The following is a 47375-nucleotide window of genomic DNA, read 5'->3' on the forward strand; positions in this document are numbered from 1 at the left end:
TCAGGGCGCCGACCCCGACCTCGGCATCTCGACCGAGCGCGGGGAGGAGGAGCCGTGAGCACGACGGGGAACGAGTTCGAGCAGCCCGGGGTCAACTACCCCGACCGCCAGGATGCCGCAGGCGCCGAGGCGACCCCCGGCGCGGGAGAACCGCAGCGCGATGACGCGACGGACGCCTCTCCCACGAGCGGCGGGCACCTCGAGGCCGCCGACGAGGGCGTCGGTGCGGCGCCGACGACGTCCGACGGGCCCGCGCAGGATGCCGAGCCGGCCGCTGCCGCCGCGGCTCCACCCTCGCACCAGGCCATCGGCATCGGCGTGGTCGACGGCTCCGATCACCACGGCCAGGACGAGGGCCGCGACACGCTGACCGTCGGCGAGGCCCAGCGCACGGATGGCGGGCTCGGCTCCGAGCAGGAGCAGCGGCTGCCTGCCATGTCGCAGAACGACGCCTCCGCGCTCGACAAGGTGTCGGGGATCGTGGCGCAGACGCGCGCTGACGTCGGCACCGAGCCGGTGGAACGCATCGCCGAGGTGCTGCATCAGCGCCTCGAGCAGGCGGGCGTCGACCTGCCCGACGGCGACGTCGACGAACTGGCACGCCAGATCTCGACGGGCGACGCCGCCGCTCCGGACCGGCCCTAGACCTCGAAGCCCGCCCCTTCGTGGGGCGGGCTTCGTCAGGTCAGGCGACCGCGCACGCGGTGGCGCAGGCCTCGGCGGCCCGCGCGCGGGCCCCGATGGGCCGTGCCCACGCGGCGCGCTGCAGGCGCGGAGCGAAGGCGACGGACGGGCGGGACACGGCGCCTGCCTGCGGCACAGCGGCGGCCTGCACGGCGACGGTCTGTGCCGCGGCGCGGCTGCGGATCGCCACGAGCAGCGCCTGTTCGCGGTCGCGCGACCAGGTCTCGTGGCGGTACTGCTGTTCGGCGGCGGTGACGAGCGAGAGCATGGTTTCCTCCGTTGATTCCGATGAGGTCAACGTACGCCGGGGGTCGGACATTGCCGGCGTCGCGGGAGGTGGCAGGAATCCGCTCGAACGCGGCAGTCCTCAGCCGTCGCCGACGAACGCCCGGATCTGCTCGGCGGCGGGCGCGGCATCCCGGATCAGCGTCTCGTGCCCGTGCCGCGCCACCTCGCACAGCCGCGCATCGGGCATGGCGGCCACGAGGCGCACGCACCACTCCCGCGTGGCGACGAGGTCGTTCTCGCCGCGGAGCACGAGCGTCCGCGCCGCGACTTCCGCGAGGATGTCCTCGGGGCGGTGGGCGAGCATCGCACGGAACTTGGCGCGCAGGTTCGGGCCCGCTCGCACATACTCGCGCGCGCCGAGCGCGATGACGCGCGGGCTCTCGACCGCGATGTCGCGCAGCAGGCGGCCGAGCTGCTTCGGTGCGGTGCGCGCGGCGGGGTCGACGGTCGGGCCGACGAGCACGAGGGAGGCGACCGCCTGCGGGTGACGCGCGGCAAGCTCGAGGGCGATCTGGGCGCCCATCGAGTGGCCGATCACGACCGCCGGACGATCGACGTGCGACCGCAGGTACGCCGCGACCAGGTCGGCGGTGCGCTCGATCGTGAGCACGCGGCGGGGCTCCGGCGCCTCCCCGTAGCCCGGGAGATCGATCGCGACGACCTCGGCGGCGTCGTCGAGGTGCCCGACGAGATCGGCGAACACGCTGCGGCCCATCCCGATCCCGTGGACGAGGACGTAGACCGGCTCGCCGTGGCCGCGGCGCTCCACGACGAGCGTCGCGCCGCCGAAGGCGAACTCGCGCGCCCGGCTCACGAGGCGAGCGTGGCGGACGGCGTCACGCGGCGCCGGGCTGATCGCGCAGCCCCACCCGGTCGGGGATGTCGAACTGCACCCGGCGCAGCCATTCCGGATCAGGCCAGGGACGCGAGGCCGGCAGCGCGCGCAGTCGCGCTCGGAGCGCGGCGGCGGATGCCTCCACCGGAAGCACCCGCGACGGCGCCCGGTTGGCGAGCGCGCCGAGCCACCAGTGCCGCCACGTCCCCTCGATCGACTCGGGGCCGGCCACGACGTAGTAGTCCGGCATCACGGCGTCGCCGGCGGCGAAGAGCCCCAGCAGCGTCTCGACCTCGACCTCGAGCGTGCCGAGCGTGGCGCGCTCCTCGTACAGCTCCACCCACGCCGCCGCGACATGCTCCAGCGGGTCGGCGTCGTGGACGACGTACGGACAGGATGCCGCGGCCACCACTCGCGTGGCGACGGCGGGGTCCGCCTCGCGCAGCGAAAGGGCCAGCAGGGCCGGCACGTCGGCGAGGCCGCTGAGCAGCGGCTCGCTGTCGGCGCCCACGATGGCCACGACGGTGGATCGCGGGGCGGGTTCCGAGGAGTGCGCCATATTCCACGATACGTCCGGCCGGCGCGGTCCGGGCGGCACGCGGCCGGGGTGGCGGCATCCGCTCAGCGAGCCTCGAGCACGATCGTCGAGAGGTCGGCCCCGAACGTGAAGCGCGTGTCGACGCTGCCGCCCCGCAGCACGCCCGGGAGCCAGCGCGCGGCGTCCGCCCGCATCCGGCCGTAGGGCACCTCGGCGAGGGGGAACCAGCGCGGGGAGAACCCGTCCGACCCCGTGGGCGTGCCGGTGAGGCGACGACAGACGAAGACCGTCGCACGCTGCGACCACGCCCGGCGGGTGGGGAAGTGGTGGTCGACGACGCCCGCTTCGCGGAGAGCGGATGCCTCGGCCTCCGCCCCGACGACGTCGCGGACCGCCCGCAGCGCGGCGTCGCTCGGCTGCTCCTCCGTCTCGAGCGCGCCCGTGATGCCGGCGACGCGGCCCCGCTCGCGCCCCGCGAGCACGTCGCCGAGCAGCACCTCCAGACCGCTGCGGCCGGAGCGCACGACGAAGACGGTGGACACCTCGGGTAGGGCCATGTCAGCACGATACGCCCGGTGATCGCGCCATCCGATCACCCTCGCCCGGCCTGCCTCGACGACGATGTCGGCGGACGAACGTACCGTGTGAGCATGCGGATCCTGCACACCTCGGACTGGCACATCGGGCGGTCGTTCCACGGCCACGCCACGCTCGACGCGCTCCGCGGCGTGCTCGACGCCCTCGTGGCGCAGGTGCGCGTCCACGAGGTCGACGTGGTGCTCCTCGCGGGCGACGTGTTCGACTCCGCCGCGCCCGCCGCCGCCTGCTACGGCGTGCTCACCGACGCGCTCGCCGCGCTGTCGGGAACCGGGGCGACGGTGATCGTCACGAGCGGCAACCACGACTCCGCCGCGAGGCTGGGCTTCCAATCGGCGCTGCTGCGCGACGGCGTCCACGTCGTCACCGACCCGCTCACCGTCGGCACGCCGATCACCGTGGCCGACGACCACGGGCCGGTGCACTTCTACGGCATCCCGTTCCTCGAACCCGCCCTCGTGCGGCATCTGTGGCCCGACGCCGAGCTCCGTTCGCAGCGGCTCACCATGGAGCACGCGATGGGCCTCGTGCGCGCCGACGCGCAGACCCGGGGCGGGCGTTCCGTCGCCATCGCGCACTGCTTCGCCGCGGGAGTCGATGCCACGCCGGGCGTCGAGCGCGAGATCCGCCAGGGCAGCCTCGACGTCGTGCCGCTCGCCGCCTTCGACGGTCCCGACTACGTGGCCCTCGGGCACATCCACGGCCGGCAGCAGCTGTCCCCCCGCGTGCGGTATGCGGGCGCCCCGCTGCACTACAGCTTCGGCGAGGCCGACAAGCCGCGCGGCTCGTGGCTCGTCGATCTCGACGCCGACGGGCTCGCCGGGGCGGAGTGGCTGGAGCTTCCCGTTCCCCGTCGGCTCGTGACGATCCGCGGCACCCTCGACGAGCTCCTCGGCGACGAGGCGTTCGCCTCCGCCGCCGACGCCTGGGTGTGCGCCCAGTACACCGACGGCACGCCGCAGCCCGACCCGATGCGCCGGCTGCAGACGCGCTTCCCGTTCTGCGCGACCGTCGTGCACACGCCGGAATCGGTCCGGGGGGACGGCGGGCTGACCTACTCGCGCCGCGTGCGCGAGGCTCGCAGCGACGCCGAACTGGTGGACGCGTTCCTGGTCCACGTCCGCGACGGTGAGGGGGCTTCCGCGCGCGAAGCCGAGGTCGTGCGCGACGTGATCGACGAGCGCTCGCTCGCGGAGGCGACCGCGTGAGGCTGCACCGACTCGAGCTCACGGGCTTCGGGCCGTTCCGCGAGCGGCAGGTCGTCGACTTCGACGCCTTCGCCGACGACGGCATCTTCCTCATCGCCGGCCGAACGGGCGCCGGCAAGTCGAGTGTGCTCGACGGCGTGACGTTCGGGCTCTACGGCGGGGTCGCGCGGTACGACGGCTCAGACCGACGGCTGCGCAGCGACCACTGCGCGCCCGAGGACCCGACGAGCGTGTGCGTCGAGTTCAGCGCCGGGGGCCGTCGCTGGCGGGTGACCCGATCGCCCGAGTACGAGCGGCCGAAGCAGCGGGGCTCCGGCATGACGACCGAGCCCCACCGGGCACTGCTCGAAGAGCTCGTCGACGCCGAGTGGATCGGCCGCGCCGCCCGTCCCGTCGACGTGGCGCGCGAGCTCGACGAGATCCTCGGACTCAGCCAGCAGCAGTTCCTCCAGGTCATCCTGCTGGCCCAGAACCGGTTCGCCGAGTTCCTGCTGGCCAAGAACGACGATCGCCAGAAGCTGCTGCGCCGCCTGTTCGGCACCAAGACCTACGAGGGCTACCAGGCGGCGTTCGAGCAGCGCCGCAAAGACGCCGAGCGCGAGCTCGCCGCAGCCGGCGACGGTGTGACGCTGCTGGTCGGCGAGGCGGAGCGGCTCCTCGCCGTCGACGGGCTCGCCGGCGACGCACCGGGCGACGCATCCGACGACGCCGCGGGGAGACTGGCCACGGCCGGCGTGGGCGTGCAGCGCGCCCGTTATCGTGCCGAGACCCTGGCACGCCAGCGCGACGCAGCCGATGCCGCTCACCGGTCGGCCGAAGAGGCGCACGCCGCGGCGAAGACCATGCGCCAGAAGCAGGAGCAGCGCGCCCGGTCGCGTGACGCGCTCGCCGCGCTCGAGGCGGCCGAACCGCAGATGGCCGCGGATCGAGAGGTCCTCGCCCGTGCGCTCGCGGCGGAGTCGCTGCGCGCGACGATCGACGCGGCGGCGAGGGCCTCGGTCGAGGCCCGCGCCGCGCAGAAAGGCGTCGAGCACGCGCTCGACGCCTGGTCGCGGGGGGTGGCCGACGCCGGCGACGTCCTCCCGGACACGCGAACGCTGGAGTCGCTGATCGAGCGACTCACCGGCGACCTGGCGGTGTGGACCGCAGCCGCCGAAAGCGAGCGCGACCTCGACCGTCTGACGAGCGAGCTCGCCGACGGCGCCGCCCAGGCGGCCGACTTCGACGAGCTCCTCGCGGGGCTCGACCGGCTGCGTTCGGCCTTCCCCGGGCGGCTTGCCGAGCTCGACGAGCGGTTCGCCGCCGCGCAGAGCGCTGCGGGCGTGGCCGAGACCGCTCGCTCGCTGCGGGCGACAGCTGCAGAGCAGCTCGCCGCCGCACGCGAGGCCGAGCGGCTCGGCGCCGTCGCGCGCGACGCCGAGGCCGTCTACCTGCGCGCGAGCGGCGACCACGATCGCGCCCGCGCCGCCGTCACCGCGCTCCTGCGGCGCAGGCTCGCCGGGCACGCCGCCGAACTCGCCGCCGGGCTCGTGGACGGCGAGCCGTGCGTGGTGTGCGGCGCGACCGAGCACCCGAGCCCCGCACCGGTCTCCGACGATCCCGTGTCCGACGAGCAGGTCTCGACGGCCGAGCGCGCGCGCGACGCGGCGGCCCGCGCCGAGGCGACGGCCGCCGATGCCGCTCGTCAGTCGAGGGAGGCGCACGCGGCAGCCGCTGCGCGCGCAGGCGGCGAGGGTGTGGAGGCGCGGGCACTCGCCCTGGCCGAGGCAGAGGCATCCGTCGCCGCCGCCTCCGAGGCGGTCGCCCTGCGCGACCGGCTCACGACCGAGCGCGCCGAACTGGTCGCCGCCGAGGCGCAGGCAGCGAAGGAGCGCGACGCGCTCGCGGCCGAACTGGCCTCGTCGCGCGAGCGGCTGGCCGCACTGGCCGCCGACATCGCGTCGACGCAGCGCACCGTCGACGACGCGCGCGGCGAGTTCGCCACGGTCGCCGCACGCATCGCCGAGGCGACGACGCGCCGCCGACTCTCCGCTGCGCTCCTCGAAGCGCTGACGGCGGCCGACGCGGCACACACGGGCGCCGACCGGGCGGAGGCCGATTGCGCGGCGAGGGTCGAGGCGTCGGCGTTCGCCGGCGTCGACGACGCGTCGTCGGCGCTGCGGTCCACCGAAGCCCGCGCCCGGCTCGACGCACGCATCCGCGAGCACGAGGTGTCGCTGCGCACCGAACGCGACCGGCTGCGCGACCTCGAGCTCGACCTGGCCGGTGCTCCGGAAGAGCCGGTCGACCTCGCCGCCGCCGCGGCCGAACTGGTGGCCGCCCGCGAGCGATGGAGCGCCGCGGTCGACAGCGCCGCGCATGCGTCGCAGACGGCGGAGCGGCTCGACGACCTCGTCTCGCGCGCGCTCACCGCCCACGACGCCATCGGCGCACTCGCCGGCGACCACGCGGTCATCGCGCGACTCGCGAACACCGTCGCCGGTCGCGCCCCGAACACGCACCGCATGACCCTCGAGTCGTTCGTGCTCGCAGCCGAGCTCGAAGAGATCGTCGAGGCGGCGAATCTGCGCCTGTCCGACATGTCGTCCGGGCGGTACCGGCTCCAGCACAGCGATGCGCTGGCCGCCCGCGGCGCCGCGTCCGGTCTCGGGCTCCAGATCATGGACGCGCACACCGGCATGCCCCGCCCCGCGCAGTCGCTGTCCGGAGGCGAGACGTTCCTGGCGTCGCTCGCGCTCGCACTCGGTCTGGCCGAGGTCGTCACCGCCCGTGCGGGCGGGGTGCGCCTCGACACGCTGTTCATCGACGAGGGCTTCGGCTCGCTCGACGACGACACCCTCGAACTGGCGATGCGCACGCTCGACGAGCTCCGGCAGGGTGGACGGACGGTGGGTCTGATCAGCCACGTCGCCGCGATGAAGGACCAGCTCCCGGCGCAGCTCTCCGTCGAGGCGACGCCGCACGGGCCGAGCGTCATCATGCAAGACGTCGCCGCCGGCGTCTGACAGAGGATCGCCGCCCGGCCGGTCGCCATTGCCTCGCTCGATACGCCGGAGTATCGTTCGCGCCAGGATCGTTCCTGGGGGATCCGATTCAGGCCCGACCACCGGCACCGTCCGGTCGCGGCAGCGCGCCGCCCTCCACTCCCGCCACACCGTCGTACGGAGTCCATTCACATGCGCACGTCACACCGGGCGCGTCGCGCCCTTGCCACCCTGGCCGCCTCCGCGGTCCTCGTCACGACCGGCCTGTTCGGCGCTTCGGCCGCCCACGCCGCACCGCTCCCGCCCGACAACGTCACGGTGATGGCCGCCCTCGGCGACTCCATCACGCAGGCCTCCATGACCTGCAGCAGTCTGGCGAACTGCCCGAGCAACAGCTGGGCCACCGGGTCGACGGCATCCGTCAACTCACATCTGCTGCGACTGCGGGCGACCGCCGCACCCGACAACGCCGCGGGCTTCAACAACGCGGTCGCCGGCGCGGCATCGGGCGCGCTCAACGCGCAGGCGCAGAAGGCGGTGACGCAGGGCGCCCGGTACGTGACGATCGAGATCGGCGCCAACGACGCCTGCACCAAGACCGCCGCAGCGATGACCCCGACGGCGACCTTCAAAGCCAACGTGCAGGCCGCGCTGGCGACGCTGTCGGCGAGCTCTGCCGCTCCGCAGGTGTTCGTGGCCAGCATCCCGAATCTGCAGAGGATGTACGACCTGAACAAGTCGAGCTTCAGTGCGCGCCTCACGTGGGGGCTGCTCGGGATCTGCCAGTCGATGCTCGCCAACCCGACGAGCACGAAGGCCGCCGACGTGCAGCGGCGGGCAGCCGTGCAGCAGCGGGTGAACGAGTACAACCAGGCGCTGGCAGAGGCGTGCGCGGCATACGTGACGTGCCGGTGGGACGGCGGCGCCGTCGCCGCCTACGCCTTCACCAGGGCGGACATCTCGACGCGGGACTACTTCCACCCGTCGCTGGCCGGACAGGCGACGCTGGCCGCGATCACCTGGCCGAAGACCCAGTGGGCGTCGTAGAAGGGTGACCGCGGAGACGCCGAGGGCGGGCCGGTCCACCGACCGACCCGCCCTCGCCACCTCCTGCTATTCGGAGAGGTGCTGCTCCGCAGCGCCGTACACGGCGTCGTAGAAGCGCGCGGCCTGCTCCTCGGAGAAGGGTCCGGACTCGCCGGCGATCGAGGCGATGAAGACGTCCCTGCCCGCCTCGCCGCCCAGCAGGAGCGCCTGGCCGATGGAGACCAGCGTCTCGTCGGGGTAGATCTGGTCGATCAGCTCAGGCGTGATGCTCGGGTCGACCTCCTGCATGAGCGCGGTGATCTCGGGGCGCACGGCCTCCAGATAGGCCGCTTCGTCGTACGCGCCGGCGGGAGCGTCGGTGCCGCCCTCGCCCTCGCCCTCGGCGGACTCGTCGTCGGTGCCGGCGTCGGCGGACTCGGACTCGGACACGGACGGCGACGGCTCTGCGGCGCCGGTGCTCGAGAAGCTCCCGATGGTGAGGAAGACGGCGAAGGTCAGCGCGCCGATCCAGGCCAGGCCGCCCAGCACCGAGATGGCGATCGCGCCGATGCCGAGACCCTTGCCGCCCTGCTTGCGGCTCGCGAGCGTCACGATGCCGAGAACCAGGCTCACGAGCAGCAGCACGCCGCCGAGCACGGCGAGGATCAGCGACACCCACGCGAGGGGGATGAACGCGGCGCCCACGAGAGCGAGACCGCCGATCGCGACGGCCAGGGCCGTCCAGCCGAGGGTGCGCGGGCGGTCGGCCGCGGAGACCGGAGCCTCGGGCGCCGTGCCGTAGGGCGCGTCGGCGACGCCGGCCTGCGCGTAGGGCGGCTGGCCGTACGCCTGGTCGCCATAGGCGGCCTGCGGCTCGGCGGGCCGGCCGTACGCGGGCGACCCGGCAGGCGGGTAGGCCTCGGTCGCCTGGAAGTCGGCCGGCGGGTAGGCCTGCGTCGCCTGCACGTCGACGGCGTCGGCTGCCGGCGGGTACACGTCGGTGGACTGCGCGTCGGCTGCCGGCGCATACGCCTCGGTGGGCTGCGCGTCGGTCGCCGCGCCGACGTCCTGCGCGTCGGCAGCCGGCGGAGCCGGCGGAGCCGGCGGCGCGGGCGGTGCGGAGTCCACGCCGGTGGTGTCGGCCGCCTCCTCGGGCTGTGGGGGAGTGGGGTCGGAGGGAGTCGACATGGAGATCCTTGCTGCGGAGTCGGTGGGGGAGAGCGCGACGGCAGGAGACGCCGGTCGCGGCCTCCCAGACTATCTAGGCTGATGACGTGAACAAGAGCACGCTGTGGACCATCGTCGGAGTCGCCGTCGCGATCGTGATCGCCTGGGTGCTGGTGAACGTGCTCTTCTCGGTGCTGTGGTTCCTGGCCAAGCTCGTCGTCGTCGCGATCGTCGCGGCGATCGTCTTCTTCGTGCTGCGCGGGATGTTCTCGCGCAAGGAGTAGCCGGGGCCGGCGCAGGTCCGGCTAGACGCCGTACTCGGCGCGGACGACCTCGCGCAGCTGGTGGCTGCAGGCCGTCACGGTGGCTCGCCAGTCGGTGATCGCGTTGTCCTGCGCACGATCCGACACCGCTTTGAGCACTCGGATCGGCACGCCGAACTGCTCCGCGACCCACGCGTATGCGTAGGTCTCCATGTCGACCAGCCCCGCCCCGAGCGGGCGGATGACCGACACGGCCTCGGAGTCGTCCACGAAGTGGTCGCCCGTTGCGATGGTGACGCCCTCGCGGCCCAGCTCGACCCGCGGGGGGAGCGACACGTGCTGGCCGACGATGCCGTCGATGTCGGTCACGTCGTGCTGGATCGCCGCGTCGATGTCGTAGACGGCGGCCTCGAGCCGGGCGTCGATGGCGCCCGCGGTGCCGACGACGACGATCTCGTCGTACGCGCGGGCGTCGAGGGCTCGCGTGAGGGCGTATGCGGCCTGGAGCTTGCCCGGACCGGTCACGAGCCGGTCGAAGCCGGGGAGGTCGGCGGGGAACGCGACGAGTTCGGCCTCGAGGGCCGCGACGAGGAGCTTCACCCGTCCATTCTCCCCGCCCGCGCCTGGGCACCTGCCCCGAACCCGCCGCAGCGCCTTCTCGCACCGCCGCCGTCACCGCCGGCGCAGGGCCATCGGCCCCGTCACCTCGCCCCGGAGCTCACGCACCCAGCGCGTCCGCGTCGTGCGGAACTCGGCGCGCGTGGCGAAGCGGTACCCGTACGCGACGGCCCGCACCCAGACCGGTCGCCGTCCGTCGAACGGGTCGCGGTCGAGGAGGCGCAGTGTCGGGGCATCCGCTTCGAGCAGTCGCAGCAGGAACATCGAGAACCAGTCCTCGAGCGACCGCCCGAGCGGCAGGAACCACATCAGCCAGTCCAGCCGCAGATGGTACGGAGCGAACTGGCGCGGCACCCGCCGCACGTCGCCCGGCTTGCCCTTGAACGAGTACTCGTGCCAGGTCGCGGCATCCGGATCCTCGTCGAGCGTGCCCTCGACGACGTACTCGATGCGCTCCTTCGTGACGGTGCCGAACGCTCCGTACGCATTGGCGAGCTGCCAGCGGTTGAACGAGGCGTTCATGAGCTGTCGGTGCGCGAACAGGTTCCGCAGCGGCCACCAGCTGATCGCGGCGTAGAGCAACGCGACCGCACACGTGACCAGCAGCCAGGGAAGCGGCATCCCGTCGATCACCCACGGCGGATCCTGGGGTGGCGGGGCGACCGGCGAGCCGATGCCGGGCAGGCCGACGGCCGAGAATGCGAGCACGACGGTCGCCCAGTTCAGCCACGCGAAATTGCCCGTCACGATGAGCCACAGCTGGGTCGCGATGACGATCGTCGCGGCGACAGCGCCGACGACGGCGGGCCACTGCCCAGGCACCCACAGCCCCAGCAGCGGCGCGAACAGGAACCACGGCACGATCAGCTGCGCGAAGTGGTTGCCCAGGACCTCGCCCCGGTGGAACCACCGCGGCAGCAGGTGCGCCTGGCGGCTGAGCGGACCGGGCATGGGCTGCGTCTCGTGGTGGAAGGTCAGCGCGGTCAGGTCGCGCCATTCGCGTCCGCCCCGGATCTTGACCATCCCGGCGCCGAACTCCAGCCGGAACACGAGCCACCAGAACAGGACGATCACGACGGTGGGCGGGGGCTCGGCGCCCGACCCGAGGAACGCCGCCAGGAACCCGGCCTCGAGCAGCAGCATCTCCCAGCCGAACCCGTAGAACGTCTGCCCGATGCTGACGACCGACATGTAGCCGAGCCACAGGGCGAGGAAGCACGCCATCGGCGCCCACGGCGTGAAGAGCTGAGGGATGCCGCACACCAGCGCCGCCCCGACGACGATCCCCGCCCAGCACAGCGCCGCGAGCCGCCGGTCGGTGTACGTCGCCCAGCGGAACACGGTCGGGCGGAGCATTCTCCGCCCGCGCTCGGACGAGCGCGCCCACGCGAGCAGCTCGGGGGCCGGGAGCAGGCCGTGCTCGCCGAGCAGGGGCCGGAACTGATTCAGCGTCGAGACGAACGCGAGGACGTACAGCGCCGCGATGCCCCGCTCGAGAACCTCCCGGGCGAAGCCGAAGTCGACCGCTGCGAAGCCGTCCACGGCGTCACGTCCGGAAGAGCTCTCCGGGCTCGACGCGGAGCCCCTGCATGTCGTGCAGCGCCTGGCGGGCGGCGTACCACCCGGGCATCCCGGTGACGCCGGGCCCGGGAGGAGACGCCGCCGACGCCAGGTAGACGCCGCGCATGGGCGTGCGCCACGGCGTCGGCGACACGGTCGGCCGGCGGATCGCCTGCGCGAACGTGAACGCGCCGCCCAGGATGTCGCCGCCGATGTCGGCGGGGTTGTACGCGAAGCGCTGGGCGGCGGTCATCGAGGCCGTGGCCAGGATGCGGTCGCGGAAGCCCGGGGCGAATCGCTCGACCTGCCGCGTGATGAGCTCGGTCGCGTCGAGCGTCGAGTCGGCGGGCACGTGGATGTACGTCCACAGCACGTGCTTGCCCGCGGGCGCCCGGCTCGGGTCGAACACGGTCGGCTGCACCGTGAGCACGTACGGACGGTCGGTGACTGTGCCGCGTGCCACCGCGTTCTCGCTCGCCTCGACCTCTGCCCGCGTGCCCCCGAGGTGCACGGTCGGTGCGAGCGCGACATCGGGGTTCGCCCACGGCACGGGGCCGTCGAGGGCGAAGTCCACCTTCGCTGCGGCCGCACCGTAGCGGTACCGCCGGATGGCCCGGGCGTACCGTGCGGGGATCTCGGGGTGGGTGAGTGCGAGACGCGGCGACGTGTCGAGCAGCAGCACGTCGCCGCCCGCCGGGTCTCCCCAGTCCAGGCCGTCGAGCGTCGACACGAGCGTGCCCGTCTCGACCTCGCCGCCGTGCGCGCGAAGGTCGTCGGCGAGCGCGTCGGCGATCCGCTGCGCGCCGCCGCGCGGGAACGCCCAGCCGTCGCCGGCGTGGCCGTGGGCCGCCAGGAACAGCCCCGACGCCGACGCGCCGACGCTGGGCAGGCGCGAGTTCGAGTGGGCGAAGACGCCCGCGAGCAGCGCGTTCGCCTCTTCGGTCGCGAAGGTGCCGCGTCCGAGCGACGAGCCGAGCTGCAGGGCGCGCAGTCCGTAGCGGACGGTGGTGACCGGATGCCGCGGCCAGCGCAGCAGCTGCGACCCGGTGAAATCGACGACGGCATCGAGGTGGGAGCTGAGTGGCCGGAGCGCCGCCAGCCACATGCGGCCGTCGCGGCCGAGACCCGCCGCGGTGCGCTCGATGTCGCGCCACGCGATCGCGGCCCGTCCGCCGTCGAGCGGCTGCGCGTAGGACGCTTCGGGGCGGATCCAGTCGATGCGCTCTCCGAGGCCGAAAGCCCGGAAGAACGGCGACGACAGGGCGGCCGGGTGCACCGCCGAGCACACGTCGTGCACGAAGCCCGGTCGCGTGAGCTCAGCGCTTCGCACGCCTCCGCCGACGGTGTCCGACGACTCCAGCACCCGCACCGCGTAACCCGCGCGGGCGAGCGCGACGGCGGCCGACAGCCCGTTCGGCCCGCTTCCGACGACGGTCGCGCGTGGTGCCATGGCCCCATCCTCGCACCCGCTCGCGTGCGTCGGTGGCCCGGTTGCCGGCAGCCGGCTGGAGCGGTAGACAGCGGCGCGGCGCGCCCGCGCGGCGCACTTCCTCGCCGACCGCGCCCGCGGCAGGATGAAGGTGCGGATCCGCCGCGGGAAGAGGTGCGACATGCAATCGGTGCTGCTCGATACTCCGGCGGGGATCACCGCCCGGCTCGGCTGGGATCCGAAGATCCCCGAGCACGACCGCAAGCGGGCGCTCGCGCGCGAGATCGTCTCGGCGCAGCTCGGCGTCGATCCGAAGGCGGTGCGCGTCGAGCGCGAGGCTCCCGGCACGTTCGGCTTCCACACCCAGCTGGTCGCCGAGGTGGAGGGCCGGGAGGTGCCCCTGCGCATCCGCAACGCCAACTTCCGCGCGGCGACGGTGGTCGCGGTCGCCGACCCCGCGATTCCGCTCGGACTCGACCTGCGCGACGCCCACCCCGACGAGCCGACCCTCCACCAGATGAAGCGCCACTCCCACCTGCTGGAGGAGGACGACCTCGGCAAGCTGCTCGCGCACTGGACCCGCGTGCAGGCCGTGCGCGACGCCGATGGCCGCGGCGCCCGCGTCGCCGCCGACCACGTGCGCCTGGACAGCCCCCAGACGAAGGGCTGGATCCCCGATCGCCGCGTCTACTACCAGCTCGCCGATCTGTCGCGCGACAGCTGGATCATCACGCTCGCGTACGGCGCGGCACCGGCCTGAGGGCCCGGACAGCGGAGCGGATGCCTCGGCCGAGGCATCCGCTCATTCTTCGACGAGTTCGGGCAGAGCCGCCTTGAGCTCGGCGATCCACGCGTTCGCGTTGCCGTCGGACGGCGCGCGCCAGTCGCCCCGCGGTGACAGCGAGCCCGCCGGCGACACCTTGGGCCCGTTCGGGATCGCGGAGCGCTTGAACTGCGCGAACGCGAAGTAGCGGCGCAGGAACACCTGCAGCCACTTCGCGACCGTGGGCAGGTCGTAGGCGTAGCGGTCCTCGTCGGGGAAGCCCGGGGGCCACGCGCCTGCCTGCGGGTCGCCCCACGCGGCCGCGGCGAGGTACGCGATCTTCGAGGGACGGAATCCGAACCGCAGCACGTGGTAGAGCGCGAAGTCGTGCAGCGCGTACGGGCCGATGCGGTCCTCGGTGGACTGCATCCGGCCGTCCTGCGTCATCGGCACGAGCTCGGGCGAGATCTCGGTGTCGAGCACCGACTGGAGCACGGCCGCCTCGGCGTCGTCGACGCCCTCGCGGTGCGAGATCACCCAGCGGATCACGTGCTGGATGAGCGTCTTGGGCACCCCGGCGTTGACGGCGTAATGGCTCATGTGGTCGCCGACGCCGTACGTCGCCCAGCCGAGCGCCAGCTCCGACAGGTCGGAGGTTCCGATGACCATGCCGCCGTGCTGGTTGGCCAGCCGGAACAGGAAGTCGGTGCGGATGCCGGCCTGCACGTTCTCGAACGTCACGTCGTAGACGGGCTCGCCGCCGGCGAAGGCATGGCCGATGCCGTGCAGGATCTCGGTGGCGGCGGGACGGATGTCGATGGTCTCGATCGTCGCGCCGACGGACTCGGCCAGCGCGATCGCGTTCGACTTGGTGTGCTCGCTCGTCGCGAACCCGGGCATCGTGTACGCGAGGATGTCGCCGCGCGGGCGGCCCATGCGGTCCATGGCCCGCGCGACCACGAGCAGCGCGTGCGTCGAGTCGAGGCCGCCGCTCACGCCGATCACGGGCTTCGGGCCCCCGATGGCCTGCATGCGCTGCACGAGACCGGAGACCTGGATGTTGAAGGCCTCGTAGCAGTCCTGCGCGAGGCGGGCCGGATCGTCAGGAACGAACGGGAAGCGGTCGAGGGTGCGCCGCAGCCCCACGTCGGCGGCGGGCGGATCGAGCTCGAAGTGCACCGTGCGGAACTGCGGGTCGTACGTGCGGCGGTTGTCGTCGAACGTGCCCTGGCGCAGCCTGTCCTGGCGCAGCCGGTCCAGGTCGACGTCGGCGACCGACCGGCGCGGGCCGTCGGGGAACCGCTCGGTCTCGGCGAGGAGGTTGCCGCCCTCGTAGATCATGGTCTGCCCGTCCCACGACAGATCGTTCGTGGACTCGCCCATGCCCGCCGCGGCATATGCGTAGGCGGCCAGGCAGCGCAGCGACTGCGACTGGCACAGATCCTTGCGGTCCTCGGCGCGCGCGATCGTGATGGGGCTGCCGCTCAGGTTGAGCAGCACCGTGGCCCCGGCGAGGGCGGCGGCCGCCGACGGCGGGATGGGGACCCAGACGTCCTCGCACACCTCGGCGTGCACGACGAGGCCCGGGATGTCGAGCGCCTCGAACAGCAGGTCCGGACCGAACGGCGCCTCGAGCGCGCCGACGCGGATGTCCTCGCCGATCTGATCGTCGCCCGGCGCGTACCAGCGGCGCTCGTAGAACTCGCGGTACGTGGGCAGGTAGCTCTTGGGCGCGACGCCGAGCAGCTCGCCGCGGTGGATGACCACGGCGCAGTTGTAGAGCCGGTTGCGGTGGCGCAGCGGCGCGCCGACCACGAGCAGCGGGAGCAGATCGGCGGATGCCTCGACCAGTCGCTCGATCGCCGCCTCGACGGCATCGAGCACGGCGTCCTGCATCACCAGGTCCTCGATGGAGTAGCCGGTGAGGCAGAGCTCGGGGAACACCGCCACCGCGACGGCGTCGGCGTCGCACTCGCGCGCGGTGTCGAGGACGGCGTCGGCGTTGGCCGCCGGATCGGCGATCGTGAGCGGGATCGTGCAGGCCGCGATCCGCGCGAACCCGTGCCGGTAGGCGCTCTCGAAGGGGAGGCTCATAGGCCCAGTCTGTCAGGGCGGGCCCGCCGCCGGGGGGATCGGCCGTGGCCGGAGGTGTCGGATGCCGCGGCTAGTGTCGGGGGGACGAAAGGCGGGCATGCGATACATCGAAGACGAGGGCCGGATCGTCTGGAGTGCGAGCGACCTCAAGGCCGCGGCAGAGTGCGAGTTCGCGTGGCTGCGCGCCATCGACGCGCGACTGGGCCGGGTCGCGGCGGTCGAGGAGCCCGAGGATCTCACGCTTCAGCGCGCGGGCCGGCTCGGCACCGCGCACGAGCGTCGCGTCCTCGACGACTACGTGCGCCGGTACGGCGACCGCGTCGTCGAGATCCCCGAGACGCGCTCGTCCGATGCCGCCGCGCTCGCCGCTGCCGTGGCGCTGACCGATGCCGCGCTCGCGTCCGATGCTGCCGTGGTCTACCAGGCCGCCTTCGCCACGAGCGACTTCGTGGGCTTCGCCGACTTCCTGGTGCGCGACGCCGACGGCCGGTGGATCGTGCAGGACACGAAGCTCGCCCGGCACGCCCGTGTGACCGCGCTCATGCAGCTCGCCGCGTACGTCGACCAGCTCGACCGTCTCGCGGTGGCACGCGCCGGCACCGTCGAGCTCCTGCTCGGCGACGGCAGCGTCAGCGAGCACGAGGTCGACGACCTCCTGCCGGTCTTCCGGCTGCGGCGCGACCGCCTCGCAGCCCTCATCGCCGACCGCCGGCTCGAGCTCGGTCCGGCGGGCGAGGCGATCGCGTGGGGCGACCCGCGCGGCGACCTCGACGTCGTCGCGTGCGGGCGCTGCGCGACGTGCGACGCCGAGGTCGTGGCATCCCGCGATCTGCTGCTCGTCGCGGGCATGCGGCCGGTGCAGCGTCAGCGGCTGCGCGCCGCGGGGGTGCGCACGATCGAGGCGCTCGCCCACGCGCCGGCCGCCCCGGCGGGGATGAACCCCGACACGTTCGCCATGCTGCGCACCCAGGCGCGCCTGCAGCTGGAGAGTCCCGCCGGCACGCCGCCGCTGGTCGGCGCCGCGCAGGGCCATGCGGGACCGCCGCCGCTCCCCACGTTCGAAGTGGTCGCGCCGACGGCGCTCGGCGCGCTGCCGCGTCCCGACCACGGCGACCTGTTCTTCGACTTCGAGGGCGACCCGCTGCACACCGAGCCCGGCACGCCGGGTCGCGAAGGCGAGCCGACGCAGTGGGGCATCGACTACCTCTTCGGCTGGGTCGACGACCGCGAGCAGTACACCGCGCTGTGGGCCCACTCGTTCGCCGAAGAGAAGCGCGCCCTCGAGACCTTCCTCGACATCGTCGCCCTGCGCCGGCAGCAGCATCCCGGCATGCACATCTACCACTACGCGCCTTACGAGCCGTCGCACCTGCTCGCGATGGCCGCCCGCCACGGCGTGCGCGAGACCGACGTCGACCGCCTGCTGCGCGACGGCGTGTTCGTCGACCTTTACCCGATCGTGCGCCGGGCGCTCCGCGTCGGCTCGCGGTCGTACTCGATCAAGAAGCTCGAACCGCTGTACATGGGTGACGAGGTGCGCACGAGCGATGTGCAGAAGGGCGACGACTCGATCGTGCGGTACGTCGAGTCGCGCGCCTTCGCCGCCGACGGCGATGCGACGGCCGCGCAGCTCATCCTCGACGACCTCGCCGACTACAACCGCTACGACTGCGTCTCCACCCGGCGCCTGCGCGACTGGCTCGTCGACCGGGCGCGCGACGCGCAGCTGCGCCCCTCGCCCAATCCCGAGCCCGACGAGCGCGCCTATGAGCCGTCGCCGCGTGCGACCGCGCTCGAGGCGCTGGCCGCTCAGCATCCCGCCGACTCGGCCGACGCCCAGTCGCTGCGGCTCGGCGCCGCCGCCATCGACTACTACCCGCGCGAGTCCAAGACGTTCTGGGCCACGCACTTCCTGCGGCTGCGCGAACCCGTCTCGCTGTGGGAGGAGACCCGCGACGTCGCCGTGATCGACCCTGCGCGCTCGCGCGTCGTCGAGGACTGGCACTTCGCCGAGAGCGGTCGCGGCGGCGAGCGGCGCACCGTCGAGGTGCGCGGCGAACTGGCTCCGGGCACACGGCTGAGCGAAGGCACGAGCCCGTTCGCGCTCTACGAGCTCCCGGCTCCCTACCCCTTCGAGGGGTCGCCGCGCTGGATCCACTCCTATCGCTCGGTCACGGTGCTCGAGGTGCTCGACGACGGCGCGCTCATCGAAGAGACCGCGGTCGACGGCGTCACATGGTCGCGCCTGCCCATCGCCCTGACGCCGATGGCGCCGCCCTCGGCGGGCAACCAGCAGTCGGCGATCGATGCGTGGGCCGACGCGGTCCTCGACGCGGCGCCCGCGTTGCCCGCCGGCCCCGCGACCGACATCCTGTGCCGCCGCCCGCCCCGAACGCTGACCGGCGGGCTGCCGGCGTCGGCCGGCGACGACGTCGACGCCATCGTCCGTGCGGTCGTCGATCTCGACCGCAGCTACCTCGCCGTGCAGGGCCCTCCCGGAACCGGCAAGACGTACGTCGGCTCGCACGTGATCGCACGCCTCGTCAAGGAGCGCGGCTACAAAGTCGGCGTCGTGGCGCAGGCGCACGCCGTCGTCGAGAACATGCTCGAGCGCATCGTCGCCGCGGGCGTCGCGAAAGAGCTCGTCGGTAAGGCGCCCAAGACCGAACGCGAGGAGTACTGCTTCACGCCGCTGCGCAAGAACGGCGTCGCCGAGTTCACCGCCGAGCGCGCCGAGTCCGGCTTCGTCGTGGGCGGCACGGCGTGGGACTTCAGCCACGAGGGGCGCATCGCCCGCGGAAGCCTCGACCTGCTGGTCATCGACGAGGCGGGCCAGTTCTCGCTCGCCTCGACGATCGCCGTCTCGCTGGCCTCGCCCCGTCTGCTGCTGCTCGGCGACCCCCAGCAGCTGCCGCAGGTCAGCCAGGGCACCCATCCCGAGCCGGTCGACACGTCGGCCCTGGGCTGGGTGATGGACGGCGCCGACGTGATCCCGCCGGAGTACGGCTACTTCCTCGCGCGCACGTGGCGCATGCACCCCGCCGTCGCCGCGCCGGTCTCGCGGCTGTCGTACCGCGGGGAGCTCGCTGCGCATCCGTCGACCGCGCTGCGCGCCATCGAGGGCGTCGAACCGGGGCTTCACCCTGTCGCCCTCCGCCACCGCGGCAACGCGACGCAGTCGCGTGAGGAGGCGGCCGCCGTGGCCGAGATCGCCCAGCGGCTGATCGGGCGCGCGTGGTCCGACATCCGGGTCGACGACGAAGGCGTGAGCACCCCGGTCGCCGCGCGTCCGCTCGAGCAGCGCGACATCATCGTCGTGACGCCGTACAACGCGCAGCAGATCGCCGTCGAAGAAGCGCTCGCCGCCGTGGGCTTCGGCGACATCCCGGTGGGAACGGTCGACCGCTTCCAGGGGCAGGAGGCCGCCGTCGCGATCGTGTCGCTGGCCGCGTCGTCCGGGCGCGACGCGCCGCGTGGCCTGGAGTTCCTCCTCCTGCGCAACCGGCTCAACGTCGCCATCTCGCGGGCGAAGCACACGGCCTACCTCGTCCACTCACCGGCGCTGCTCGACGATCTGCCCTACACGCCCGAAGGCGTCGCCCGCCTGAGCGGGTTCGCCCGGCTGGTCGGCCGCGACTGAACCCCGCGTAGACTCGCGCTCACCGCGACCCAGGAGGCATGCATGGCCGATGAGGCACCCCGGCAGTTCGAGATCGATCTGCCGCCCGAGCACATCGGCGGCGCATACGCCGACTTCGCCAATGTCTGGCACACCCCGACGGTCTTCGTCATGGACTTCCTCACGCTGGCCCAGCCGCCGCGCGATCAGGTCGACCCCGAGACGGGCGAGCACCACACGATCGTCCCCGCCCGCGTGGTCAGCCGCATCCGCATCCCTCCCGAGCAGGTGTTCGAACTCGCCAAGGCGCTCACCCAGCAGCTGGAGTTCTGGGAGCAGGAGACCGGTCGCCGCAACCCGCAGGACCCGCTCCTCGACACGTGACCATTAGACGGCTCTCGGGGGCATGTCAACCCCCGTACGACCGTCAGTTCGGCCGCGTAACCTGTCGGTGCGTCGCATAGGCGCGGGTGCGGCATTCGTTCGGCGAGGGGCGGATGCCGCACCTTTTCTCTGCCGTATCACGCCCGCGCTCCCACCCTCTTCCACGGGGAAGGGGGTGCGACATGACCACGATCGCCCAGGATTCCCGGTCCGTCGGTGGGGTGACCGCGACTGAGGCCGCAGCCGCTCCGCGCCGGCGCGGGGTCGTGTTCTGGATCACCCGCTACCTGCCGGCCGAGATCGTCGGCACCGCCGCCATGGTCATCGCCGGTCTCGGCGTCACGGTCTGGACGGACAACCCCGCGATCATCGCCCTCGCTGCCCTTCTCGGCGAGATCGTCGGCTTCTACGCCGTGCTCGCGGCGACGATCTTCATCGAGCAGTCCGGCATCGCCCGCACGCGCCGGGCGGCGGCCGCGCGCACGATGATGCTGCTCGTCGCCGAGTTCGGCGTCGCGGAGCTGCTCGACACCCTCCTCATCCGTCCCGCCCTCCTCGCGGCGGGAGTGTGGCTGTTCCCGGACCCGCTGTGGGGGCTCCTGGCCGGCAAGATCCTCGCCGACGTCATCTTCTACGCGATCGCCGCCGGCGCCTTCACGATCACCGCCCGGACGGGGCTGCGGGACGGAAGCCGCGACCAGGAGCGTGCGACATGACCGAGGCGCTCACCCGCACGGACCACCGGCGTACGCGCGAGCTGATCGAGCGGCGCCGGGCCGAGGCATCCGCTCTCCTGTCGACCGACGCGGCCCGCGCCGCGCTCGCGCTGCACGGCACGCCGCTGCTCCTGCTCGATCCCGAGAAGGTCAGGCGGCAGTACCGCCGCCTCACCGACGCGCTGCCGTTCGTGCGGTTCCACTACGCGGTCAAGGCGCTCGCGCACGACGCGGTGATCGCGGCGCTCGATGACGCGGGATGCGGCTTCGACGTCGCGACGGGCGACGAGCTGGGCGTGCTGGTGCGGCGCGGCGTCGACCCCGCGCGCGTGATCCACACCCATCCGGTGAAGAAGCCGGCCGAGATCGCCGCCGCGCTCGACGCGGGCGTGCGCACGTTCGTGATCGACAACGAGGTGGAGCTGGAGAAGTTCGCCGGGGCGCCGTCCGACGTCCGCCTGCTCGTGCGCCTGGCCTACCGCAGTCCGCACGCGAAGAGCGACCTCTCCAGCAAGTTCGGCGTCGGAGCCTTCGAGGCCGCCGCGCTGGTGGCCACGGCCCTCGGCCGGGGCATAAGGGTCGCGGGGTTCAGCTTCCACGTCGGCAGCCAGCTCGACGACCCCGCGCGGTTCGCCACTGCGGTCGCCGAGACGCTGTCGCTCATGGACGAGCTCGAGTACCGGTTCGCGACGCGCTTCGAGGTGCTCGACATCGGCGGCGGCTTCCCCGCCGCGTACGAGACGCCGACCGCCTCGATCGACGACATCGCGGCCCTGCTGCGCCCCCTGCTCGCGCCCCGCGTCGGGAGCCTCGACATCATCGCCGAGCCCGGTCGCGTCCTGGTGGCCGACGCGATGACCCTGGTGACGAGCGTCGTCGGCATCGCCGAACGCGGCGACGGGCGCTGGTACTACCTCGACGACGGCGTGTACGGCTCGTACTCGAACGTGGTCGCCGAGGACGTCCATCCCCTCGTCCTCGCCGAGAAGGAGCTCCGCTCCGGCCCGTCGGATGCGGCGACCCACCGGTGGGCGACGCTCGGAGGTCCGACGTGCGACTCGTCCGACGTGGTCGCGCGCGAGGTGCTGCTTCCCGACCTGGCGGTCGGCGACCTCGTCGTGAGCCCGACCATGGGCGCCTACACCGCGGTGACCGCCACCCGGTTCAACGGGCGGGCGCTCACGCCCATCGCGGTCATGGCGCGCGGACTCACGACCGGCGAGGTGACGGCGGTCGGGGCATCCGATCCTCGCGCCGTCAGCATCGTCTGACGGTCAGACCGTGCCGTAGAGGCGGTCGCCGGCGTCGCCGAGACCGGGCACGATGTAGCCCTTCTCGTTGAGCCGCTCGTCCATGGCGCCGAGCACCAGCGTGACGTCGCGTCCCGCGACCTGCCTGTCGATCGCCTCGACGCCCTCGGGGGCGCCGAGGAGGCAGATCGCGGTGACGTCCTGGGCGCCGCGGGCGAAGAGGAACTCGATCGCCGCCCCGAGCGACCCGCCGGTGGCGAGCATCGGGTCGAGCACGAAGCACTGGCGGTCGCTCAGGTCGTCGGGCAGGCGTTCGGCATAGGTCGACGGCTCGAGCGTCTCTTCGTTGCGCACCATGCCGAGGAAGCCCACCTCTGCGGTCGGGATGAGCTTGACCATGCCCTCGAGCATGCCGAGGCCTGCCCGCAGGATCGGCACGACGAGGGGGCGCGGCTCGCTGATCTTGACGCCCGTCGTGGTGGTGACGGGGGTCTGGATCTCGATCGGCGAGACCCGGACGCTGCGGGTCGCCTCGTAGGCGAGGAGGGTCACGAGCTCTTCGGTGAGCTGACGGAAGACCGGCGAGGGTGTGCGCTGGTCGCGCAGCACCGTGAGCTTGTGGGTGATGAGGGGGTGGTCGGCGACGTGCAGGCGCATACGCCCAGGGTAGTGCGTGCGCGGCGCGCGGCCCGAGTGGAGTTCCCGTGCGACGCGGCGCTCTACGCTCGTGCTGTGACGTTCGACCCCGCCGACCTCGCCGCGATGGAGCGGGCGCTCGCGCTCGCCGCCGAAGCGGGGCAGCACGGCGACGTCCCCGTGGGGGCGGTCGTGACGGATGCCGCGGGCCGGCCGATCGGCGAGGGCCGCAACCTGCGCGAGGCGACCCACGACCCCACGGCTCACGCAGAGGTCGTCGCGCTGCGCGGGGCCGCGGCGTTGCTCGGGTCGTGGAACCTGGAAGGGTGCACCCTCGTGGTCACGCTCGAGCCGTGCGTGATGTGCGCCGGCGCGGTGCTGCAGTCGAGGGTGTCGCGGCTCGTGTTCGGCGCGTGGGACGAGAAGGCCGGCGCGGCGGGGTCGGTCTACGACGTCGTGCGCGACCGACGGCTTCCCTACCGCGCGGAGGTCGTGGCCGGGGTGCGCGAGGACGAGGCATCCGCTCTCCTTCGTGGCTTCTTCGACGCGAGGCGCTGACCTGTCAGGGGAGCTTCTCGGCGAGGAATCCGGCGATGGCGTCCCACAGCACCTCGTGCTGCGGATCGAAGTCGTGATTGACTCCCGCCACGGGGACGAACCGGACGTCCTTCCCCGTCTCGGTCCACGCGTCGACGAGCTGCTCCGACCACTCGAACGGCACGATCTCGTCCTCGGTGCCGTGGAGCACCAGCAGGGGAGCGGTCGCCCGGTCGATGAACGACGCCGATGAGACGTCGTTCCAGAACTCCGGCGACTCCTCCTCCGAACCGTACGTGGCCACGACGGTATCGAAGTACGGCGTGCCGGCGGCGTAGCGCTCGATGTTCTCCCAGGCCCACGCGCTCGCGGGGGCTGCGGCGACGAACGCGGCGGCGATCTCGGGGGCGACGACGGCCGCGTTGAGCGCCATCGTGCCGCCCAGGGAGTGACCCACGACGGCGATCCGCTCGGGATCGATCATCGGATCGGCCGCCGCGGCCCGGGCCGCGTTGATCGCGTCCAGCGTGCCGCCGACGTCGATGTCGAGCTCGTGATCGGGATCGTCGTCCGAGTCGCCGTAGTTGCGCAGGTCGGGCATCACCACGACGTAGCCGCGGTCGACCATCTCGTCCGCCCACGGGTCGTAGTAGCTCAGCCCGCTGTAGTCCTCCGTGTCGGCGCCGCCGTGGATGAAGACGATCGCCGGGCTTCCCACCGCGCCGGAGACGGGACGACGGATCACTCCGGTGACCACGAAGCCGCCGCTCTCGTAGGACACGATCTCAGCATGATCGCCGTCGAAGTCGGTCGTCTCCTGCACCACCTCGAACGTCGGATGCTCCGCCTCGGCGTCGATGAGCGTCCTGAGCGTCGCGACGCGCGAACCGGGCAGCTCCACGTCGATCGGCGACGGGTTCGGCGTAGCGCCGGTGCAGCCGCCGAGAGTCAGCGTGAAGAGCGTGATCGCCCCGGCTCCCCAGCGCCGGGCGTGGATTCCGTCGGGCATGGTGCCACCCCCGCAATCGATGAGCGCAGGATACTCCCGCGCCCGGTCTCGCGACAGATGCCTCGGGTGCGGAGGATCCGGGGGTTCGCACGACGGGCGTCGGGGGGCTCGCCCCCTGGGTCCGAACCCGGGGCCGGGCCTACCGTGACAGGCGTGACCCGCCTCATCGAACCCGTCCGCACCGCCCCGGTGCCCGCGCGCCCCGGCCGCGCGGGGCGCGCCGCGGGTCGCATCGGCTGGACCTTCGTCCTGCTCACGGCGCTCGCCGTCGTCGCCTACTCGGCGGTCCCGTACTTCACCGCGTCCCTGCACGACCTCGCGGGCGACGAGGTCGGCCTCGCACCCGCCTACGCCGAGGCGTCGCCGTTCGTGCAGGGCGCGCTGTACGTCCACATCGTCGGGGGTGCGATCGCGCTCGTTCTCGGGGCGCTGCAATTCTGGCGCGGGCTGCGCGAGCGCGCACCGCGTGTGCATCGCTGGATCGGGCGTGTGTACCTCGGCGGTGTCGCCGTCGGCGGCGTGGGCGGCCTCATCATCGCCCCCTCGAGCCCCGCCGGGTACGTCGGGCTCTTCGGGTTCGGCGCGCTGGCCGTGCTGTGGCTGGTCACCGCGTTCCGGGCCTATCGGGCGATCCGGCGCCGTGACGTCCCGAGCCATCAGGCATGGATGATCCGCAACTACGCGTTGACCTATGCGGGCGTCACGCTGCGCCTGTGGCTCCCGCTGCTGCTCCTCACGCCGCTGCTGCTCGGGCAGCCGTGGGAGTTCGACGCCGCGTTCGCGAACGCGTACGCCGCGGTGCCGTTCCTGTGCTGGCTGCCGAACCTGATCGCCGCGGAATGGCTGATCCGGCGGCGCGGACTGCCCTCGTACCGGCTCCCGCTGGCGCGGGCCTGAGTCACCGGGGCAAGTGCGGCAGCACCTCCTGGCCGATGTACTCGACCTGGCCGATATCCTGCAGGTCGAGCAGCTGCAGGTACACCCGCTGCGCCCCCAGCGCCACCAGCCGCTCGATCTTGGCGGCGATCTCGTCACGGGAGCCCACGATGTTCGTGTCGCCGCGCAGCTGGTCGACGGTGCGCCCGATACGCGCCGCGCGATGCTCGAGCTCGGAAGCGGATGCCGCGGCCAGCGTCGTCAGCGCGACCGAGAGCTTGAGCGTCGCAGGGTCGCGGCCGACGCGCTCGCAGGCGGCACGGACTCCCGCGAACCGCTCGGCGATCTCGGCCTCGGGCCGGAAGCCGATGTTGAACTCGGTGGCGAATCGCGCGGCCAGGTCGGGGGTCCGGCGAGGACCGGCGCCGCCGACGATGACAGGGACGCGCGACTGCACCGGCCGGGGCAGGGGAGGGGCATCCGTCAGCTCGTGGTGCTCGCCCGCGAACGAGTATGTCTGGCCCAGGGGCGTCTGCCACAGCCCCGTGATGAGTTCGAGCTGCTCCTCGAGCAGGTCGAAGCGCTTGGCGGGAAACGGGATGCCGTACGCCCGGTGCTCGCGCTCGAACCACCCGGTGCCGAGGCCGAGCTCGGCGCGCCCTCCGGACATCGCGTCCACCTGTGCGACCTGGATGGCGAGGATGCCGGGCTGCCGGTACGTCACCGACGAGACGAGCGTGCCCAGCCGGATGCGCGAGGTCTCTCGCGCCAGGCCCGCGAGCGTCGTCCAGGCGTCGGTCGGACCGGGCAGGGGATCGCCGTCGCCTATGCGCAGGTAGTGGTCGGACCGGAAGAAGCCGTCGAAACCGAGCCGCTCTCCCGCGCGGGCGAAGGCGAGCTGGTCGTCGTAGCTCGCACCCTGCTGCGGTTCGGTGAAGAGGCAGTACTCCATCGGTTCAGTCGGCGGAGCGGATGACGAAGTCCGACGTCGGGGGCGCGGGGTCGTCCCCGGGCCGGTAGATGTCGGGCTCGAGGTAGATCACCCGGGCGGTGGGCACGGCCTCGCGCACGCGCGTCTCGATGCGATCGATGTCGGTCGCCACCGCGGCGAGCGGCCGGTCCGACGCGAAGCCGAGCTTGGCCGCCACCAGCAGCTCATCGGGACCGAGGTAGAGGGTCTTGATGTGGATCAGCTTCTCGACCTCGGGGCCGTCCGAGATGGCACTGACGATGCGGTCGTGGTCGGCGGTCGTCGCGCCCTCGCCGACGAGCAGGCTCTTGGTCTCGATGCCGAGGGTGATGGCGATGATGATCAGCAGGGTGCCGATCATCAGGGTGCCCAGCGCGTCGAACAGGGGGTTGTGCGTGATCGCGGTCATGCCGACGCCGAACAGCGCGAAGACGAGGCCGATGAGCGCGCCGATGTCCTCGAGCAGCACGACCGGCAGCTCCGGCGCCTTCGAGTGCCGCACGAACGAGACCCAGGACTGGCCGCGGGCGCGGACGTGGTTGCTCTCCTTGATCGCCGTCCGCAGTGAGAACGACTCGAGCACGATGGCGATCACCAGCACCGCGATCGGGATCCAGTAGTTGGTCACCTCGTGCGGATGGATCAGCTTCTCGACGCCCTCGTAGATCGAGAACAGGCCGCCGACCGAGAACAGGATGATCGAGACGACGAACGCGTAGACGTAGCGCTCACGGCCGTAGCCGAAGGGGTGCTCGCGATCGGCGGAGCGCTTCGCCTTGCGCCCGCCGAGCAGCAGCAGGAGCTGGTTGCCGGAGTCGGCGACCGAGTGGATGGCCTCGGCGAGCATCGACGCCGAGCCCGAAATGAGCCAGGCGACGAACTTGGCCAGGGCGATGCCCATGTTGGCCAGGAACGCCGCGATGATCGCCTTGCCGCCGCCGGAAGCACTCATGCGAGCAGTCTACGGACGCGGCGGCCCGCCACCGGCGGGGGTTGCGCACGCCCCCGTCGCGGGTGTCGGGTGTCGGGTGGCGCTCAGTCGGCGGAGCGGATGATGATCGCCTCGGTCGGCGGCGCCGGGTGGATCGAGGGGCCGACGTAGCCGATGACGGTCAGGAGCGCATGACGGAACTCGGCCGGCCGCTCGAGGTGCGGGGTGTGGCCGACGCCTTCCAGCTTCAGTTCGGTCACCTCGCCGCCCGCGTCCGAGTACCGGGCGAGCACGTCGCGCATCTGGGTCACCATCGGCTGCGGGGGCGCGACCTCGTCTCCCGGCCAGCCGGGGACGATGCCGAGCTTCCCGAGGTTGTTGAACTCGTACAGCGAGGAGTCCGACACGATCGGGTCGAGCTCGCCGTGGATCCACAGCACGGGAGGCTTGTCGGCGAGGTCCACGACGCCCGACACGTCGAAGTGCTTCGGGGCCATCGTGTTGAGCACGCCGATCGTGCCCGGGGCGAAGCCCGGCCAGCTGTCGCTGTGGGTGCTGTCGCCCGGATAGTTCCCTGTCGCGGTAGACGTGGTGAGCATCGACTCGACCCACACGTCCTCGTTCTCGGTCGTGAACCCGGGCGCCACGTAACTCGAGCGGAACACGTTACGCGGGGACGTGGGGGCTTCGTCGGAGGTGTCGTGGTCGATCAGCCGCTGAATGAAGTCGGGGTTGCCGGCACCGCCGCCGCAGCCGGCATCGTCCTCGGTCAGCCGGGACCCGTCACGCCGGGTGGGACCGACGCCGTAGGGCGAGATCGGCGACTCGAGCGTGAGGCTCAGCGCGCCGTGGTCGAGCGCGTACTGCATGACGACGCCGCCGCCCATCGACCACCCGACCAGGTGCGCGCTCCGGATGCCGAGCGCCTCGAGCGCCCCGTGGACATCGTCGCTGAAGTCGCGCACACCGCGGGTGGCGTCGATCGGCGCGTGCTCGGTGCCGCCGTACCCCCGCAGGTCGATCGCGACGACGCGCAGATCGGTCGGCAGGTCCTGCATCAGCTCCTGCCAGAAGAGGGCCGACGAGACGTTGCCGTGGATGAGCACGACCGTGCGATCGGCGGGAGTGGCGTCACTGTCGCCCTCCCGCTCGAGGATGCTGACGTCCAGCCGCGGCGTCTCGATGACGCGTTGCGTGATGCCGTCGAAGAGGGTCATGGTCGGGTCCTCCGCTGTCGCGCACCGGGGACGCCTTCGCCCCCGCTGCCTCGACTATAGACCGCCTCCCGAGCGTCAGCCCCGGCCCCGCCCGACCCGCCGCGAGACCCTCAGCGCGACGAGCCCGCCGAGCAGCAGAGCGGCGGCCAGCATCAGGGCCGACGAGGGGTCGGCGCCGGTTGCCGAGAGCCCGTCGGGACCCGCGACGCTGGGCTGCCCCGGGGTGCCGGGAGCTCCTGGATCGTCGGGTGCGTCCACCGCGATCACGGTGATCGTGAAGCTCGCGCTCACCACCGCGAAGAGCACGACATCCTCCTCGGGAGCGGAGTCCTCCGCCGTGCACGTCACCGTGGTGGCGCCGACGGGGAAGTAGTCGCCCGTCGCGTGGTCGCACACGATCGTGTACGGCGGGACGCCACCGCTCGCCGTCGCGTCTTCGAACGCGACCGCGATCCCGGGCTCGCCGGGGAGCGCGTGGACGACGATGTCGTCGGGCACGTCGATCGCGAGCGGATCCACCGGGTCGGCCTCGATGAGGATGTCGACGAAGTCGGTGTGGGACAGCTCGCCGCCGGAGCCCGAGTTGCCCTGGTCGTCGATCTCGATCACGAGCCGCGCTGTGCCGACGAGACCCGCGCCGGGCGTGAACTCCAGCCCGGCCAGCGCCGCGTTGACCTCGGCCAGGGTGCCGACGAACACGTCGGTGGTGACGTCGGTGCCGTGCGGCCATGTGAAGGCGCCGTCGGCGGTGACGGGTCCGGCGATCGCGGCGACTTCGACCTCGAGCTCCATCAGCCCGGCGCCGACATCGGGATCCGTCGCCGACCCGGGAACCGCGACGGGCGTGTCGACAGTGGTGGCGAGGGTCGCGGGAAGCGTGAGGACCGGTGGGTCGTTCACGTCCGGGTCGTCGTCGCCCTCGGCGGCGATGGTGATGAGAGTGAAGCCGGTGTCGGAGAGCACGCCGCCCGTTCCCGTGTTGCCCTGGTCGTCGATCTCGACGACGACCCGGGCGATGCCGGTCTGCCCGGCCCCCGGCGTGAAGGACAGATCGGCCAGGGCGGCGTTCACCTGGGCGAGGGTGCCGACGAAGACGTCCGTGGTGATGTCCGCGCCGTGCGGCCAGGTGAACGTCCCGTCGGCCGTGACCGATCCGCCGATCGGGGAGACGTCGATCTCGAGTTCCATCAGCCCGGCCGCGACGTCGGGATCGGCGACGGAGGCGGTGATGCCGACCGACGTGCCGGGCTCCGTCTCGACCGCGGGGTCGATCGTCAGGACCGGCGGGTCGTTCACGGGCTGCGGCAGACCGATCGTCACCGTGTTGTCGGTGCTCGTCGACGCCGCGCTCGGGTTGCCGGCGAGATCCTGCGCTGCCCCGGCGAGGACGGTGGCGGTGAGGACCCCCTCGCTCGTGAACCCGCTCACGGCCACGGTGTAGGTGGCGGAGTCGACGGCCGTGATCGTCGCGGCGAGGGTGCCGCTGCCGCTGAACGCGAGCCCGAGGTCGGCGAGCGCGTCGAAGCCCGTGACGCCCTCGTCGAACGCGACCGCGAAGGCGATCGGGCCGAGGGTCGTGGCCGGGTCGGCCTGACCGGGTGCCTGATCGATGGTGACGGTCGGTTCGACGTCGTCCGGCGGCGCCACGACCGTCACGCTGTTGTCGGTGCTGGTCGAGGCGGCGTTCGGGTTGCCGGACAGATCGACGGCCGCCCCCGCCGGCACCGTCGCGGTCAGCACGCCCGGCCCGGTGAAGCCCGCGACCGCGACGGTGTAGGTCTGCGCGTCGAGCGGCGTGATCATCGCCGAGACGGTCCCGGCCCCGGTGAAGGCGAGGTCGACGTCGGCCGGGCCGGTGAAGCCCGTGACGGATTCGTCGAACGCGACCGTGAACACGATCGGGTCGAGCGTCATGACGGGGTCTGCCTGGCCGAGTGCCTGGTCGACGGTGACGGTCGGGTCGACGTCGTCGACCGGGATCAGGGTGATCGTGACCTCGTTGTCGGTGCTCGTCGACGAGGCGCTCGCATTGCCCGCGGCGTCCTCTGCCGCCCCCGCCACGACGTCCGCTGTCAGCACGCCCCCGCTCGTCATGCCGCTCACCGAGACGGTGTACGTATCGCCGTCGACGGGGACGATCGTCGCGACCGGTGTGCCGGTGCCCGAGAAGGCGAGCGCGACGTCGGCGTTCCCATCGAATCCGGTGACCGGCTCGTCGAACTGCACGGTGAACAGCACCGGTGCCAGCGTCGTCGCCGGGTCGATCTGGCCGGCGGCCTGCTCGAGCGTCGCCGTCGGCGCGGTGGTGTCGGGCTCGGGATCGTCGTCGTCGATGGTGACCGCGGCCGAGGCATCCGTCATCGTGATCTGGTAGCCGGGCGGATCGGCCGCCGGCCCCGTCGCTGTCAGCTGGTAGGTCTCGTCGGGCTGCTCGTACTCCGTGTCCTGGAGCGCATCGACGGGGATGTCCACCGTCGCCGCGTCCTCCGGCACGACGATCACCTGGTCGGTCTGCGCCGTGTAGTCGCTTCCGGCGACCGCGTCGGGCCCGTCGGCGGTCGAGACCGTGAGCTCGAACGCCGGATGCTCGGCGGGTGTGATCGTGGCGGTGACCGCGCCCGTCGACCCCTCGGGCACCGTCTCGTCGCCGAGCGCGACCTGGATCTCCTCGCCGTCGCCCACCTGCACCTGCACCAGCTCGACCCCGGGAACGTCGTTCGTGTCGACGTCGAAGCCGAAGAACGGCACCTCGACCCCCTCGGGCGGATCGCCCAGGTACTGCAGCGGAAGGCCGTTGTTGCCGATGTCGGTCACCAGGAAGCGCACGTCGCACAGGCTGTCGGCGAGCGGCGTCATCGCCACGGGGTCGCTCACTGCCGCGAAGGTGATCTCGTCGAGGTGGTAGTTCAGCCACTGCAGGTCGTCGACGACCCCCGCGAAGGCCGTGGCGTACTCGTTGGGGTTGCCGGTGGCGAAGGGGAGGGATTCGATGTCGTCCGGGACGATCGCGAGGAAGGCGTCGACGATCGTCTGGCGCCACGCGGGATCCGTGCCGGGGTCGAGATCGAGCGCATACTCGATGAGCTCCTCGAGGTCGTCGCGCAGCGCCATGCCGCTCGCGCCCTGGAAGTGGAAATACCCGCACGAGGACCACGCGATGACGATGAACTCCTCGCCGGGGCCGTCGACCGTCTCGTCGCCGTCGGGCTCGTCGTTGTCGTCGTCCGTGACCTCCCACGTGTCGGCGGGCGCGAGCACCACCTCGCCCCCCGGTGCGACGTCGTACACGGTCTGCGGCACGTCGGCCTCGGGGAAGTCGTTGAGGTCCTGCACGCGGATGTCGATGTCGTGCGTCACGGACCCCGAGCCCGAGCCGGGCACGATGTCGACGCTCAGCGTCTCGGGGTTGAAGCCCTCGTAGTAGTAGTCCTGATCGGGCGTGTAGCGCAGCAGGTCGAGCGCGGCGTTGACCTGGTCCGTCGTGCCGATGACCGCCGTTGCGAGAGCCGGGAGGTCGTCGTCGGAGTCCATGTCGCGCACCAGTGCGCCGCCGGGGAGCTCATAGACGACGTCGTCGTCGCTCCCGTCGTTCTCGGCGTCGTACTCGATGCGGGTCGGGTCGGTCGTGAAGTCGAGCAGACCGTGGCCGACATCCAGCTGGACGGCCGTGCAGCCGGTGAGGTCGTAGTCCTCGCCGAAGACGCAGTCCGGGTCCTCCGAGATCACCTCGATCTTGCGAAGGTCCTGCGAGATGAGGTCCTGCGAGTCGTCGAATTCGAGCACGCCGTCCGGCACGAGGGGGAAGGGGATGGGCGCGGGGAGCGGCCCGTCGGCGTTCGGCAGCATGTACAGCCGCGTGGGCGCGTCGACGAATTCGACGGCGGCGGATGCCGGCACCGCCGTGCCGAGCGCCGCGAGCACGCCGACCACCACGCCGACCGTCACCGCGCGCACACCGCGCTTCTCGTACCTCGTCGTACCGGTCATGGGCCCAACCCCCGGTGACTCGGGCGCGTCGCACCCCCACGGCGCGCCATTCGGGACACATCGTCCCAGTGACGGGCGGCCGGGTCAACAGTGCGACGGCCGCTCGTAGGATGGCGCCATGACCGACACGCCCGCCCTGCCCCCCATCGCGATCCTCGGAGCCGGCTCGATGGGCGGTGCGATCCTCCACGGGCTCGTGCGGTCCGGCCTGGCCGGCGGCGGTGTCACGGCCACCAACCGCAGCGCGGCGAAGGCCGCAGAACTCGACGGACTCGAGGGTGTGACGAGCATCGCGCTCGAGGCGCAGCCGACCGGCAACTCCGATGCCGTGTCCGCCGCCGACGTGGTGCTGATCGGCGTCAAGCCCGCGATGGTCCCCGATCTCCTGCGCGAGATCGCGCCTGCCCTGCGTCCCGGAACCACGGTCGTGAGCCTGGCCGCCGGCGTGACGATCTCGACGTTCGAGTCGATCCTCGGCGACGAGATCGCGGTGCTGCGGTCCATGCCCAACACGCCCTCGCTCGTGGGCCGCGGCGTGACCGGCCTCGCGGCCGGGTCGACCGCCGACGAGGAGGCGGTCGCCGTCGTCCGGCGCTTGTTCGAGACCGTCGGCTCCGTCGTCGAGGTGCCCGAGTCGCAGATCGACGCGCTGTCGACGATCTCCGGCTCCGGACCCGCGTACTTCTTCCTCGTCGTGGAGGAGTTCACGAAGGCGGCCGTCGGCAAGGGGTTCTCCGAGGCCGACGCCCGGCTCATGGCCGAGCAGACCTTCATCGGGGCTGCGGCGCTGCTGGAGGCATCCGATGTCGATCCTGCCGAGCTCCGGCGGCGCGTCACGAGCCCCAAGGGAACGACCGAGCGCGCCGTCGCCGTCCTGCATGAGGCCCGTCTCGACGAGGTCTTCGCCCGGGCGACCGATGCCGCGCTCGCTCGCGCGAAGGAGCTGGCCGCGGGCGCGTAGGCCCGCGCCGCGGTGCCGCTCAGCGGTCGAGTGCGGCGAAGCGCTCGATGTCGGAGTTCGTGCCCGACACGATGATGAGGTCGTGGTTGGTGACGACGGTGTTGGCCTCGGCGTAGCGGAAGGGCTTGCCGGGGCTCTTCACGCCGACGACGGTCACGTTGTACTTCGTGCGTACGCCGGATTCGTTGAGGCCGACGCCGCGGATGAACTTCGGCGGGTACATCTTGGCCAGCACGAAGTCGTCGTCGAAACGGATGAAGTCGAGCATGCGGCCGCTCACGAGGTGGGCGACGCGCTCGCCGGCCTCGCGCTCGGGGTAGATCACGTGGTTCGCCCCGACGCGGGCGAGGATCTTGCCGTGCGACTGCGACACCGCCTTGGCCCAGATCTGCGGCACCTTGAGGTCCACCAGATTGGCCGTGATGAGGACGGATGCCTCGATCGACGAGCCCACTGCGACGACGGCGACCTGGAAGTCCTGGGCGCCGATCTGCTTGAGGGCGTCGATGTTGCGAGCGTCGGCCTGCACGGTGTGCGTCACGCGCTCGGACCACTTCTGGACGAGCTCGAGGCTGTCGTCGATCGCGAGCACCTCGCGATCGAGCCGGTCGAGCTCGCCGGCGCAGGCGGCGCCGAAGCGCCCCAGCCCGATCACCAGGACGGGAGCGTCGCTGCGGATCCGTTCAACCAACGATGGGCCTTTCCACGGGCAGCGAGTAGAGCTGCGATCGGGACGACGCGGCCACGGCCGCGGCGAGAGTCACTGTACCAACGCGACCCATGATGATCGTGATGGCCATGACGTAGATGGCGCTGTCGGGCAGCTGCGCCGTGAGTCCGGTGGAGAGCCCGACCGTGGCGAATCCGGAGATGACGTCGAAGAGGACGTCGCCGAGGTCGGCCTTGGTGATCTGCGTGATGATGATCGTGGAGATCGCGACGATGGTGGCTCCCCACGCGACGACCGACAGCGCGACGCGCAGCACATCGCTCGGGATGCGGCGGCCGAACACCTGGTTCGAGGCGCGGCCCTTCGCCTCGGACCACACCGCGAGCGCGATCACCGCGAGCGTGGTGACCTTGATGCCGCCGGCCGTCGACGCGGAGCCGCCGCCGACGAACATGAGCATGCACGCCACGAGCAGGCTCGACTGATTGAGCTCGCCGATGTCGAGGATCGCGAACCCGCCGGATCTCGTCATGGCCGACAGGAAGAACGCCTGGAACGTCGTGTCCCATGCGTCCTGCGTGCCGAGCGTGAGCAGGTTGTCGTACTCGAGCACGAGGAAGGCGACGCCGCCCGCGAAGAAGAGGGCGACGGTCGTGATGAGCGTGAGCTTGGTGTGCAGCGACCACTTGCGCACGTGCCACAGCTGCCGGCGGAGCGTGTAGATCACGGGGAAGCCGATCGACCCGAGGAAGACGCCGAACATCAGGACGGTCAGGAAGAAGTAGTCGTGGGCGAAGGGCTCGAGACCCTCGGCGTTCGGGGTGAAGCCGGTGTTGGTGAAGGCCATGGCGGCGTAGAAGGGCGCCTCCCACAGCGCCACCTGCCACGGGACGCCGGCGACGAGGAGCCCCGGATAGAGCAGGATCGCGACGATCGCCTCGATCACGAGGGTCGACAGGGCGACGGTGGCCAGGAGCGAGCCGATCTGCCCGAGCTGGACGGTCTGCCCCTCGTTGACCGGACCGCCGTGCGTGCGCAGCGGGTTGGAGTCGCTCGCCGCGATCAGCTTCGCGCGCAGCCCGAGCCGGCGCGAGATCACGAGGCCGAGGATCGACGCGAGGGTCAGGACGCCCAGGGCGCCGATCTGCACGCCGACGAAGACGAGCACGTGCCCGAACGGCGACCAGTGCGTGGCCATGTCGACCGTGGCGAGGCCCGTCACGCAGATCGTCGACACCGCGGTGAAGAAGGCGTCCGCGAACGGGGTCACCTGCCGGTCGGCGGCGGCGATGGGGAGGGAGAACAGCCCCGTGAACACGAGGATCAGCGACAGGAAGATGATGATCGCGAACCGGGCGGGGGAGCGCTGCGTGAGATCGCGGAAGAAGTCGAAGACCTCGTGGCCCAGCGCTCGCAGTCGGCCGACTCCGGACACGCGCCTGCCCTCCGACATGCGGTGTCCTCCCTGAGATCACGGGTCCGGCGGAATCGTCCTCATGGTACTCCGCGGGGCTCTTGACTAATCTGAGCACATGGCGGACATCTTCGACGTGATCGCGGACGGCACGCGTCGCGACATCCTGCGACTCCTGCTCGATCGCGCCGCCGCGGGGGAGCGTGGCACGAGCGTGTCGTACATCGTGCACGAGCTCGGAGCGAGCCAGCCGACGGTGTCGAAGCACCTCAAGGTGCTGCGCGAGGCGCACCTCGTCTCGGTGCGCGAGGAGGGCCAGCACCGCTACTACAGCCTGTCGGCCGAGCCCCTCGACGAGGTCGACGACTGGCTCGTCCCCTTCCTCGGCGACGAGGACGCCCCGCAGTACGCGGGGTCCGGGCTCCCCGACTCGGCTGCGCACGCCGCGGACGTCGTCGGTCGGGCCGCAGCCTCGGCGAAGTACGCGATCGAGAACGCCCTGAAGAAGCTGCCCGGCCGCTGACACGGCGAAGCGGCCCCGGCGCACCGGGACCGCTTCGGCGAGCAGTCAGCGCCGCCCCGCCTTGCGGCGGAACAGCCAGCCTCCCCACGCGACCGCGAACACCAGGATCGCCAGGCACCACCCGATGCCCCACCACGCCTGGGCGTCGAGCGGCGTGCCCATCAGCAGCCTGCGGATCGTCTCGATGATCGGCGTGACGGGCTGGTTCTCGGCGACCCACTGCAGCCACTCGGGCATCGTGCCGACCGGCACGAACGCGCTCGACAGGTAGGGCAGGAACAGGATGATGAAGCCGTACGCGTTCGCCCCTTCCGGGCTGCCGCTCGCGAGGCCCAGGGCCGCGAACAGGTAGGTGATCGCGAGGATCCACAGCGCGATCATGCCGACGGCGCCGATCCAGCCCCACACGTCCGCAGTCGGGCGGAACCCGACGAGCAGCGCGACGCACACGACCAGCCCGGTCGCCACGAGGTTGCGGAGCAGACTGGCGATCACGTGACCGGTCAGCACCGCGCTCGCGCGCACCGGCATCGTGCGGAAGCGGTCGATGATCCCCGCCTTCATGTCGCTCGCGACGTAGACCGCCGTGCTCGAGGCGCCGAACCCGGCACACAGCAGGATGATGCCGGGCACGACGTAGTCGACGTAGCCGCCGGACGGGTCGATCGCGCCGCCGAAGACGTACGTGAACATCAGCATCAGCAGCACGGGGAGCATGATCGCCATCAGGAGCGATTCGCCGTCGCGCAGCGAGTGGCGCAGGCTCCGGCCGAGGAACACGCGCTCCGCGGTCAGGCCGCCGATGCGGGGGCGGAGGGCGGGCGCCGCCGGCGCCGAGGTCAGCGCGCTCATGCGATCACCTTCACCGAGGCCGGGCGGGAGTCCGGCGTGGTGAGCGCCAGGAAGACGTCGTCGAGGCTGGGCCGGCGCAGCGATACGACGCCCTCCGCGCCCGATTCGTCGAGCTGGTCGAGTGCGGCGCGCAGTCCCGAGACCGTGCCGTCCGTCGGGACTTCGTGCATCAGGTCGCCGTGGAGGTCGTGCAGCTCGACGGTGTCTCCGCCGATGCGCGCCTTGAGCTGCGCCGCCGTGCCGGTGGCCACGATGCGGCCGCCGTCGAGAACGGCGATGCGGTCGGCGAGGTGGTCGGCCTCTTCGAGGTACTGAGTGGTGAGGAACACCGTGGTGCCGGCGTCGGCGATGGAGCGGATGACGTCCCACAGTTCACGTCGGCTGCGCGTGTCGAGACCTGTCGTGGGCTCGTCGAGGAAGAGCACCTCCGGCGTCACCACGAAGCTGAGCGCGAGGTCGAGCCGCCGGCGCATGCCGCCGGAGTAGGCGCCCACGCGCTTGGCCGCGGCATCCGTCAGATCGAAACGGGCGAGCAGCTCGACAGCCCTGCTGCGTGCGGCGCGACCCGACAATCCGGACAGGCGACCGAGCATCGCGAGGTTCTCCGTGCCCGTGAGCATGTCGTCGACGGCGGCGGACTGCCCGGTGAGGCTGATGCGACGCTTCACTCCGTCGGGGTCTTCGGCGACGTCGACGCCGCAGACCGTCGCGGTGCCCGCGTCGGGGCGGTTGAGCGAGGTGAGCACGTTGATCGTCGTCGTCTTGCCCGCTCCGTTGGGACCGAGCAGCGCGAACACCTCGCCGCGCGCGACCGTGAGGTCGAGATCGTCGAGCACGACCTGCGTGCCGAAGGACTTGCGCAACCCGCGGATCTCGATCGCAGGGCCGCCGTGGGGGCTGGTCATGAGGCATCCCTCTCTTCTGTGTACGAGTGTCACGGCCTGTGTACGCCGCAAACTGTTTATGACAGTAACACACTGTTTACGCACTAAACAGTCCTAGACTGACGCCATGACCGATGCCACCGACATCGAGCTTCCGCGCGGGGTCGCCCTCGCGTGGGGCGTCGCCGCCAATCCACAGCGCGGGCCGAAGCGCGAGATGAGCGTCGAGCGAATCGTCGAGGCGGCGGTCGAGATCGCCGACGCCGAGGGACTGGCCGCGGTGTCGATGGCCGCGGTCGCATCGAAGCTGGGCTTCACCCCGATGTCGCTCTACCGGTATGTGAGCGCGAAGGACGACCTCGTCCTGCTGATGCAGGAGGAGGCGACAGGCGCCCCGTCCGACGCGACGCGCGAGGCCGGCGGCTGGCGTGAGCGTCTCGAAGCCCTCTATCGCGAGCAGCTCCAGCACTACCTGCGCCACCCCTGGGTGCTCGACATCCCCATCTCGGGAGTGCCGGCCACGCCCAACAGTGCCGCGTGGATGGATGCCGGGCTCAGCGCGCTCGCCGAGACCGACCTCACCTACGACGAACGACTGGCGGTCATGCTGCTCGTCACCGGCACCGCGCACTGGGCCGGGTCGATCCTCGCCGGCTACGCGCGCGTCGAGCGGGAGGGAGGGCTCGACGGCGAGACCATCACGCGGAACGAGGACGCCCTCTTCCGCTCGCTCATCACGGCGGACGCGTATCCCCACCTGCGCGCGGCCATCGAGTCGGGGGTCTTCCTCGACGAGTCCGATCCGTTCTCGTTCGCGCTCGAACGCGGTCTCGACGGCGTGGCCGCATACATCGCGACGGATCCGGCATCGCGGCGCGGAAGCAGCCCGACGTGGGTGACCCTCGACGACGGCGACATCGCCGACGACAAGAAGTTCCGTGAGGCGCAGAAGGCCGTGCGCGAGGCCGAGAAGGCGCTGCGCGATGCCCGCAAGATCGAGCGCCAGGTCGCGCGCGATGCCCGGGAGCGCCGTGCGCGCGCTCGCGGCGAGCGGTGACGGCGCTTTCCTGAACATCACGAGTCACACAGGTTTACACGCGTCCCTCCGCACCTCTAGAGTGTGCACATCACTCTTGGGGAGAGGAAACAGTCCCAGCTTTCTGGGGAAAGGGATTGAAATGCCGGAACTGCCCGACGTGCGCTTTCTGACGGTCGCCGAGGTCGCCGAGCTCATGCGTGTCTCGAAGATGACCGTCTACCGCCTCGTCCACTCGGGCGAGCTTCCCGCGGTCCGTTTCGGCCGCAGCTACCGGGTCCCGGAATCGGCCGTCACCGACGCCCTGCAACGGCCCATCGCCGACGTCGGCTAGACTGTCCCGAGGCATTTTCCGCATCTGCCCGTTCCCGGGCGCGCACGCGTCGCGCCCAGACCCCGACATTGTGAGGTTTTCCGTGGGTTCAGTCATCAAGAAGCGCCGCAAGCGCATGGCGAAGAAGAAGCACCGCAAGCTGCTTCGCAAGACTCGCCACCAGCGCCGCAACAAGAAGTAAGCGGCACCGACACCAAGCGCCTGTCCTCGGATGGGCGCTTCGTGTATGCGAGCCCGCTTCCGCGATACGAAAGGCCGTCATGCAGACGATCACCGTCCACCAGCTCCGCGAGAACCCCGGCACGCCCGTCGTCGACGTCCGCGAGACGTGGGAGTACGAGGGTGGTCGCGTGCCCGGCGCGGTGAACCTGCCCATGTCGACGCTCGGAGAGCATCTCGACGAGCTGCCGGACGGAGCGTTCGCGGTCATCTGCAAGGTCGGCGGCCGCTCGGCCCGCGTGGTCGAGGCCCTCAGCGCGCGCGGCTACGACGCGGCGAACGTCGACGGCGGCACGGACGAGTGGATCGCGGCCGGCTATCCCGTCGAGCAGTGAGTCCCGGGCGCTGACATGACCCGCCTCACCCTCATCGGCAAGCCCGACTGCCACCTGTGCGAGGTCGCACGCGAGGTCGTCGAGACCGTCGTGGCGGAGCTGCCCGAAGACATGGTCGACGTCGAAGAGCTCTCGATCGCCGACGACCCGGCGCTGCATGCGCTGTGGTGGGAGAAGATCCCGGTCGTCCTCATCGACGACGAACTGCACGGCCACTGGCGCGTGTCGCCCGACCGGCTGCGCGAGGCACTGCTCGCTCACAGCGTCGAGAGCTGAGCTCCCCGAGGGCGATCTCCGGCGTCAGCGGCGCCTACGCCGGTGACCATCGCGCGCACGCGCTCCGTCCACGGCCCCGGCTCGACCGACCTGCGGAAGCCGGCGCTCACGCGGGTGTCCGTGGGCTACGGCGCGAGGCGCGTCGGACCCCGGAACAGGTAGGTCACCTCGCGGATGGAGTCCTGACCGAGCAGCAGCATCAGCACCCGCGCGAGGCCCATGCCGAACCCGCCGTGCGGCGGGGCGCCGTAGCGGAAGAAGTCGAGGTAGAAGTCGAGGTGCTCGGGCTCGAGGCCCTTCTCCTTCGCCTGTTCGATCAGCACGTCGACGCGGTGCTCGCGCTGCGCTCCGGTCGTGATCTCGACGCCCTTGAAGAGAAGGTCGTACGACTTCGTCAGCCCGGTCTGCTCATCGCGCATGTGGTAGAACGCGCGGATCTCGGGGTGGTAGTCGGCGATGAAGACGAACTGGTGACCGTAGGTCTCCTCGACGTGCGCGGAGATCTGGCGCTCGCCCTCAGGGTCGAGGTCGCCGTCGGTGCGGGGGATGTCGTAGCCGCGGCCCTTCACGATCTCGCGGGCCTCGGCGAGCGGAATGCGCGGGAACGGGATCGTGGGCACCTGCACCTCGAGGCCGAAGAGCTCCTCGATCTCGGCGCCGTGCTTGTCCTTGACCGCCTGGAACGCGGTCTGGAGGAGCTCCTCCTGCATCGCGGCGACGTCCTCGTGCGAGTCGATCCAGCTGATCTCGGCATCGACGCTGGTGAACTCGGTCGCGTGGCGCGACGTGAACGACGGGTCGGCGCGGAATGCCGGGGCGACCTCGAAGATCTTGCCGAAGCCGGCGACCTGCGCCATCTGCTTGAAGAACTGCGGCGACTGCGCGAGGTACGCCGTCTTGTCCTCGAAGTAGGGCACCTCGAAGAGCTCGGCGTTGGACTCGGACGCCGAGGCCATGAGCTTGGGAGAGTGGACCTCGATGTAGTCGCGCTCGATCCAGTACGTGCGCATCGCGTGCTCGAGCGTCGTCTGCACGCGGAAGATCAGGTTGTTGCGCCGCTGGCGCAGGTCGAGGAACCGCCAGTCCATGCGCTTGTCGAGGCCGGAGTCGGCGGCGATCGGAGTCTCGGGCAACGCGGCAGCCGCGATGTCGAGCGCGCCGATCTTGATCTCGACGCCCCCGAGCTTGACGCGCTCGTCGTGCTTGAGCTCACCCGTGACGGTCAGGAACGTGCCCGTCGACAGGTTCGAGATGAGGTCGGTCAGGGCGAGCGCGCCGGCGTCCTGCTCGCTGCCGTCCTCGGCCGGGCGCGTAGCCGGGTTGACCAGCTGCACGGCACCCGTCTCGTCCCGGAGGATGACGAACTGCACCTTCTTCTGATCGCGGACGGTCTCGACCCATCCGGAGACGGAGACGGGGCCGTCGGCGAGGCCGGAAAGCTGGTTCACGAGGACGCGTTCACTCACGAGGGATCAGTCTACGTGGGCGATCCTGCGCCCCGTGCCCGGCCGATCGCCCGCGGGGAGGGCGGCCCTCCCGCAGATCCGGGGGTCAGCACCCAGGATCGGCACACGTGGCTCGCGTAGCGTCGAGGGAGCCGCCCCGGCCGGGCCGCGGCATCCGATCACCGAGAGCGAAGCCCCCGATGACCGAAACCTCCCCCGACACCTCATGGCTCTCCGCGCTGCTGGACTGGTCCGTCTCCCTCATGGACGTCATCGGTCCCGCGGGCGCCGGCATCGCTATCGCCCTGGAGAACCTGTTCCCGCCGCTGCCCAGCGAGGTCGTGCTGCCCATGGCGGGCCTCGCGGCGAGCTCCGGCTCCTTCACACTGTTCGAGGCGCTCGCGTGGACCACCGCCGGCTCGATCGTCGGCGCCTTCTTCTCTACGGCCTCGGCGCCTGGCTCGGCGTCGGCCGCCTGCGGCGCATCGCTGCGCGCGTGCCGCTGCTGCACCCCGAGGACATCGACCGCACCGTGGCCTGGTTCGAGCGGCACGGCGGCAAGGCCGTCTTCTTCGGGCGCATGATCCCGATCTTCCGCAGTCTCATCTCGATCCCGGCGGGCGTCACGCGCATGCCGGTGTGGCGGTTCGCGCTGCTCACCGCCGCGGGGAGCCTCATCTGGAACACGGTGTTCGTGATGGCCGGGTTCCTGCTGGGCGAGTCGTGGCACGTCGTCGAGCAGTACGTCGACGTGCTGCAGTACGTCGTGATCGGCGCCGTCGCGCTGGCCGTGGCGTGGTTCGTGTTCGTGCGCACGCGCGCCGTGGTCGCGGCATCCCGTCGCTCCGGTCCGGACGAGGGCGCAGGCGAGCGCGAGCTCGCCTCCTCGCGCACGGACTGACGCTCAGCGGCCCCACAGACCAGGCCACCGTAGACTGGTCGGGTGCCCGCCGATCGCCTCCATCTCGTGCGCCATGGGGAGGTCCACAATCCCCGCCGCGTGCTCTACGGGCGACTCCCCGGGTTCGGCCTCTCGACCGACGGACGCGGCATGGCACGGCAGGCCGCCGAGTACATCCAGGCCCTCGACCGGCCGGTCACCGCACTCGTGTGCTCACCGCTGCAGCGCACGCAGGAGTCGGCGGAGCCCTTCACCGAGCTCTTCGGGCTCGAGCCGCGCATCGACGAGCGCGTCATCGAGCCGACGAACGTCTTCGAGGGGCGGCGCATGGCGCAGGCCCTCATCAACCCGTGGAACTGGCGCCACCTGCGCAAGCCCGCGCTCCCGAGCTGGGGCGAGCCGTACGCCGACGTGGTGGGCCGCATGAACAAGGCGATGACGGAGGCGTGGGATGCCGCGGAATCGGGTGACGTCGTCATCGTGTCGCACCAGCTCCCGATCTGGATCACCCACCTCGCCGTCGCCGCGCAGCCGCTGCGGCACGACCCTCGCGCGCGACGCTGCGCGCTGTCGAGCGTGACGAGCTTCGAGATGCAGGACGGCACCTGGGCCGAGGTCGCCTATGCCGAGCCGGCGTCGCTGTCGGGCTCGGTCGACGTGGGAGCGGTGTGATGGATTCGGTTCGGCGGCGGCGGATCGCGCGACGGGGGCGGGGCGCGGCATCCGCTCTCCTCGCCCTGGGCCTGATCGCAGGACTCGCGGCGTGCACGAACGACCCTCTCGCCGAGCAGTACCGCGCCGGCGACAACAAGGGCTTCATCGCGGCGAACGGGCTGCAGGTCGTCGAGATCCCCGCGGGCGAGCGCACCGAGCCGGTGGAGTTCGAGGGCACGACTGAGGCGGGCGACGCGCTCGGCAGCGCCGACGTCGCCGGCGACGTCGTGGTCGTGAACTTCTGGTACGCCGCGTGCGGTCCGTGCCGGGCGGAGGCGTCGTCGCTGGAAGACGCCTACACGTCGTTCGAGGGCGAGGGCGTCTCGTTCATCGGCGTCAACACCAGCGATGCGCCCGAGACGGCGACCGCCTTCGCGGAGCAGTACGGCATCACCTACCCGAGCCTCATGGCCGCGCAGGACGGCGCGATCAAGCTCGCGTTCGCCGACAAGACGCCCATCAACGCCACGCCGACGACACTGGTCCTCGACAAGGAGGGCCGCGTCGCCGCGCGCATCATCGGCCAGCTCGAGAGCGCGTCCATCCTGCAGACCCTCGTGCGCGACGCGCTGGACGAGTCGTGACCCCGGCCGACCTCGTCGCCGACGGCTCGCTGCTGATCGCCGTGCCGATCGCGGTCCTCGCCGGTCTGCTGTCGTTCCTCTCGCCGTGCGTGCTCCCGCTCGTGCCCGGGTATCTGGGTTTCATCGGCGGGGCGGTGTCACCGCGCGAAACTCGCAGATCTGCGCCGATCCCGCAGGATTCCGCGGAAGGGCTGCGAGCTTCGCGGGATTCTGCGAGCGCTGTGGAGGTGAAGCAGGAGACGGATCCCGCGCCCACCCGCGGCAAGCTTCTGCTCGGCGTCCTCCTCTTCATCGCGGGCTTCACGCTCGTGTTCGTCAGCGTCGCCATGCTCGGCGGCACGCTCGGCCGCTTCTTCATCGAGTACGCCGATGCGATCACCCGGGTGCTGGGCGTCGTGGTCATCGCGATGGGGCTCGTCTTCATCGGCGTCTTCGGCCTCGCGCAGCGCATCGCGCGGCCGCAGGTGCGCGGCAACCTCGGGCTCATCGGCGCCCCCCTGCTGGGCATCGCGCTCGGCATCGGCTGGGCGCCGTGCATCGGACCCACGCTCGCCGTGATCCTCACGATGGCGTTCGACTCGGGCTCGGCCGCGCGTGCCGCGACGCTCGGGCTCGCGTATTCACTGGGGCTCGGCATCCCGTTCGTGCTGCTCACCCTCGGCTTCGGGTGGGCGACCCGCTCGGTGTCGTTCGTGCGCCGACACATCCGCGCCGTCAACATCGTCGGCGGTGCGCTGCTCATCGCGCTCGGCCTGCTCATGGTGACGGGCGTCTGGACGCAGATCATGGCTCAGCTGCAGGGGGTGTTCGCCAGTGTCCCGCTCCCGCTCTGAGGCAGACGTCGAGACCGCCGACCCGCTGCGCCCCGCGGACCACGCCGAGTCGGCGGCATCCGGCGACATCAACCAGCCGGCGCTCGGCTTCGTCGGCTGGATCCGCTGGGGCTGGCGGCAGCTCACGTCGATGCGCACCGCGCTCGTGCTGCTCCTGCTGCTCGCGATCGCCGCGGTCCCGGGATCGCTCGTGCCGCAGCGCAGCGCCGACCCGAACGGCGTCACGCAGTACTTCGCCGACAACCCCGACCTGGCGCCGGTGCTCGACAACCTGAGCCTTTTCGACGTCTACGCGTCGCCCTGGTTCTCCGCGATCTACATCCTGCTGTTCGTCTCGCTCATCGGGTGTGTCATCCCGCGCACGAAGCACCACTGGAAGGCGCTGCGCGCCCGCCCGCCCCGCACGCCGGCACGGCTGTCGCGGCTCGACGTGCACCGCACCGAGGTCGTCGAGCTCGCTGCCGACGCCGATGCGCCGGCGGCGGCGTCGTCGGCGATCGAGGCCGCGCAGGCGCAGCTGAAGAGGGCCGGCTACCGCGTCGAGCGGTACGACGCGGGCGCGACCCTGTCGGTGTCCGCCGAGCGCGGCTACCTGCGCGAGACGGGCAACCTGGTGTTCCACGCGGCGCTCGTCGGCGTGCTTCTCGCGGTCGGCATCGGCGGCGGGTTCACCCACACCGGGCAGACGGTCATCATCGAGGGGCGCACCTTCGTCAACACGATGCTCGACTACACCTCCTTCAACCCGGGACGCTTCTTCGACGAGGAGTCGCTCGAGCCCTACGCCCTGACGCTCGACCGCTTCGACGTCGAGTACCAGCCGCTCGGCGAGCCTGGCCAGGGTCAGGCCGGCGACTTCGTGGCGAACCTCACGACGCAGTACGCGGGGGAGGAGCCGTCCAGCGGCGAGGTGCGCGTGAACCAGCCGCTCGAGATGGCGGGAGACCGCATCTACCTCATGGGCAACGGCTACGCCCCCACGCTGACGGTGCGCAACGCCGACGGCGACGTCGTCTTCTCGGAGTCGGTGCCGTTCCTCCCGCAGGACACGTTCATGACCTCGCTCGGCGTCGTCAAGATCCCGGACGGCCTGCGCGATCCCGCCGGCGCCCCGGAGCAGATGGCGCTGCAGGGCTTCTTCTACCCGACGCAGGCGCCGCTGCACACCGGAGCGTTCGCATCGGCGTACCCCGCTCTGGTGAACCCGGTCCTGTCGCTCAACGTCTTCGCGGGCGACCTCGGGATCGACGACGGCACGCCGCGCTCGGTGTACACCCTCGACCCGTCCGAGATGACGCAGCTGGCCGGCCGCGGCACCGACGTCGAGCCGATCGAGCTCGCCCCGGGCGAGACGGCAGACCTGCCGGGCGGCTACGGAACGATCACGTTCGAGAACGATTCGCCCGCCGGCGCGCAGGGCTACGAGGAGTCGGTCAAGCGGTACGTGTCGCTCTCGATCCATCGCGACACCGCGGCCACGTGGGTGCTCGTGTTCGCGGTGATGGCGACCGCGGGCCTGCTCGCCGCGCTCTTCGTGCCGCGTCGGCGCATGTGGGTGAAGGCGACGACCCAGGGGCGCGCGCTCCGCCTCGAGTACGCGGGCCTCGCCCGTGGAGAGGACCCGACCCTCGACGCCGCGGTGATGCAGTTCGCCCAGCGGCACGGCGCCTCGCTGACCACGGACGCCGCGCCGCGGGCAGCGGCCGGTGCGCCGAAGGACGACACCCCCGAGACCCGAAAAGTAGACTGAGGACCATGCCCGACACGACGACCGCCCTCTCGCTCGACTCGGTGTCGGTGCTCCTCGTGTGGACGGCCATCGCCGTGTATGCGCTCGCGTTCGTCGCCTACGCCGTCGATCTCGCGCGCCGCGGCGCCGCCTCGGTCGACGCGAAGGACGCCTCGGTCCGTGAGTTGGTCGCAGCCGGCGGTGGGCGAGCGGATGCCGCGGCCTCGGTCGCTGCGCAGGAGAGGGCCGCCGAGGCGGCGCTCGACGCCCGTCCGGGCGACCGCCCCCGACTGCTGTGGGCACGCATCGGCACGTCGCTGACCGTCCTCGGGTTCCTCTTCCACGTCGGCGCCGACGTCACGCGGGGCATCGCGGCGGGCCGTGTGCCGTGGTCGAACATGTACGAGTTCGCGCTCACGGGGACGATGCTGATCATCGCCGTCTACCTCGCGGTGCTTCTCCGCTATGACCTGCGGTTCCTGGGCACGTTCATCACCGGGCTCGTCGTGGTGCTGCTCGGCGGCACGGCCATCTGGTTCTACACCGACATCGTGCCGCTGATGGACCCGCTCAAGTCGGTGTGGCTCGTGATCCACGTGTTCGTGGCGTCCCTCGCGACCGCACTGTTCGCCCTCGCGTTCGGACTCTCGGTCATGCAGCTGATGCAGGCGCGACGTGAGCGTCGCACCATCGCGGCCGCGGCGGCGGAGGCATCCGGTCAGCCTGTGAAGACGGGCCCCCGCTTCCTGCGCACGCTCCCGGGCGCGGACGCGCTGGAGTCGCTGGCGTACCGCTTCGCGATCCTCGGTTTCATCTTCTGGACGTTCACCCTCATCGCCGGCTCGATCTGGGCCAACGACGCCTGGGGGCGCTACTGGGGCTTCGACACGAAGGAAGTCTGGACGTTCGTCATCTGGGTGCTCTACGCGGGGTACATCCACGCTCGTGCGACGCGGGGCTGGCGGGGTTCACGGTCGGCGTGGCTGTCGATCATCGGCTTCACCGCCGTGATCTTCAACTTCACGATCGTCAACATGTTCTTCAAGGGCCTGCACGCCTACTCCGGCCTGAGCTGACGCGGATTCCGGGCGGGCATGCCGCCGACGGCATGTCCCTCGCGTCGGACGAATATCTCGCGGACCACTTGACGACGGGCTCGCGTCGGGTCTAGCGTCTGCCGCGAACCGCTTATTCAGCGGGTCCGCCTCGCGGCGTGATCCGGTCTCGAGCGGTTCGGGGTTGAGATTCAGGGGTCGCCGGGGTTCGGGGGAGCCGCGTAGCGGAATGAGTACACCGGCGCGTTGTCACGTTGTCCAAAACGATCGACAGGCGCGTCATGGTTGTGGGAGAGGGACGGAAGCGCTCGAGGAGCGCGGCGTTCGGTGTGGTCGCCTATGCGACCGCCATCGTCGTCGGCCTCGGCCTGACCGCGCCCGTCGCGACCGTCTCCGGCCCGACGACCGCGCTGGCCGCATCGAC

45 protein-coding genes and 1 pseudogene (1 of these 46 cut by a window edge) are annotated in these 47375 nt (G+C 71.6%); 26 read left to right on the top strand and 20 right to left on the bottom strand.

Annotation, left to right across the window (positions count from 1 at the left end):
* Both OB08_RS00315 and OB08_RS00320 read left to right on the top strand, forming a co-directional pair.
* Window positions 1-58, top strand: the end of a protein-coding gene (locus OB08_RS00315; protein WP_461470924.1) for a hypothetical protein. The gene continues 170 nt to the left of window position 1, outside the view; 58 of the gene's 228 nt are visible here — the last part of the coding sequence; the start codon falls outside the window, past its left edge; its stop codon occupies window positions 56-58.
* Window positions 55-645 carry a hypothetical protein gene (locus OB08_RS00320; protein ID WP_461470926.1) on the top strand — a complete coding sequence of 197 codons (591 nt, stop codon included), beginning with the start codon at window positions 55-57 and terminating at the stop codon, window positions 643-645. Before OB08_RS00315 ends, OB08_RS00320 begins: the two co-directional genes overlap by 4 nt.
* A gap of 40 nt (window positions 646-685) precedes the next feature.
* Here the strand turns inward: OB08_RS00320 and OB08_RS00325 are convergent, their stop codons facing one another.
* The 4 genes from OB08_RS00325 to OB08_RS00340 all read right to left on the bottom strand — a co-directional run bounded on the left by OB08_RS00325 (window position 686) and on the right by OB08_RS00340 (window position 2902).
* Window positions 686-952: a hypothetical protein gene (locus OB08_RS00325; RefSeq protein ID WP_461470928.1), complete on the bottom strand. Its 267-nt coding sequence runs from the start codon at window positions 950-952 to the stop codon at window positions 686-688.
* Window positions 953-1051: 99 nt separating this feature from the next.
* Window positions 1052-1786 carry an alpha/beta fold hydrolase gene (locus OB08_RS00330; protein ID WP_461470930.1) on the bottom strand — a complete coding sequence of 245 codons (735 nt, stop codon included), beginning with the start codon at window positions 1784-1786 and terminating at the stop codon, window positions 1052-1054.
* A 22-nt stretch (window positions 1787-1808) separates the two neighbouring features.
* A complete protein-coding gene (locus tag OB08_RS00335; protein WP_461470932.1) occupies window positions 1809-2366 on the bottom strand; it encodes a hypothetical protein in 558 nt (185 codons plus the stop codon).
* A 62-nt stretch (window positions 2367-2428) separates the two neighbouring features.
* The gene (locus OB08_RS00340; RefSeq protein ID WP_461470934.1) at window positions 2429-2902 is read right to left on the bottom strand and encodes an NUDIX domain-containing protein; all 474 of its coding nucleotides are present in this window, start codon (window positions 2900-2902) and stop codon (window positions 2429-2431) included.
* Window positions 2903-2995: 93 nt separating this feature from the next.
* Between OB08_RS00340 and OB08_RS00345 the strand changes: the two genes are divergently transcribed.
* From OB08_RS00345 to OB08_RS00355, 3 genes are all read left to right on the top strand, one after another.
* Complete coding sequence (locus OB08_RS00345; RefSeq protein ID WP_461470936.1) at window positions 2996-4150, top strand: exonuclease SbcCD subunit D; 1155 nt, start codon at window positions 2996-2998, stop codon at window positions 4148-4150.
* Window positions 4147-7155, top strand: a complete 3009-nt coding sequence (locus tag OB08_RS00350; protein WP_461470938.1) for an AAA family ATPase — start codon at window positions 4147-4149, stop codon at window positions 7153-7155. The genes OB08_RS00345 and OB08_RS00350 overlap by 4 nt, the downstream gene beginning before the upstream one ends.
* Before the next feature lie 171 nt (window positions 7156-7326).
* Window positions 7327-8181 carry a GDSL-type esterase/lipase family protein gene (locus tag OB08_RS00355; protein ID WP_461470940.1) on the top strand — a complete coding sequence of 285 codons (855 nt, stop codon included), beginning with the start codon at window positions 7327-7329 and terminating at the stop codon, window positions 8179-8181.
* A gap of 66 nt (window positions 8182-8247) precedes the next feature.
* On the opposite strand, the gene OB08_RS00360 is transcribed toward OB08_RS00355, so the two are convergent.
* Window positions 8248-9348: a hypothetical protein gene (locus OB08_RS00360; protein WP_461470942.1), complete on the bottom strand. Its 1101-nt coding sequence runs from the start codon at window positions 9346-9348 to the stop codon at window positions 8248-8250.
* An 86-nt stretch (window positions 9349-9434) separates the two neighbouring features.
* Between OB08_RS00360 and OB08_RS00365 the strand changes: the two genes are divergently transcribed.
* Complete coding sequence (locus OB08_RS00365; protein ID WP_461470944.1) at window positions 9435-9611, top strand: hypothetical protein; 177 nt, start codon at window positions 9435-9437, stop codon at window positions 9609-9611.
* A 21-nt stretch (window positions 9612-9632) separates the two neighbouring features.
* On the opposite strand, the gene OB08_RS00370 is transcribed toward OB08_RS00365, so the two are convergent.
* The 3 genes from OB08_RS00370 to OB08_RS00380 form a co-directional block, all read right to left on the bottom strand.
* Window positions 9633-10190, bottom strand: coding sequence for a phosphorylase family protein (locus OB08_RS00370; protein WP_461470946.1), 558 nt, complete (start codon window positions 10188-10190; stop codon window positions 9633-9635).
* Between the two features lie 72 nt (window positions 10191-10262).
* Window positions 10263-11750: a lipase maturation factor family protein gene (locus OB08_RS00375; protein ID WP_461470948.1), complete on the bottom strand. Its 1488-nt coding sequence runs from the start codon at window positions 11748-11750 to the stop codon at window positions 10263-10265.
* 4 nt (window positions 11751-11754) lie between these two features.
* Window positions 11755-13218, bottom strand: coding sequence for a phytoene desaturase family protein (locus OB08_RS00380; protein ID WP_461470950.1), 1464 nt, complete (start codon window positions 13216-13218; stop codon window positions 11755-11757).
* A 160-nt stretch (window positions 13219-13378) separates the two neighbouring features.
* Between OB08_RS00380 and OB08_RS00385 the strand changes: the two genes are divergently transcribed.
* Window positions 13379-13957: a hypothetical protein gene (locus OB08_RS00385; RefSeq protein WP_461470952.1), complete on the top strand. Its 579-nt coding sequence runs from the start codon at window positions 13379-13381 to the stop codon at window positions 13955-13957.
* A gap of 42 nt (window positions 13958-13999) precedes the next feature.
* Here the strand turns inward: OB08_RS00385 and OB08_RS00390 are convergent, their stop codons facing one another.
* Window positions 14000-16054: an NAD(+) synthase gene (locus tag OB08_RS00390; RefSeq protein WP_461470954.1), complete on the bottom strand. Its 2055-nt coding sequence runs from the start codon at window positions 16052-16054 to the stop codon at window positions 14000-14002.
* A gap of 97 nt (window positions 16055-16151) precedes the next feature.
* Between OB08_RS00390 and OB08_RS00395 the strand changes: the two genes are divergently transcribed.
* From OB08_RS00395 to OB08_RS00410, 4 genes are all read left to right on the top strand, one after another.
* The gene (locus OB08_RS00395; RefSeq protein WP_461470956.1) at window positions 16152-19694 is read left to right on the top strand and encodes a TM0106 family RecB-like putative nuclease; all 3543 of its coding nucleotides are present in this window, start codon (window positions 16152-16154) and stop codon (window positions 19692-19694) included.
* A 42-nt stretch (window positions 19695-19736) separates the two neighbouring features.
* Window positions 19737-20057, top strand: coding sequence for a DUF3467 domain-containing protein (locus OB08_RS00400; RefSeq protein ID WP_461470958.1), 321 nt, complete (start codon window positions 19737-19739; stop codon window positions 20055-20057).
* Window positions 20058-20239: 182 nt separating this feature from the next.
* Window positions 20240-20773: a hypothetical protein gene (locus OB08_RS00405; RefSeq protein ID WP_461470960.1), complete on the top strand. Its 534-nt coding sequence runs from the start codon at window positions 20240-20242 to the stop codon at window positions 20771-20773.
* Window positions 20770-22044: a type III PLP-dependent enzyme gene (locus OB08_RS00410; RefSeq protein WP_461470962.1), complete on the top strand. Its 1275-nt coding sequence runs from the start codon at window positions 20770-20772 to the stop codon at window positions 22042-22044. Before OB08_RS00405 ends, OB08_RS00410 begins: the two co-directional genes overlap by 4 nt.
* A 3-nt stretch (window positions 22045-22047) precedes the next feature.
* On the opposite strand, the gene upp is transcribed toward OB08_RS00410, so the two are convergent.
* Entirely contained in the window at window positions 22048-22680 is a 633-nt protein-coding gene (gene upp, locus OB08_RS00415) for a uracil phosphoribosyltransferase (RefSeq protein WP_461470964.1), read from the bottom strand.
* A gap of 105 nt (window positions 22681-22785) precedes the next feature.
* Between upp and OB08_RS00420 the strand changes: the two genes are divergently transcribed.
* Window positions 22786-23217, top strand: a complete 432-nt coding sequence (locus OB08_RS00420; RefSeq protein ID WP_461471030.1) for a nucleoside deaminase — start codon at window positions 22786-22788, stop codon at window positions 23215-23217.
* A 4-nt stretch (window positions 23218-23221) separates the two neighbouring features.
* Here the strand turns inward: OB08_RS00420 and OB08_RS00425 are convergent, their stop codons facing one another.
* Window positions 23222-24205: an alpha/beta hydrolase family protein gene (locus OB08_RS00425; RefSeq protein WP_461470966.1), complete on the bottom strand. Its 984-nt coding sequence runs from the start codon at window positions 24203-24205 to the stop codon at window positions 23222-23224.
* A gap of 153 nt (window positions 24206-24358) precedes the next feature.
* On the opposite strand from OB08_RS00425, the gene OB08_RS00430 reads away from it, so the two are divergent.
* Complete coding sequence (locus tag OB08_RS00430) at window positions 24359-25102, top strand: DUF2306 domain-containing protein (RefSeq protein WP_461470968.1); 744 nt, start codon at window positions 24359-24361, stop codon at window positions 25100-25102.
* A 1-nt stretch (window position 25103) separates the two neighbouring features.
* Here the strand turns inward: OB08_RS00430 and OB08_RS00435 are convergent, their stop codons facing one another.
* From OB08_RS00435 to OB08_RS00450, 4 genes are all read right to left on the bottom strand, one after another.
* Entirely contained in the window at window positions 25104-26033 is a 930-nt protein-coding gene (locus OB08_RS00435) for an LLM class F420-dependent oxidoreductase (RefSeq protein WP_461470970.1), read from the bottom strand.
* 4 nt (window positions 26034-26037) lie between these two features.
* The gene (locus OB08_RS00440; protein WP_461470972.1) at window positions 26038-27003 is read right to left on the bottom strand and encodes a cation diffusion facilitator family transporter; all 966 of its coding nucleotides are present in this window, start codon (window positions 27001-27003) and stop codon (window positions 26038-26040) included.
* Window positions 27004-27086: 83 nt separating this feature from the next.
* Entirely contained in the window at window positions 27087-28199 is a 1113-nt protein-coding gene (locus tag OB08_RS00445; RefSeq protein WP_461470974.1) for an alpha/beta hydrolase, read from the bottom strand.
* A gap of 75 nt (window positions 28200-28274) precedes the next feature.
* Window positions 28275-32186: an HYR domain-containing protein gene (locus tag OB08_RS00450; RefSeq protein WP_461470976.1), complete on the bottom strand. Its 3912-nt coding sequence runs from the start codon at window positions 32184-32186 to the stop codon at window positions 28275-28277.
* 118 nt (window positions 32187-32304) lie between these two features.
* On the opposite strand from OB08_RS00450, the gene proC reads away from it, so the two are divergent.
* The gene (gene proC, locus OB08_RS00455; RefSeq protein WP_461470978.1) at window positions 32305-33147 is read left to right on the top strand and encodes a pyrroline-5-carboxylate reductase; all 843 of its coding nucleotides are present in this window, start codon (window positions 32305-32307) and stop codon (window positions 33145-33147) included.
* A gap of 19 nt (window positions 33148-33166) precedes the next feature.
* Here proC and OB08_RS00460 read toward each other — a convergent pair whose 3' ends face one another.
* Window positions 33167-33838 carry a potassium channel family protein gene (locus tag OB08_RS00460; RefSeq protein WP_461470980.1) on the bottom strand — a complete coding sequence of 224 codons (672 nt, stop codon included), beginning with the start codon at window positions 33836-33838 and terminating at the stop codon, window positions 33167-33169.
* On the bottom strand, window positions 33831-35270 hold the full coding sequence (locus OB08_RS00465) for a TrkH family potassium uptake protein (protein ID WP_461470982.1): 1440 nt from the start codon (window positions 35268-35270) through the stop codon (window positions 33831-33833). The genes OB08_RS00460 and OB08_RS00465 overlap by 8 nt, the downstream gene beginning before the upstream one ends.
* 79 nt (window positions 35271-35349) lie before the next feature.
* On the opposite strand from OB08_RS00465, the gene OB08_RS00470 reads away from it, so the two are divergent.
* Window positions 35350-35754, top strand: a complete 405-nt coding sequence (locus tag OB08_RS00470; RefSeq protein WP_461470984.1) for an ArsR/SmtB family transcription factor — start codon at window positions 35350-35352, stop codon at window positions 35752-35754.
* Between the two features lie 45 nt (window positions 35755-35799).
* Here the strand turns inward: OB08_RS00470 and OB08_RS00475 are convergent, their stop codons facing one another.
* Entirely contained in the window at window positions 35800-36606 is an 807-nt protein-coding gene (locus OB08_RS00475) for an ABC transporter permease (RefSeq protein ID WP_461470986.1), read from the bottom strand.
* Complete coding sequence (locus OB08_RS00480) at window positions 36603-37511, bottom strand: ATP-binding cassette domain-containing protein (RefSeq protein ID WP_461470988.1); 909 nt, start codon at window positions 37509-37511, stop codon at window positions 36603-36605. The genes OB08_RS00475 and OB08_RS00480 overlap by 4 nt, the downstream gene beginning before the upstream one ends.
* 106 nt (window positions 37512-37617) lie before the next feature.
* Here OB08_RS00480 and OB08_RS00485 point away from each other — a divergent pair, with 106 nt between their 5' ends.
* The 5 genes from OB08_RS00485 (at window position 37618) to OB08_RS00505 (ending at window position 39690) form a co-directional block, all read left to right on the top strand.
* Complete coding sequence (locus OB08_RS00485) at window positions 37618-38547, top strand: TetR/AcrR family transcriptional regulator (protein WP_461470990.1); 930 nt, start codon at window positions 37618-37620, stop codon at window positions 38545-38547.
* A 121-nt stretch (window positions 38548-38668) separates the two neighbouring features.
* The gene (locus OB08_RS00490; RefSeq protein ID WP_461470992.1) at window positions 38669-38860 is read left to right on the top strand and encodes a helix-turn-helix domain-containing protein; all 192 of its coding nucleotides are present in this window, start codon (window positions 38669-38671) and stop codon (window positions 38858-38860) included.
* Between the two features lie 82 nt (window positions 38861-38942).
* On the top strand, window positions 38943-39041 hold the full coding sequence (locus OB08_RS00495; protein WP_003792170.1) for a 30S ribosomal protein bS22: 99 nt from the start codon (window positions 38943-38945) through the stop codon (window positions 39039-39041).
* Between the two features lie 79 nt (window positions 39042-39120).
* Entirely contained in the window at window positions 39121-39414 is a 294-nt protein-coding gene (locus OB08_RS00500) for a rhodanese-like domain-containing protein (protein ID WP_461471016.1), read from the top strand.
* Between the two features lie 15 nt (window positions 39415-39429).
* Window positions 39430-39690, top strand: coding sequence for a glutaredoxin family protein (locus OB08_RS00505; RefSeq protein ID WP_461471018.1), 261 nt, complete (start codon window positions 39430-39432; stop codon window positions 39688-39690).
* A gap of 125 nt (window positions 39691-39815) precedes the next feature.
* Here OB08_RS00505 and aspS read toward each other — a convergent pair whose 3' ends face one another.
* Window positions 39816-41156 (bottom strand): aspartate--tRNA(Asn) ligase, encoded by a 1341-nt coding sequence (gene aspS / locus OB08_RS00510; RefSeq protein WP_461471020.1) that lies wholly within the window; start codon window positions 41154-41156, stop codon window positions 39816-39818.
* 179 nt (window positions 41157-41335) lie between these two features.
* Here aspS and OB08_RS00515 point away from each other — a divergent pair.
* From OB08_RS00515 to ccsB, 6 genes and pseudogenes are all read left to right on the top strand, one after another.
* Window positions 41336-42036: pseudogene (locus OB08_RS00515) on the top strand (DedA family protein).
* Between the two features lie 42 nt (window positions 42037-42078).
* Complete coding sequence (locus OB08_RS00520; RefSeq protein ID WP_461471022.1) at window positions 42079-42708, top strand: histidine phosphatase family protein; 630 nt, start codon at window positions 42079-42081, stop codon at window positions 42706-42708.
* The gene (locus OB08_RS00525; protein WP_461471024.1) at window positions 42708-43334 is read left to right on the top strand and encodes a TlpA family protein disulfide reductase; all 627 of its coding nucleotides are present in this window, start codon (window positions 42708-42710) and stop codon (window positions 43332-43334) included. Before OB08_RS00520 ends, OB08_RS00525 begins: the two co-directional genes overlap by 1 nt.
* 29 nt (window positions 43335-43363) lie before the next feature.
* Window positions 43364-44167, top strand: coding sequence for a cytochrome c biogenesis CcdA family protein (locus OB08_RS00530; protein WP_461471032.1), 804 nt, complete (start codon window positions 43364-43366; stop codon window positions 44165-44167).
* The gene (gene resB, locus OB08_RS00535) at window positions 44148-45917 is read left to right on the top strand and encodes a cytochrome c biogenesis protein ResB (protein ID WP_461471026.1); all 1770 of its coding nucleotides are present in this window, start codon (window positions 44148-44150) and stop codon (window positions 45915-45917) included. The genes OB08_RS00530 and resB overlap by 20 nt, the downstream gene beginning before the upstream one ends.
* A gap of 5 nt (window positions 45918-45922) precedes the next feature.
* Complete coding sequence (gene ccsB / locus OB08_RS00540) at window positions 45923-46972, top strand: c-type cytochrome biogenesis protein CcsB (protein ID WP_461471028.1); 1050 nt, start codon at window positions 45923-45925, stop codon at window positions 46970-46972.
* The last annotated feature ends 403 nt before the right edge of the window (window positions 46973-47375 follow it).

Source organism: Microbacterium sp. HJ5 (assembly GCF_054824025.1).

Coding starts and splice junctions, on each gene's coding strand:
- OB08_RS00325 (WP_461470928.1), bottom strand. CDS start 952: ATGCTCTCGCTCGTCACCGCCGCCGAACAGCAGTACCGCCACGAGACC.
- OB08_RS00335 (WP_461470932.1), bottom strand. CDS start 2,366: ATGGCGCACTCCTCGGAACCCGCCCCGCGATCCACCGTCGTGGCCATC.
- OB08_RS00340 (WP_461470934.1), bottom strand. CDS start 2,902: ATGGCCCTACCCGAGGTGTCCACCGTCTTCGTCGTGCGCTCCGGCCGC.
- OB08_RS00345 (WP_461470936.1), top strand. CDS start 2,996: ATGCGGATCCTGCACACCTCGGACTGGCACATCGGGCGGTCGTTCCAC.
- OB08_RS00355 (WP_461470940.1), top strand. CDS start 7,327: ATGCGCACGTCACACCGGGCGCGTCGCGCCCTTGCCACCCTGGCCGCC.
- OB08_RS00360 (WP_461470942.1), bottom strand. CDS start 9,348: ATGTCGACTCCCTCCGACCCCACTCCCCCACAGCCCGAGGAGGCGGCC.
- OB08_RS00380 (WP_461470950.1), bottom strand. CDS start 13,218: ATGGCACCACGCGCGACCGTCGTCGGAAGCGGGCCGAACGGGCTGTCG.
- OB08_RS00385 (WP_461470952.1), top strand. CDS start 13,379: ATGCAATCGGTGCTGCTCGATACTCCGGCGGGGATCACCGCCCGGCTC.
- OB08_RS00390 (WP_461470954.1), bottom strand. CDS start 16,054: ATGAGCCTCCCCTTCGAGAGCGCCTACCGGCACGGGTTCGCGCGGATC.
- OB08_RS00395 (WP_461470956.1), top strand. CDS start 16,152: ATGCGATACATCGAAGACGAGGGCCGGATCGTCTGGAGTGCGAGCGAC.
- OB08_RS00400 (WP_461470958.1), top strand. CDS start 19,737: ATGGCCGATGAGGCACCCCGGCAGTTCGAGATCGATCTGCCGCCCGAG.
- OB08_RS00405 (WP_461470960.1), top strand. CDS start 20,240: ATGACCACGATCGCCCAGGATTCCCGGTCCGTCGGTGGGGTGACCGCG.
- OB08_RS00410 (WP_461470962.1), top strand. CDS start 20,770: ATGACCGAGGCGCTCACCCGCACGGACCACCGGCGTACGCGCGAGCTG.
- upp (WP_461470964.1), bottom strand. CDS start 22,680: ATGCGCCTGCACGTCGCCGACCACCCCCTCATCACCCACAAGCTCACG.
- OB08_RS00420 (WP_461471030.1), top strand. CDS start 22,786: ATGGAGCGGGCGCTCGCGCTCGCCGCCGAAGCGGGGCAGCACGGCGAC.
- OB08_RS00425 (WP_461470966.1), bottom strand. CDS start 24,205: ATGCCCGACGGAATCCACGCCCGGCGCTGGGGAGCCGGGGCGATCACG.
- OB08_RS00435 (WP_461470970.1), bottom strand. CDS start 26,033: ATGGAGTACTGCCTCTTCACCGAACCGCAGCAGGGTGCGAGCTACGAC.
- OB08_RS00440 (WP_461470972.1), bottom strand. CDS start 27,003: ATGAGTGCTTCCGGCGGCGGCAAGGCGATCATCGCGGCGTTCCTGGCC.
- OB08_RS00445 (WP_461470974.1), bottom strand. CDS start 28,199: ATGACCCTCTTCGACGGCATCACGCAACGCGTCATCGAGACGCCGCGG.
- OB08_RS00450 (WP_461470976.1), bottom strand. CDS start 32,186: ATGACCGGTACGACGAGGTACGAGAAGCGCGGTGTGCGCGCGGTGACG.
- proC (WP_461470978.1), top strand. CDS start 32,305: ATGACCGACACGCCCGCCCTGCCCCCCATCGCGATCCTCGGAGCCGGC.
- OB08_RS00465 (WP_461470982.1), bottom strand. CDS start 35,270: ATGTCGGAGGGCAGGCGCGTGTCCGGAGTCGGCCGACTGCGAGCGCTG.
- OB08_RS00470 (WP_461470984.1), top strand. CDS start 35,350: ATGGCGGACATCTTCGACGTGATCGCGGACGGCACGCGTCGCGACATC.
- OB08_RS00475 (WP_461470986.1), bottom strand. CDS start 36,606: ATGAGCGCGCTGACCTCGGCGCCGGCGGCGCCCGCCCTCCGCCCCCGC.
- OB08_RS00480 (WP_461470988.1), bottom strand. CDS start 37,511: ATGACCAGCCCCCACGGCGGCCCTGCGATCGAGATCCGCGGGTTGCGC.
- OB08_RS00485 (WP_461470990.1), top strand. CDS start 37,618: ATGACCGATGCCACCGACATCGAGCTTCCGCGCGGGGTCGCCCTCGCG.
- OB08_RS00490 (WP_461470992.1), top strand. CDS start 38,669: ATGCCGGAACTGCCCGACGTGCGCTTTCTGACGGTCGCCGAGGTCGCC.
- OB08_RS00500 (WP_461471016.1), top strand. CDS start 39,121: ATGCAGACGATCACCGTCCACCAGCTCCGCGAGAACCCCGGCACGCCC.
- OB08_RS00505 (WP_461471018.1), top strand. CDS start 39,430: ATGACCCGCCTCACCCTCATCGGCAAGCCCGACTGCCACCTGTGCGAG.
- OB08_RS00525 (WP_461471024.1), top strand. CDS start 42,708: ATGGATTCGGTTCGGCGGCGGCGGATCGCGCGACGGGGGCGGGGCGCG.
- ccsB (WP_461471028.1), top strand. CDS start 45,923: ATGCCCGACACGACGACCGCCCTCTCGCTCGACTCGGTGTCGGTGCTC.